The following is a 57261-nucleotide window of genomic DNA, read 5'->3' as shown; positions in this document are numbered from 1 at the left end:
GTAGCTCCAACATCTCACGCACCGCATCAAAATGTGCTTGACTCTCTTCATCTAGATAGTCGAGAATAGATGGCGCGTTCTCAACCGCTGCTTTATCCTCTTTTTCTTTAGAATCCAGCACACGCAGCGGATTTTCATCCAAACGGCGTTGGCTATCTTTTGACAAGGTCTCACGCAAAGGTGTCAAGTAATCAATGAGAGCTTGACGATAGGCCTGGCGGCTCTCCGTATTACCCAAGCTGTTAAGATGAAGGATTACATCTTTGATGCCAAGCTCATTGAATAGCTGATAAGCCATAGCGATGGTCTCCACATCTGTAGCGGGATTTTGTGAGCCAAAACACTCCACACCAACTTGGTGGAATTCACGTAAGCGGCCAGCCTGCGGACGTTCGTAGCGAAACATTGATCCAATGTAATACATTTTAACTGGCTTTTGCACTTCAGGAGCAAAGAGCTTGTTTTCCACGTAAGAACGCACAACAGGAGCCGTTCCCTCAGGTCGAAGAGTAATGTGGCGATCACCCTTATCATGAAAATCATACATTTCCTTAGTCACGATATCTGTCGTATCACCAACTGACCGGGAAATCACTTCATAATGTTCAAACATAGGTGTACGAATCTCGCCATAATTGTATTTTTTAAAGGTTTCACGCGCCAAATTTTCTACATACTGCCATTTGGCAGAATCAATAGGTAGAATATCCTGCGTTCCTTTTGGTTTTTGAAGTTTCATATTTAAGATATAAAGAGCGTCTAAAAACCGTATGAAAATAGAAAATCAATTCCGTGTGTCTGGCACAAGGCAATTTATCCTTTTCACTAAGTTTCTGATCTGTGTTCAGCTATGCACACAAACCCAATCTCTTTTCCTTTCACTATAATCCCTTTTATTTTATCACAAAAATAGACTCTTATAAATGGTCAGCCTTTATTTTTATCATTTTCCTATCCTCTGTTGCTTTTAGCAATCTGAAAGGTTATAATTGAAACAAGGAAAGCGCTTTCGTAAAGGAGTATTTAGGATGACAGATTTTTCATTAAAACCTTATGGGCACAAGCCTTATCATGTTGGAACAGCCATTCCTGTTTTTTCACTCAAGAGTGAAAATGACTTTGGAATTGGGCAGTTTAGCGACATCAAGCAACTAGCAGACTTTTGTCAACAGTCTGGCATAGATTTGATTCAACTCTTACCTGTAAACGACACAACCTCCACCAAAACTTGGAAGGACTCCTCCCCCTACACAGCTATCTCAGTCTTTGCCCTTCACCCAATTTACTTAGACTTGGAACCTCTGCTCCATCTCATGAGTAAAAAGGATCAGCAAGATTATCAAAAAGAAAAACAACGTTTAAATACTCTGGAAGACTTGAACTATGAGGATGTTATCACTGGAAAATTAAAATTTGCTCGACTAGCCTTTGATAACGTCAAAAAAGCCTTGTGGGTAGACAAAGATTTTCAAGCCTTCGTTAGCCAAAGGCGAAGCTGGTTAGAAGCTTATGCTGTTTTCAATTACTTAATGGATAAATTTAACACTTACAAATTTGACGAGTGGAAAGGTTATAAACGTTATTCACAAGGGGTCTTTGAGGAACTATGCCAAGATAGCAAGGCCAAAGATTTCATTGATTTCCAATTTTATCTCCAATTTCTGCTTCACCAGCAACTTTTAGAAGCTAGTGACTACTGCCATTCGTTAGGAATTGCCCTGAAAGGTGACATTGCCATCGGTGTTGGACGTTATTCTGTTGATGCTTGGGAAAATCCTGACCTCTTCAATCTGGACATGCAGGCTGGAGCTCCACCAGATGCCTTTTCTACAACTGGACAAAATTGGGAACTTCCAACCTATAATTGGTCTGCCATTGAAGCAAATGATTTTCAATGGTGGAAAGATCGTTTGAAAACTATGGCAACCTACTTTGATGCCTTCCGTTTGGATCATATACTTGGGTTCTTTCGTATCTGGGAAATTCCTGAAACATCGGTTCGCGGTCTGTTAGGTCATTTTGCACCAGCTAAAGGGTTTACCATTGAGGAAATTGAATATTTCGGTATTCCTTACCGTTCTTGGGGTGGAGATGTTCGTTTCACTCAACCGTTCATTAAAGACTGGGTTATCGATCGCATCTTCGGACGCGACAACCGTGACATAGTTATCCAAAGTTATCTTAATTACATTGGTTTTGAAAATTATGAAATCAAACCAGAATATCGTGATCAACGTGTTCTGCTGGAACTCGATGTTGATGAAGACATTCGTCAAGGACTTTACCAACTGACTGAGAATGTGATCTTCGTCAAAGACCATGCTAATCCAAACCTTTACCACCCACGTATCGAACTCATGGACACCATTTCTTTTGCTGAGTTTGGCTATGATGTCCAACAAACGTTACGTTGGATGCATGATGACTACTACTACAACCGTAACAATCACTTTTGGAAAGAAAAAGCACTTAAAAAATTACCTGCCTTGATTGCATCCACTGATATGTTAGCCTGTGGTGAAGATTTGGGTATGGTACCAGCAACTGTTCCAGAAGTCATGGATCAACTTTCTATTCTCAGTCTTATTGTTGAGCGTATGCCAAGCGACCCAAGCCAATTCGTTCAAGATCTTGACAATCTAGACTATCTCTGCGTTGCAACCTCTTCAACCCACGATACTGCTACATTGCGACAATGGTGGGAAGAAGACTACGAAGCCAGCCAAACTTACTATAATAACGTTTTACATTGGCATGGCCCTGCGCCTCACCCAGTCAATAAAGAAGTCATTCATGAAATTATCCGCAGGCACTTTGACTCAAAAGCTATGCTAGTCATTATCCCTCTGCAGGACTTCTTTGCACTGGCTAGCGAAACAACAGTTGATGACATTGACAGCGAACGTATTAACGATCCAAGCAACCCACTCAATAACTGGAATTACCGCATTCACCTTCCATTGGAAGAGCTTTTAGAAAAAACAGAGCTAATTGGACAAATTACTGATCTTATCAAAAATACGCGCCGTTCACAAGACCAAGTTATCTAAGATAAAAAGCAGTTCTCCATGAGTGAATTGCTTTTTTGAACTTTTTTGTCAAGTAACTTTACTTTACAAAAAAGATATGTTATCATACTAGAGTTGGCGAAAGCCAAAACTTACATTCGAAAGGAAAATAAAAAATGGCAGTACCTGCACGTCACACTTCAAAAGCGAAGAAAAACAAACGTCGTACACACTACAAATTGACTGCTCCATCAGTTAAATTTGACGAAACTACTGGAGATTACTCACGTTCTCACCGTGTATCGCTTAAAGGATACTACAAAGGACGTAAAATCGCTAAAGCTACTTCAGCCGAATAATAGAAGGGAGATACCATGCGCGTAAATATTACACTTGAACACAAAGAATCTGGTGAACGCTTGTACCTTACTTCAAAAAACAAACGTAACACTCCAGATCGTCTTCAATTGAAAAAATACTCACCAAAATTGCGTAAACACGTTGTGTTTACTGAAGTTAAATAATTGAGATAAAGAAAAGCCTATGAAATCAACGTTTCAAAGGCTTTTTTCTTTTGATTTTAGCAAAATAACTGAATTTTAACTGATTAATATTTTCTAATATCGTAGATTATATTTTTGATATAATTAATACATGTAATGAAAGGAAGTACGAGATGGCGAAACCTACCAAAATTAATTGGAATGAAAAAATTCCTGAGATTTCTAAGAAAATTGAAGAAATAAAAATCACTTCTTTTTACATGTTAAGTACAGACTTATATAAAATAGATAACAACAAATTAATAAAAATTATAACTCAAAAGTTTGAAAATCATCCTGCAACCATAGCGATATTAATCGGTACAAAAGATAATGAACTTTATGAAAAAAAACATGAATTATGGAAACTTCCAGATGAGTTACTACATTTAGAAAATAAAGTAATAGAAAAAACAAATTATTATTTGGATTTGTATTTTTCAAAACTAGAAAAAAATAAGCAAAATTATCTACAAAATTCTGAATCAAATCAGTTTATTAAATTTATTTTCACTCCTTTAATAGAAGTGGATGAGAATGAAGAATTATACTTTTTCTTTATAACTCTCACTATCTTCCAAAATGGTTCAATTGTTATTGAATTATTCGAAGATTTAAGATCATCTTTCTATCTTCCAGACTTTTTTCACCCATATACTAAGATGAAAACGAAGATTTTTCCAGATTTTAATCAAAAGTCGACAACATATTCTACTAACCCCAATCAACAAATTGATGATATGCTAAGATATATAAAAAAGGAATTGTCTTCCATAAATGGTGGTATACACTTAAGTGAACGTTTCTTCTTTTTACACTTTATAATGAATATGGATGAAATGAATAAATTGGAATTTTTTAAAACTGATAAGCTACATACTTGGATGATTAATGCCCCTTATAGTTTAAAATCCCTATCTTCTTCGACTAGATCAAAATACTATACCACTAATTTTTATGATTTTGATACCATAAGATACATAAATAAAGGGGCGAATTATATAATCTGGAATACTGAAAGCACAAGTAAATTCGAATCAAATTTTCTTAGTCAAGCTAGTTTCTTTTTAGCATCAGCTACTCCTTTATTTCAATTAATTACTCTAGACGAAACAATTATGGATGGCATTGAAAAATTTCAACTTTCAAATAATAAGCAATTAATAAAATTCAACGAATGGACACACAACTTTAAAAGATCATTTCTTTATATTTATAGACTTAACCATTTTGCTATTACTGACTTATTTAATCACTTACAAACTACTTCTTATTTTAAACATAATGAGTATATGGAAAAAATCAAACAAGAAGAATTCAATTTACTCAAAGAGCGAAATCAGTATAATGATTTTTTTAGAAATAGAATTATGGAAGTCATCCTTTTTATGATAGGTTCTGTATCTATACTTCAAATTGTTGATATTTTTACTGATAGTCTGAAAATTATATGGATAAGTTTAACTGTACTTATAGTTATACTTATCTTAGTTTTTATTGTACTATTTAGAAAAAGAAAATAATATCAAAAAATATTCATCTCACAATTATCATGTAATAGTATCAGACAACTCTTTCATTGCTATTTCAATTTTATGTTTTCCTTTTTGCATTACATGAAGATACATTTTTAGTGTCCCCTCTGCTGCCAACCTTAACCAAATTGTACGGAATAGATTCTTCTATTTCAGGTTGGATGGTAAGCGCTTATGCTATCGGTTATGCTGTTTTTGCTCTTATCTCAGGTCCAATTTCTGATGGGAGAGATAGGAAGAAAGTGATGACTTACGGATTAGCTGCATTTTCCATCTCAACATTCCTCTGTGGATTTGCGACTAGTTTTCCATTCATGCTTCTTTTCCGTCTATTTGCAGGTATCAGCGCTTCATTTGTAACCCCTCAAGTTTGGGCGTCTATTCCTATAGTAGTGGATAAGAGTCATATTGTTCAAGTCATGGGCTATGCCACTGCAGGTTTATCAGTTTCTCAGATGGCTGGTGTCCCAATTGGCGGTTATCTTGCAAGTTCCTCTTGGCAGACTCCATTCTATACTATCGCAGCAGCTTCTCTTATATTACTCATTTTAATCCATGTTTACCTGCCCAAACTTGAAATTAATCAATCTAATAGAATTTCATTTACCGAAGCTTATAGAAATATCTTAACCAACAGAAAATCTGTTAGCTATCTTATAGCTTATTTTGTTTTCCAAACAGGTTCATTTACAGCGATTACCTTTATTTCAACATGGTTTACGCATGATTTCCATATGAGTTTGACAACTATTAGTACAGCTATTATTGCTATTGGAGCAGGTAATTTATTTGGTTCCCTTTTTGGCAGTCAGATTGTTAAGAGATTTGGCTTACAAAAAACATTTACGACTGAACTCATTGCACTTATTGTGCTTTATTTGATTTTGCCGTTTGCTGCTGATTTTTGGATGGCTGAAATTCTATTGACAATAATCTATATCAATAACGGATTTATTTTCCCACTATTCATGACAACTCTGCAAGGAACTGTTGAAAATGCACGGAGTACCATTTCCTCATTATCAAATGCGGCGATGTACTTAGGTGAAACGATTGCCGGCATTGTCGGAGGAGTCCTCTTTGTAACTTTTACAGGATTCTCAGGTATTTCTGTTTTTGCTGCTAGCATGATTGCCTTATCTTGGTTACTCTATTCATTAGCAGGGGCTTTTAAAAAAGAAAAATAGCACTCTGCTCTTTATTAAAAAAACCTTTGAATCAAAGTGTACTGACCCCTACAAGCACTAGAAATACACCATACACATTATCATTTAATGTCTTTAGATAGAGGCCAACAAGCAAAACCATTATACATTTAAACAATAATACAAAACGCTTATTTCCCAAACGATTTAATCTAAAAACAAAGTATCTCAGCGGTAAAGCTAAAGGAAATAAAAGTCCGACTAACGTAATGAAAATTAACCAGTGGCTGCTCCTAAGTTTTTCCTTACTTATCAATTCTATATCTAATTCTCTACTCAATAATTCTAAAGATAAATAATCAAGTTGACTTTTTCCTAGTTCCCATTTCGAAATGGTCTGTCTAGTAACGTAGATTTTATCAGCCAAATCCTGCTGAGTTACCCCTTTTCTCAGACGAGCTTCCTTAATAAGAATCGAAATATCCATACTTCCCTTTCTTTGTCATTTAACAGATATATCAGCTAATAGACCAGCAATCAATATAAGATAAATAGCAGCACTCGTTCGATTAAAGATAATCATTATCAAAAGACCAACATCGATCGGCCCTCGGCTAAGACAAGGATAAGACTTTACTATCCTAATCAGCAGTCTCAAGAAAAGTGAAATCACTACCCCACCTAAGCCAAACAGCAAAACATAGATAACATAGTCCCAGTTTCTTTTTATAAATTGTTGCATATCTTTTCTGATACTGTCATTATAAAAAAGTAAAGCCTAAATGACACGCAACGCTAGAGCAACGAGAAAAAACTGCGTTATATTATCACTGCTTTCCGTTTAATATATCTGTAAACCTGTGTGTAAACTGAGCAGTCATTCCCCAGAGAGTCTCCTCTGTGACATCATAGAAGGGAATTCTTCGATCATAATGACTGAATTTATAATTGCTGCCGTTTCGGATACGATCAAAAGGAAAATCATCTGTCTCCTGAACTTCAGTTTCTAACTGATAATAAGTGGGCGGATGATTTTTCAATGTTTTTAATGGAATAGTAAACAGGTGTGCAACCTCTTCATTAGGTTGAATTTGCCGCCAATCATCTACCAATAATTGACCTACAAAGCAATGAATCGTGCGACGATTACTGACAAGATAATCCATTTCACCCCAAACCTCAATCTCTTGTGAAGAAAGTTTAAGTTCTTCCATAGTTTCACGAACAGCTGCTTCCTTCAGCGTTTCTCCCTTTTCAACAGCTCCGCCCGGAAAAGAGACCTCCCCCGGCTGGGAAATGCTCTCGCTGCGAACCTGATAAAGAACCTCCCAGCTACCTGCTCTGCTATTCCACACCAAAGGCAGAAAAACCGCATAACATTGTTTCTCTCCTAGAGGTTTAGGCTGATAGTGACTAAAAATCTCTTTAAAATCTTGCATGGTTCTCCTCGAAACTTTTTCTGAAATTATCATAGCACATTTTCATTAGAATAGCTGATTTGGTAACTTTTTCAAATATATAAAATTTATATATATTTTTACTTGACTTTATCTTAAGATGGGTTTATATTTTATATATAAAATAATTATATATAGGAGATAAGGGTATGAACACTAAGACATTATCACCTTTAATCAAATCGCTCTTAGTTACTGTGACTTATGTTATTCCGACATTACTGATTAGTTTGCTGCCACTATCTGATACACTGTTAAGATTACTTTTCTTACCCGCCTATCTGCTTTATACCTGGTTTTGGGTTAGAGTGGTGGACAAACAATCTTGGAAGGTGCTTCAACTAAATGTTAATAAAAAAGCTCTCAAAGGCTTTCTCTTCGCTTTAGTTCTTACTGCGATAATTGTTAGTTTTAGTTTAATGATAGCTATATTTTTCTTCCATCACAGATTTCGCGGTCCAAGTGCCTTCACCCCATCAAATCTTTGGTTTGCCTTCCTTTCATCCTTCGTTGTCCAAGGATTTCCTGAAGAGATGGTCTATCGTGGCTATATGCTGCAAACTTTACAGACAAAATATTCACAAATTACTTCTCTAGTTCTCACAACCGGCCTCTTTGCCTTGATGCATGTTACACATTTATTCACAAGCGGAATTATTAATGGATTAGTAATTGTATTTGTTGCCTTTAGTTTTGCCTTGTTAGCTGGTTTTTTGAAATACTTTTTCAAAACAACTTGGGCTGCTGTAGCAGTTCATGGTGGTCTGCACATGACACGAAAACTGTTTGAATTAGCAGGGCTAGAAACAACAACACTAACATTCTTTATAAGTGGATTAATCTTCTTAATCGTATCACTGGGACTATTTTTAAGCTTTAAGAATCAACTAAAAGAAAGTTATCAATCATAATCTAACAAGAAAGGAAATATCATGTATTTTCCAACATCATCAATGGTTATTGAATTTTTGATTTTAGCCATTGTGGAGAGGCAGGATTCTTACGGTTACGAGATTAGCCAAACTGTCAAGCTAATCGCTAACATCAAGGAATCAACACTCTATCCTATTCTCAAAAAATTGGAGAAAGCTGGCTTTATGACCACCTACACTCAAGAGCATCAGGGACGCAAGCGTAAGTACTACGCCATTACTGACGAAGGAAGAGCACAGCTCATTTTTCTGAAAGGGGAATGGCAGAGCTACAAGGATACTTTAGATGGGATTATTGAAGGGAGATTAAGACATGACAAGGACTGAATATTTGGTGCAGCTAGAGCGGCATTTGAAAAAACTACCCCAAGCAGACTACGAAGAAGCCATGGACTACTTCACAGAATACTTTGACGAAGCTGGGCCTGAAAACGAAGCACAGGTTATTGCCGAATTGGGTACCCCTAAAGAAGCTGCTCGGGAATTGATCACTAGGTTATTAAACGAAAAAACTATTGATCAAGAGGCAACTCCTAGAACTCAAGCGACTTGGATCTGGATTGCTATTTTAGCCGTCTTTGCTTCTCCCATTGCCTTTCCATTAGCCATTCTATTTTTAGCCTTATTATTTACAGTTGTCTTACTTAGCTTTGCACTTATTCTATCTTTGTTAGCTATGGGAGTCGCTCTTTTACTCTCTAGCGTCTCTGTCTTTGTTGACAGTATTAGCTATTTTGCCATATCATCCTCAGTAGCAACTTTTGTTACAGGTATGGGGCTACTTGCTTTCGGTTTAGCTATTTTGGCCATCTTAGCTAGTATTGAGAGTACAAGGGCTTGTGGTAACGGCATTGTATCCTTGACACGCTGGGCAGTAAATAAAGGGAGAAAATCATGAAAACTTGGAAAAAAGCAATTTTGACAATTGGGGTAGCTTCTTGTCTAACAGGAGCTGTACTAACAACAATAGGTTACAAAACTGGAGGTTTAGAGCAACTAGCGTCAAGTCAAGCTCAGAAAAGCAAGGAGCACTTTGTAAAAAAAGAATTAGACTCATTTGACCAAATTGACATTGACAGCAGTGTCTACAATGTTGTCATTGGAGAGGCCAATATCAAAAAACCGTTCATCTCCTATGCTACTCATAAAAAACTAAAAATAGATTATAAAGTTGAAAATGGCAAGCTGATTGTTCGGGAAAATTCACCTCTCACTTCTCCTAAAAATGGCATTCACTTTTTCACACTGAAGGATCTTATCAATGTTATTCAAACAGGAGTTGTCACAGATGATAAAACTATGGTTATCTCTGTTCCAAAAGGAACTAACCTAAGAGCTCTTAAAACAACCCTTCGTGCTGGAGATTTATCATTACGCAACATAAGGAGCAAAAAAACTGATATTAAACTAAGTACAGGTGACCTTGACACACAAGATAGCGCCTTAACATCTGGAAAAATTACCATCACAGCAGGTGATGCACAATTTAACAATAGCAATCTCACTGGTTTGATCACTTCTGTCAGTGCCGGGGATTTAGACTATGATACTGGAACCAGTCAGAATAGCTCCTTTAAACTCTCTATGGGCGATTTCACAGCAAATGATCTAGCCTTTAAGGAAAATAACCAAATTACGACTTCGTCAGGTGACATTAGCATCACACTAGCAAGTAAAAATTTAACTGTTCTAAGTAATCACTCATCAGAAGATGTTGACATCACTAATCAACTCAAACCAAGCAGTACCAACAAGTTGACACTTAAAAATAACTTAGGCGATGTATCAGTTCAATAGGAGACTCACATGACAAAAGAAGACTTTTTAGAACAGCTAAGCAAGCAACTCAATCATCTTCCACAAAATGATTACGATGACATCATAGAGCACTTTGAAGAATATTTTGACGAAGCTGGTTCAGAAAATGAAGACGTAATCATTGAAGAACTGGGAGAACCACAAAAACTTGCTAAAGAATTACTAACTGCTATGAACCTTCCACCGGCTGAAGATAAGGACAACGAAGCTGACTGGACAAACTGGAATCTGCCTTCAACGCTTGTCAAAAAAGAATTTGATGATGTTAGCATTCTTGATTTTTCTTTACTCAATCGTCCGATTGAAATCAAAACAGGTAATGTTTCACGTATAACATTGACCTATTATCAAGAAAGCGGCGATTTTTCGCCAATCGGCTATCAAGTCGTTGACAGTACTTTACAAATATCCGAAAATCAACAAGTAAAAAATGAGAAAAGCCTTTTCAAGCTCTTCTCACTCCATTTTCTAGAATCACTCAAAGAAACCATCACTGTAATTCTCCCCCAAACTCAGCAGATCATCAACATTAAGGGAAGACAAAACAATGGCAACATAAAATTGATTGACTTAAAAGTCAATCATGTAAACTTATCTTCTCTGAATGGTATCATTAAACTTAATAAAATTGAAACTGATCAAGCTGATCTAGACAATAAGAATGGCGCTATCAGACTTAACAACTGTCAAATTTCTCAAGGAGCTATCGAAGTAAAAAATGGTATCATTTCTCAAACAGATAGTCAGCTAACTAACTTCATCATAAAAAATAAAAATGGTAATATTCGCTTCACAGGCGGAGAAGTGAATAAGGCTGACATTGAAAATAAAAATGGCATTATCAAAATTCAAGACAGTCGCTTACAAGACCAAATCAAAATCGAAAATAAAAATGGAACCATTAAAGTAAATCTTCACCAAGATCTCCTCCCTCACACTCGTGTTCAAGTACGTAATAAAAATGGCTTTGTTCATGTCAATGAAAACACCAATACCGCCTTCCCAATCAAAGCCTACCTGCTTGTCGAAAACAAAAATGGTACTATTACCGTTGATTAAATCAAAAAGCTTAGAAATTCAATATTTCTAGGCTTTTTAACTTTTTAAAATAAAAGGCTGAGCAAGGCCAAAATAGCTAGACCACCTTGCTTTAGGATAATCTTCTTGTCTGCGGTAAGGGCTCCATAAGCTGCCACTGCAACAACATTGATAAGGAAGATTGTCACAAGCTCGGTACTGTGAGAAACAAATAAACTATACAAAAGGAATACTGCAATCAACCCATTGTAAATACCTTGATTTTTAAACAAGTTGGTTACTGACGGACGTGATAATTCTTCCTTGGACATGTTAAAGACACGACCTGTAGCATCCGACTGGGTCGCAAAAGTTTCCAAATACATAATGTAAAAATGTTCCAGCGCAACTAAAGTTGCCAAAATAATCGTAATAAGTGACATTATAACTCCTCTTTCTCAAATGTAATATGCTCTAACCCCAATACTAACTTATCAAGTAATTTATCTAACTGATTCTGCTCAGTAGGCGAAAGGACCGAGACCATCTGCTCTTTAGCAGAAAGATGCTGCTGAGGTGGTTTTGTCACCAGTTCTTCCCTAGCCTTATTTGTCAAATTAACCATCATTTCACGTTGATTGTTTTCATTACGCTGACGCGAAATATAGCCACCCTCCTCTAAAACACGCAAATGCCTTGTAATAGCAGCTTGATCAATCTGTAAAACTTCCTGTAAAGCAACTTGACGACAGGGAGCCAATTCCAACAAGCGATGTAAAATCTCATACCTTGTTAAACTAATTCCTAGCTGTCCTTCAAAAAGCTGGCTTATTTTTTGATCTGTTAACTTTAACTTATAAAGCAATCTACTTAAATCAGACATCTAATCATCCTTGATAAATCAATAATTGATTAGTCAAGTATAGAATTTCTAAACTAAAAATGCAAATGATTTGCTCAGAAAATAAACTGAGAAGAAATCAATTCTCCTCAGTTTATCTAATCAATCTTTTTTAGGTCGGTAAATCAAGATTGCTAGAACCATGAAAGCCACTAAGAATCCTATTAGCAAACCAACTTCTTTTCCAATAGAACCAGTCATGGAAATGGTTTGGCGGAGTCCTGAGACAATATAGGACATTGGCAAATACGGGTGTACCACCTGGAAGAAACGCGGACTAAGCTCAATTGGGTAAGATCCTCCAGCTGAACCAACTTGGATCAAGAGCATTAGGAGAGAAAGGAAGGAACCATAGCGGTCATCCCAACCAACTAGTGCTGTTACCAAAGCCATCAAGGTCCAGCCACTCAAGATGATAAAGAAGAGCGTCTCCCAGCCATGGTTAGCTTCGAATCCAAGAAGCTGGATAGCACCATACAGAACGATTGAACCCGCTGTCGAAATAACACCATTGATAAGTAGTTTACGTCTTGCCCATTCAAAGCGATCTTTTGCAGGACGACCAGACAAGGAGCTAGCAAAAATAACATTGGTTGACAGGGCAACAACCATAAGCGATACCGCAATCATATAAGGTGCCATACCAATACCGTTGGTCTTGACACTATCTGTATCTTTATGTTTAGCTGCTACAGGACTTGAAACCAATTTAGCATTTTGGTTTTTAACAGAAACAAGAGACAGTTGATTTCCAGCCTTGCTCAATGAACTTGTTAATTGAGCAGCACCTGTTGACAAACTTGTCAATCCACTTGTCAGGGTATTGCTGCCATCAGCCAGCTTACTTGAGCCTGAAGCAATCTGATTCGCCCCATCTGCTAGTTTAGCCGTACCACTCGTCAATTGACCTGAGTTGGCAACAAGTTTATCTGCACCTGACTTAGCACTTGAGGCACCATTTGTTAATTGGTCATTGTTGGCAGCAAGTTTGGCCGCACCATTGTTAATTTCAAAAACGGCATTAGTGTAGGCAGTCACACCAGTCAACAAGCTTGTTGAGCCTGTTGCTAACTGACTGTTCAGAAGTGACACACCACTAGCAACTTGTTGACTTGCAGGTACTACTTTTTTATTTAATTGACTATTTACTTGATCAATACCACCTGATAAAGTGTTCAATGCTTCTACAGCTCCTGGTAGAGCAACGTTGGCTTGACCTGCTAACTGACTAACACCTAATTGCAACTGACTTAATTTTTCTTGAATAGCACTAGACTGAAGGCTAGATTGTAAACTTGTTAAACTAGCTTGCATTCCTTGGATATCTTGTAAAATGGCTTGAGCAGAAGAGATAACGGAAGAGGGGGCACCAGTCAAAGCAGCACTAATTTGCGACTGCTGATCAGCAGATAGACTTTGATAAGCAGATGTTGCTTTAACAGCCTCTAGTTGATTAGTTCTATCAGTCTGACTGGCCGTTAAAATAGCTTGCGCTTGATTTGCCATATCGCTTAAATAATTTGCAATTCCACTTGTATCAATATTTGTTGAAGACAAGGAGAGATTTGAAACTGTAGTATTCAATTGATTAATAGCGTCATTTAATTGCGGTAGGCCGGTCGTTAATTGACTAACTTGATTTTTCTGTTCGTCAGATAAATTGGTTGCCGATGCTAATTTTTCTAAACCTGTACTCAATTGATTGGCACCATCTGCTAATTTTTGAACCTGGCCTGTGCTCTCTTTTAATTGAGCAACACCATTGACGAGCTGATTAGACTGACTGGCTAATTTTTGACTGCCTTCTGAAAGAGTTTTAACACCACCAGTATAAGTATTTAACCCATTAGACAAAGTGCCCAAACCCGTGGACAATTGACCAACTCCATCTGTATAAGTTATCAAACCATTATTAAGCGTTCCAACACCATCTGCTAAAGTCTGACTTGATGAGGATAGTGTGCCAAGATTAGAAGTGATAGTTTGACTACCATTCTCCAACCTTTGCGCACCATTGACAAGTTCTTGCCCACCAGAACAGGCTTTTTTCATCCCAGACTGAAGTGTCCTCATGCTTTTGAAAACAGCCTTAGTATAAGTCTGAGTAATATTCTTAGCTACGGTCTCCTTAAGCTTGGTCATAGCAGAATCACTCATCTTTGAAGCAACCACGCTACGACCAGCTGTCGTTTGGTATTTAATATCTAACTTCTCTGGATTATCTGTTAAAAGCGTTGTAGCTTTCTTGGACAAATCTTTTGGAAGAGTGATAATCATATAATAATCACCATCCTTGAGACCTTGCTTAGCCTTTTGACTAGAGACAAAATGATAGTCTAAAGCCTTATTTTTAGACATACTGTCAACCATATCATGGCCGATTGATAGTGTCTTATCATTCAACTTAGCCTTTTTATCCTGATTGACAACCGCAACTGGTAGGTTGTCAACATTGCCATAAGGATCCCACATTGAACCTAAAAATGATAGGTTATAAAGCGCAGGAATCAAAGAAACACCGATCATGGTCACCCATAACTTTGGACTCTTAATAAGAGCCTTTAATTCATCTAACATATTTTCTCCTAATTGGACACACTGTTCAAAATTTATGATAAAATATATTATACAAGGATAAATTTGAATTTCAAGACATAAGAAGACGTTTTTAGACATATTGTCCAAAAATGTTCAAAAGGAGACTGTATGACTAAAGATAAGCGAAAGGAAAATACAAAAATGGCCATTCAGAATGCCATGGTCACCTTGTTAAAAACAGAAAGTTTCGATGATATAACAACTATCAAACTGGCTAAGGTGGCTGGAATTAGCCGTTCTGGCTTTTACACACATTTCAAAGATAAATATGAGATGATTGATTCTTATCAACAGACCCTCTTTAATAAGCTGGAATATATTTTTGATAAGCATGAAAATAACAAGGAAAAGGCCTTCCTAGAGATTTTTGAATTTTTAAAAAGAGAACAGCTCCTGTCTGCTCTTATCTCATCTAACGGAACACGAGAAATTCAGGCTTTCATTGTCAATAAAGTTCGTATTCTTATCAATACTGACTTGCAGGATAAGTTTGGCCGAGAAGATTTCAAGGAGTTTGAAAAAGATTATAGTAGCATCTACTTGGCCTACGCTTTTTTTGGACTCTGTCAGACCTGGATTGCTAGAGGTAAGAAAGAATCTCCACAAGAAATGACAAATTTTGTTCTAAAAATTTTACCTAAATAACAAGCAAAAAAGCCATCTGAATAAACAGATGACTTTTCTTTATAAACGATTTTAAAATTAAAGTTGTTTGTTGTAGTATTCAACGACAAGTGCTTCGTTGATTTCTGGATTAATTTCATCACGTTCTGGAAGGCGAGTCAGTGAACCTTCAAGCTTTTCAGCATCAAACGATACGAATGCTGGACGTCCAACAACAGCTTCAACAGCTTCAAGGATAGCTGGAACTTTAGCTGATTTTTCACGAACTGAAATCACTTGGCCAACTTCAACACGGTATGATGGGATATCAACACGTTTCCCGTCGACAAGGATGTGACCGTGGTTTACGAATTGACGAGCTTGACGACGAGTAGTTGCAAGACCCAAACGGTAAACAACGTTGTCAAGACGACGCTCAAGGAGAGTCATAAAGTTGAAACCAAGTGTTCCACCTTTAACTTTTGAAGCTTGAACGAATAAGTTACGGAATTGTTTTTCACCAACGCCGTATGAGAAACGAAGTTTTTGTTTTTCAGCCAATTGCAAACCGTATTCTGAAAGTTTTGAACGGTTATTTGGTCCGTGTTGTCCTGGTACGTAGTTACGACGTGCCAATTCTTTACCTGAGCCTGTAAGTGACAAACCAAGGCGACGTGATTGTTTCCATGATGGTCCTGTATAACGTGACATTATCATGTCCTCCTATAAAAATATAATATTGAGGAAATAGTCACTTGAAAAATCCTAGTTCGTGCAGATGCCCTTCGCCTAAACAGCCAAGGTTACTTGTCTTTCAAGGTATCTGTTGACGAGCTCTATATTTTTCCGCTGCTATTTCACACAAAGAGTATTATAGCATAGGTCTGACAATTTGTAAAATACTTTGTTAAAAATCATAGTGTTTTACCCTCTTTACAATACTGTCAATTTAATGAAAAAAAAGACCTTATGGTCTCTTTTAATCAAAATAGTGAATCAAAGTCTTTTCTGTTAAAATATCTGAGTAGGTGTACGATTCTACGTAAGAATTATTGATTGCCCCAGGCACATCGGAGCTCTCATTGTACTCAACAATAAATAAAGATGGATAGACTTCTGTCAGACGACCAACTTTATTCTTTTCACGCTTACGACCATTTTCAAGAGTCAGCTCCACTAATTGACCTTCATGAGCTTTAATATCTTCCTTGATTTTTTTCATTTTAGCTACATCTGTAAATGCATCACTCATTTTTATCTCCTTATCTTTCTTCAAATTGAGCTATACTAGAAAATTTATTATATTCTTTTTGAAACATTAATTTAACCGTACCACGAGCTCCTGAACGGTTTTTTTCAAGAATAACTTCAATGGTGTTATCCTCAACAGCATCCTCAGCTTCCTGCCCTTCCTTACGATAATAATCATCTCGATAAAGGAAAGCAACAATATCCGCGTCCTGCTCAATAGAACCTGATTCACGAATATCAGATAGGACAGGTCTTTTATCCTGACGTTGCTCAACGCCACGTGAAAGCTGACTCAAAGCGATAACTGGTACCTTCAATTCCTTGGCCAAAATTTTTAGCTGGCGGGAAATATCTGAAACTTCTTGTTGACGATTTTCGGGACGAGTTCCTGTAATCAACTGCAAGTAGTCAATAACGATTAAGCCCAAACCTCCTTCAACTTCCTGAGATAATTTTCTGGAGCGAGCACGAATTTCAGTAATTTTAATACCTGGCGTGTCATCAATATAAATCGGTGCATCTGCCAGAGCACCCTGAGCAATAGTAACATTGTTCCATTCTTGGTCTGTCAATTGCCCTGTTCTCAGATTGTGGGAATCAACCATTCCCTCTGCTGCTAACATTCGGTCAACAAGACTCTCTGCCCCCATTTCCAAAGAAAAAATTGCAACAGCCTTATTTTGCTTGGTTCCAACGTTCTGGGCGATATTGAGAACAAAAGCAGTTTTTCCGACGGCAGGACGTGCTGCTAAAATGATTAGTTGATCAGGATGTAAACCTGTCGTAATTTTATCAAGATCACGAAAACCTGTTGGCAATCCAGTAACGTCTGATGTTTGTTGAGAACGAATTTCTAGATTCTCATAATTTATCTTTAAGACATCTGAAATTTTTCGGAATCCACTGCGATTACTATGTTCATTGATATCTACAAGAGCCTTTTCCGCTCCTGCAATAATCTCCTCAGAATCTGTTGTCCCTTCATAGGCTAGATTGACAGTCTCTGTCAAGCGTGAAATGATATCACGCAACATAGCTTTTTCAGCAACAATTTTCGCATAGTACTCAGCATTTGCACTGGTTGGTACACTATTAACCAGCTCAACAATATAGGATAAGCCACCTATGTTTTGCAGGTCTCCTTGGTCATCCAGAATCGTTCTGACAGTAGTCGCATCAATCGCATCATTACGGTCACTTAAAGTAATCATAGCTTTAAAGATAACTTTATGGGCATACTTATAAAAATCATCCGGCCCAATAAATTCTCTGACAGTAATCAATTTATCAGGTGAAATAAAAACGGAACCCAAAACAGATTGTTCAGCCAACAAATCTTGTGGCTGAACTCTTAATTCTGGTACTTCTGCCAAATGAACGACCTCCTATTCTAGAAAATTTGTTGCCTAGTTTAGGCTTCTCTAATAGACAGTTTAATCTCTGCTGTAACTTCTTTGTGCAGTTTTACTGGAACTTCTACAAGGCCAATGGCACGAATTGGGTGGTCTAAAACGATATGACGTTTGTCAACTTTCAAACCGAACTGTTTTTGCAGTTCTTCTGCAATTTTTTTAGCTGTAATTGAACCAAATGTACGACCGTCTGGTCCTATTTTTTCTGTAAATTGAACACGTGTCGTTTCCTTATCAAGCTCTGCCTTCACAGATTGTGCTTCTGCTAAGATCTCTGCTTGTGCTTTTTCTTGAGATTTTTGTTTTCCCCTCAACTCGCTGATAGCTTGGTTAGTAGCTTCTTTAGCTAAATTTTTCTTCAAAAGGAAATTTTGAGCGTAGCCCGTTGGAACTTCTTTAATTTCGCCTTTTTTTCCTTTACCTTTGACATCTGCTAGAAAAATAACTTTCATTATTCTGTCTCCTTACTTTCTAATAAATCTTTTTCAACAGTTTTGATTAATAAGTCTTGAACTTGCTTTACAGATAAATCAACCAATTGACAAGCAGCCAAATTAAAGTGACCGCCGCCACCCATTTCTTCCATAATCCGTTGAACATTAATTTTACTGCGGCTCCTAGCTGAAACAGATACTTTATTTGGAGCTACTCTTGTAATAACAAAACTTGCTTCAATCCCGGCCATAGATAATATAGTATCAGCAGCCTTACTAGAAATAACATTCGTATAAACTGCGTTATCTGCCCCTGTAGCAACAATAATATTGTCACGAAGTTTACGTCCCCGTAAAATAAGTTCATTAATCAAACGATATTCATCAAAATCTGTTGCTGAAATATTTTGAATTTCAACACTATCACTACCCAAAGTTCTCAAATAACTAGCAACATCGAAAGTTCGACTTGTCACCCGTGTTGAAAAATTTTTGGTATCAAGCATGATCCCAGCCATCAAAATACTAGCTTGAATCTTACTTAACTGACTTTTAGCATTTTGAAATTGAACCAGTTCTGTTACTAGCTCGCTTGCACTGCTAGCACCGCTTTCTATAAAAGTCAAAACTGAATTTTTGGGGAAATCCTCATCACGGCGATGATGATCAACGACAATGACATCTGTAAACATGCTGTAAAGTTCTTTAGAAAGTGTCAAGGATGTCTTTGAATGATCAACCATAATCAAGACTGAACGTGGTGTGACTAATTTTTGAGCTTGCTCAACCGTTATCAGCTTAGTCTGGCCATCATCTTGCAAGCGCTGAATAGCACGTCTGATATCAGGGTTTAATTCCTCTGGATTATAAACTGCATAGCTGTCAACAATCAGATTAGCTGCAAAAAATTGCATACCAACTGTAGAGCCGAGGGCATCCATATCAAGTTTCTTGTGTCCTACAACAAAAATATTATCTGCACTCTTTATGCGATCAGAAATCGCTGTCATCATGGCTCTAGTACGCGTTCTGGACCGTTTAATCGTTGATACCGTGCCACCACCAAAGTAAAGGGGCTGCTTGTAATCTTCATTTTCCTTAATGACAATTTGGTCTCCACCACGCACGAGAGCAATGTTCAAGTTTTGTAAAGCAACTTGACCAATCTTATGATGATTATCGTCACCAAAAGAAATTCCCATACTTAGTGTCAAAGGAAGCTGATGCTCTTGAGCTTGTTTGCGAAAGGCATCCAAAACATCGAATTTAGCCTCAATTAATCGTTTTAAAACATAGTAATCTGTAAAGAAATAAAAGCGATCCATGTTGACTCGACGATAAAAAATATTATTTTCTTTTGTAAAATCTGAAATAAAATTAGCCACAAAACTATTAATCTGAGAGACTTCAGCATCAGATAAGTTATCTGTAATATCGTCATAGTTATCAATTGAGATAATACCAATAACTGGCCTCAATAAAGCAGCATCTTCTAATTGTCGGTTGCCCATAGAGCTATCAAAGAAATAAAAAATACCAGAATCTAAATCCAAATAGGATGAATATTTATTGTTATCTATTTCAAATGATTGGCTAGCTGCACCATCACGCTTATTTTGGATGATTTCTTTAACAAGAGTGTCATTAAAACTTGCATCCTCTCTTGAAAAAATCAATTCTGCGTAAGGATTGAACCAAATAACTTCATTGCTAGACAAGTCAAATTGGATGACACCAACAGGCATTTTTTCAAGCAAACTTTTTAAGCTAACTTCTGTCTTACCATTCAAAAGCTCAATTTGCTCCAATTCAGACAATTCATAGGTGTCCTTTTGATAATAAAGGAGTAAAACCATGAAAGCTAATGACAAAAATATAGCCAGTAAAAGAGCGGCTTCTGACCGAAAAATCCTAACACAAATGGCAAGAAGCCCAAATAAGATTAATCCTATCAGCACAAGATGGATTGTTGCAAAACGAAATCTTTTCATTATTAACCTCTTAGTCTATGATTATACCATAAAGCAACCCTAAATTATAGAGTTGCAGGTAGGTTAAGAGATTACAATTTTATGACACAATCTATGATTTTTTACTAGCCTTCTGTTTTCCTTCTAGGTAAACCATTAAAATTGAAATATCAGCTGGGTTGACCCCAGAAATACGACTGGCTTGACCAATTGTTTCAGGATTGATTTTCTTAAATTTTTGACGAGCCTCAGTCGCAATACTGTCAATAGCATCCCAATCAATTGATGAAGGAATACGTTTTTCTTCCATACGTTTCATCTTGGCAACCTGATCAAGAGCTTTGTTGATATAACCTTCGTATTTGATTTCAGTTTCTAAAAGCTCAATGACTTTAGCATCCAGGTCCTCAGCAGCTGGACCAACAAAACTAGTTACAATATCATAATTAATTTCTGGACGACGCATAAATTCTTTTGCTGTCAAAGCATCTGTCAATGGTTTAAATCCAAGTTCTTCAATACGTTTATTAGTCTCAGCTACAGGTTTTAATTTAACAGTTGACAACCTTGTCAACTCATTATCAAACTGATTTTTACGAATTTGGAAACGCATGTAGCGTTCATCATCAACCAGACCAACTTGACGACCAATCTCTGTTAAACGCATATCAGCATTATCATGGCGTAAAATCAAACGATATTCAGCACGTGAAGTTAATAAACGATAAGGTTCAAGCGTTCCTTTAGTAACCAAATCATCAATCATGACACCAATATAAGCATCGCTGCGTTTTAAGATGAGCTCAGGTTTCCCTTGTACTTTAAGCGCAGCATTGATACCAGCAACGATTCCTTGACCAGCTGCCTCTTCATAACCTGACGTACCATTGGTTTGACCAGCTGTAAAGAGACCTGAAATTTTCTTGGTTTCAAGCGTTGCACGCAACTGGTGTGGCAAAACGATATCATACTCAATAGCATAACCTGTACGCATCATCTCAGCATTTTCAAGTCCCTTGATAGAATGAATAAGATCCTTTTGAACATCCTCTGGCAGACTCGTTGACAATCCTTGAATGTAAACTTCTTCAGTTTCCCATCCCTCAGGCTCTAAGAAGAGTTGATGACGTTCCTTGTCTGCAAAGCGTACGATTTTGTCCTCAATAGATGGACAGTAGCGTGGGCCAACACCTTTTACAATACCTGAAAACATTGGAGCACGATAGAGATTTTTGTTAATAATATCATGACTTGTTTGGTTAGTATAAGTCAACCAACAAGGAATTTGGTTCTTGAGGTAATCTTCATCATTTGACATGAATGAAAAATGATTTGGGTTTTCATCACCAGGCTGGATTTCAGTTTCATCATAGTTGATTGACGATGATTTGACACGAGGAGGAGTACCTGTTTTGAAGCGTCCAATTTCAAGTCCCAGTTCTTTCAAATTATCTGCAAGTCCGATTGAAGCCAAACTATTATTTGGGCCAGAAGAATATTTGAGCTCGCCAAGAATAATCTCACCTCGTAGAGCTGTTCCTGTCGTGATAACTACTGCTTCAGCGGAGAATTTCTGATTTGTCGCTGTGCGGACACCGACAACCTTTCCTTCTTCAACTAATACTTCTTCAATGATAGCTTGGCGCAGGGTCAGATTTTCCTGTTGTTCAACAGTATGTTTCATTGTGCGAGCATAAAGTGCTTTATCAGCTTGAGCACGAAGAGCCCGTACAGCTGGCCCTTTACCAGTATTGAGCATTTTCATCTGGATATAAGTCTTATCAATGTTCTTGCCCATCTCGCCACCAAGGGCGTCAATTTCTCGGACGACAATACCTTTGGCAGAGCCACCGATAGATGGGTTACAAGGCATGAAAGCCAGCATTTCTAGGTTAATAGTTGCAAGTAAAGTCTTACAGCCCATTCGAGCAGCTGCTAAACTAGCTTCAACACCAGCATGGCCTGCACCAACAACAATTACATCATAATTTTCAGCAAATTCCTGTGTCATTTTTTCTCCCTATACAAATAAATATCAATCATTCCCAAAAAATCCTAATTTGTGTAAACCGTTGATTTTTCTTGATGGCAATAAGCTCGAAAAGAATATAAATATTGTATTCTTTTTCAGAATGATTGGTGCATACACTACAAATATTCCAAATATAAATTTTCTTCGCTTTTATATCAATACAAGACAAAAATAGTCAAAACTCTCGAAAATTGCACGTCAAAAGACCCGCAATATCCATGAGCTTTGACCATCATAGCTATTGTTACACTAATTTTACCATTTTAGATTTAAAAGTCAATGTGAGTATAGCTGAGCGACTTATTTTTACACTGTATAAGCTTAAATATACTGACAAATTTCTCCGTCTTTATAGGCATTATCAATAATACCACCGCCAAGGCATTCATCGCCATCGTAGAAGACAACAGCTTGTCCAGGCGTAATAGCACGCTGTGGCTCAGCAAAAACAACCTCTGCTTTGTCTCCATCTACCTTTACAGTCACTTTACTATCTGGTTGACGATAACGGAATTTAGCTGTACACTCCATAGTAAATTCGTCAGGCATATCACGTGTAAAGTGGATTGTTGAAGCATCAAGTGACGTTGACATGAGTGACTCATGATAGAAACCTTGACCCACATAAAGAATATTTTGTGATAAATCTTTACCCACTACAAACCAAGGTGCATTATCGCCATCCTTTTGACCGCCAATACCAAGTCCACCGCGTTGGCCAATAGTATAATACATCAGACCTGCGTGTTCGCCCATATCACGACCATCAACAGTCATCATACGTCCTTTTTGGGCTGGTAAATAATTACTCAAGAATTCTTTAAAGTTCTTTTCACCGATAAAGCAAATACCCGTTGAGTCTTTTTTCTTAGCAGTTGCTAAACCAGCTTCTTCAGCCATACGACGCACTTCAGGTTTCTCAAGATGCCCTAAAGGAAACATTGTTTTTTGTAATTGCTCCTGTGACAGTTGACTTAAGAAATAAGTTTGGTCCTTATTGTTATCAGCACCGCGTAGCATGTGTACAGTACCGTCTTCATCGCGGTGAACTTGAGCGTAGTGGCCAGTAGCTACATAATCTGCACCTAAAGTCAAGGCATAATCAAGAAAGGCTTTAAACTTGATCTCTTTGTTACACATAACATCTGGATTCGGGGTACGACCCGCACGATATTCTGCCAAGAAATACTCAAAGACACGATCCCAATACTCTTTTTCAAAGTTAACAGAATAATAAGGAATGCCAATCTGATCTGCCACAGCAGCGACATCTTTATAATCTTCAGTCGCTGTACAAACTCCGAACTCATCTGTATCGTCCCAGTTTTTCATGAAAACACCAATAACATCGTAACCTTGTTGCTTCAAAAGCAAGGCAGTCACAGACGAATCAACACCTCCACTCATGCCGACAACGACACGTGTTTTTGAATTATCAGTCATGATAACTCCTCCCATCAAATATAAGATATACCAGCAGAAAATTTAGCTAGTATTCAATTTTTAACATAGACTTGAAGGGTCTAGTTGTTCAATAATCGATTTGAAGGTCGATTTTGATGCGTGAAAGTACACGCAAAAACTATTATAACATGAAAATTATTTTTAGAAAGAAATTCATCCTCTGTTTCCGTTTTCTTTGTTATAATATGTAAACAGAAAATCATTGAGGAGAAATTTGATGAAAAATTTAAAATTTCAGTCTGTTTTTGACATTATTGGACCTATTATGATTGGCCCATCGAGTAGTCACACAGCAGGTGCTGTTCGGATAGGCAAAGTTATTCATTCTGTTTTTGGACAGATGCCAGATGAAGTGACCTTTCACCTTTACAACTCTTTTGCCAAAACTTACAGGGGACACGGAACTGATAAGGCACTAGTGGCTGGTATTTTAGGAATGGATACTGACAATGCTGATATTAAACATTCTTTGGAGATTGCTCACCAGAAAAGCATCCGCATTTACTGGGACATTCTTAAAGATAGCAATACCCCGCACCCAAATACAGCCAAAATTACCGTCAGAAAAGGAAAAAAGAGCATGAGTATTACAGGTGTGTCAATCGGTGGCGGTAACATTGAGGTGACTGAGCTCAATGGTTTTTCTGTTTCTCTTAAAATGAATACACCAACGCTTATTATTGTTCACCAAGATATCCCTGGGATGATTGCAAAGGTAACTGACATTCTTTCGGAATATCACATTAACATTGCCCAGATGAATGTTACTCGTGAACATGCTGGTGAGAAAGCTATTATGATTATTGAAGTAGACTCACGAGACTGTCAAGATGCTGTAAAGGAAATTCAAAACATTCCACATTTACACAATGTTAATTTCTTTGATTAGAAAGGTTTACCTATGTTTTACTCTATAAAAGAACTTGTTAATCAAGCTAATAGTCGATTTAATGGCAACATAGCAGAGCTGATGATTTCGACTGAAATTGAACTAACAGGACGCAGCCGTCAGGAAATTCTCTGTATCATGTCGAAAAATTTAGAAGTCATGAAGACCTCTGTTATCAATGGCCTGACAGAAAGCAAATCACTTAGTGGTCTAACCGGTGGCGATGCTGTTAAATTAGATAAGTACATGCAAACAGGTCAAAGTCTTTCTGATACCAGTATCTTGTCTGCTGTTCGTAATGCGATGGCTGTCAATGAACTTAATGCTAAAATGGGGCTCATTTGTGCGACTCCGACTGCAGGTAGTGCTGGATGTTTGCCAGCTGTCCTATCAACTGCCATTGATAAGTTGCATTTATCTGAAAAAGAACAACTTGACTTTCTCTTTACAGCGGGAGCATTTGGTCTTGTTATCGGAAATAACGCTTCTATTTCTGGAGCTGAAGGTGGTTGCCAAGCTGAGGTTGGTTCTGCATCTGCTATGAGTGCAGCTGCTTTAGTCAAAGCTGCAGGTGGGAGTGCCAAGCAAGCCAGTCAAGCAGTTGCCTTTGTTATTAAAAATATGCTTGGGTTAATCTGTGATCCTGTAGCAGGTTTAGTTGAGGTTCCTTGTGTCAAGCGAAATGCATTAGGGGCGAGTTTTGCTCTTGTAGCAGCTGATATGGCCTTAGCTGGTATTCAGTCACAAATTCCAGTAGATGAAGTGATTGGCGCTATGTATCAAGTTGGTTCAAGCCTTCCGACTGCCTTTCGTGAAACTGCAGAAGGTGGTTTAGCCACAACACCGACTGCTAGAAGACTAAGTCAGGAGATTTTTAATCAATAACAACAACAGTTTAATTTATGAAGCATACCGAACCTCTCTATCATAATATTTGTAGAGAATTATCTATTAAAAGTTTACAAGATAGTCAATGCTTTGTCATTTTTTAAGTTCATACAGTCAATGCTATGTTTTTAATTCCTTACAAACGAGCTATTAAATGGTTAAATTTACTACAATAAACTATCAATTAGATATCAAAATAATTGATGGCTTTAAGGAACGAATGATTGCTGGTGCTTGGATTGATGCTGTCTTCACTTTGGTACAATGACAAGATTTTTTCTATTAACTGAATGACAGCGAATCCTTGCAAAAAGTTCAAGATAGGAATATTATTACTCTTGAAACAATCTTGGAAGAGTATCTAATTCTTATTGCTTCCCATGGAACAGCCATTTTAACTATTATTAATCCTTACCAAAGATAAGAAAAATCTGTCAACGAACCTTTACAATCACTTTACAGGAGAAACTCATGAACTCTATTTTATTTGACCTTGATGGAACACTTGTTGATTCCAGTATTGGTATTAAAGCAGCCTTCCGCTACACCTTTAACCAATTAAAACTCCCACTGCTAGATGACAAGCACTTGTCAACCTTTATCGGGCCACCTCTAGAAACAACATTCAGTCAGTATTTTACATCTGAGAAAGACATTACTCATGCTATCACAACCTTCCGAACTTACTACAATAACAAAGGTGTTCACCAGGTATCTGTTTATCAACATATTCCTGAACTTTTAACAAGTTTACAGGAGACTGGTAAGCACTTATTTGTTACAACTAGTAAAAACGAACCTATGGCTAAACTTATGCTCAAAGAGCAAAAACTGGATTCATACTTTGACGGTATTTATGGTGCTCTACCAGATAGATACCACAAAGCAGATGTCATTAGAGCTTGTTTAAAAGAAGAAAATATTAAGCAAAATTCTGCCATCATCATTGGAGATACAGCATTTGACATGATTGGCGCTAAAAAAGCTGGAATTAGTAGTATAGGTGTAACTTGGGGATTTGGACAAGAACTTGACCTGTTGAGCAATGGTGCAAAACTTATCTGTCATAATCCTTTGGACATTAAAAAAGCGCTTAGCTCATAATTGAGCCAAGTGCTTTTTTACTAATTAATAGCCCCAAGCAGACATACCTTGAGTATTATAAACTTTGATTGCTGTGTTAACTTGATCTTGCACTGTTGCTGTTGAGCCCCAGCCAGGCATAGTTTGGAAAAGCCCAGAGGCACCTGAAGCATTAGCAACATTCGGATTTCCGTTAGATTCACGAGCAATAATATGTTCCCAAGTTGATTGGGGAACCCCTGTTGCAGCAGCCATTTGAGCTGCTGCTGCTGAACCAATTTGACCTGCAGTATTACCGTTACTCAATGTTGCAGCTGAAGCATAAGGTGATGCTGTCGCTGCTGTTGTAATCGGTTGATATTGGTAGTCTGTGTAAGATGCTTGATAATTTTCTGCATCAGTTGTATAAACAACTTGTTCGTTTGCAACTTCAGCCTCTGATTCTGTTGCTGCAACAGTCTCTGATGATTCGGTGCTTGCCACTGTGGACGCTGAAATTGTAGAAGCAGTTTCTGACGGAGTTGTTGATGAACTAGATGAACTTGTTGACGAAGCTTGCGAATTTGAAGAAGTAGTTTTGATAACTTCTGCTTCCGCTTTAGTAGACAATGTTTTAGCTCCTAATTTTGAATTAGGCAAGAAAAACAAGACTGCAAGCACGTTAATGAGGATGAGTCCTAAACTCAAAAAAATATAAACTATACTTTTATTGGCCTTTTTAGCTCTACTATACATATAAGACAAAAATCCCCTCCACTATTATTCAGTCTACATTTTAACTTTTTATTGTTACTTAGAAATTGAAGTCATATTAAAAATATTACAGAATTATTTTGTTTTAACGAATATAGACTAGGCACAACAAACCCAGATAGTTCAAAACGTTAAGGAACCCTCCAAGATTAAACTATAACCAATTTTTCTTCAAATGTATTAGGTATGTAGATCTGATTTTTTAGACTATTAGTACCACCCATTGGCATTCCAAAAAGCAAGGGCTGCAGACCATGAACCATAGCGCGATGTCACATAATTGTCAGCCACACGCTCTTGATTTTCAGCAGACAGGTCACCATTCAAATACGACAAAGATAATTGATAACGTCCATAGTATTGTCCATTTTGTGCTGTGTAACTACCACTTGATTCACGTTGCGCAATTTCTTCTTTGGCTGCAGCATCTGATGTACTTAAATTAGATGCTGTTGAAGTAGTTGAACTTGTTGAAACTTGTGATGTACTTGTTGAAGCACTAATAGAAGTTTCAGACTTGGTTTCTTTAGTCTCATTTATTTTCAAGATTTGACCAACACTAATAAAATTAATATTGCTAATATTATTTTCTTGGGCAATAGCAGTGACACTTGTATTGTGGCTACTTGCAATTTTTGATAAAGTATCACCTGACTGAACTGTGTAAGTATCTGCATTTGCCACAAGCGGTAACGCAAGACCCGCAAGAGTTGCAAGTCCAGCGATGGTGAACTTCATTTTTTGAGATTTATTTTCTAAAATAGTTTTCATGTGTATCACACTCCATATCTTTTATGATGGGACTATGATACCTGTAAAATATTACTCTGGGTTTGGTCTCCTATTAAAAATATTACAAGTCAGTTATGAGAACATAAAGAAAACGCCTTCTAGCAAGACGTTTTAGTTTGATTTAAGGAAAAATAGCAGAGCTCCTATGATAATCATTACTAGTAAAACTAAACTATCCTTCATTTTCCACTCCAGCAAGCGATATTTGCTTCGTCCATCGCCACCTTGATAACCACGTGCTTCCATGGCGATAGCCAGAGCATCTGCTCTTTTAAAACTAGAAGCAAAGAGTGGAATAAGGATTGGAATAATAGATTTGACCTTCTGAACCAGGTTTCCTTCACCAAAATCCACTCCACGCGCCCGCTGAGCATTCATAATTCGCGTAGTATCATCCATCAGAGTAGGAACAAAACGCAGACTGAGTGAGAGCATAAGACCAATTTCATGCGCAGGCACCCTAAAGCGCGCGAAAGGTTTAAGCAGAGATTCTACTGCATCAGCCAAACTCAGTGGTGTTGTTGTCAGTGTCAATAGAGTTGAAAAGAAAATAATCAAAACAAATCTCATGAAAATAAGCGCAGCTTGACTGATGCCATAGCTACTAATTTCAATAATTCCCCACTTAAACAAGGCCTGCCCGCCATGGGTAAAAAGCATTTGAAAAATGGTTGTAAAGAGAATAATCCCAATCATGGGCTTAATACCATTTAGAAAGAAACTTAGTTTGACTTGAGAAAGCAAGATAATAAGCATAGTAAAGACAAACATCAAGATATTTGTCAAAATATTGTTAGCCCAAAAGATAGTGACAATATAAATAATCATAGCCAACAACTTACTTCTTGGATCCAATCGATGAATGATTGAATTTCCAGGAATGTAGCGACCGAGAATCAACTTATCCACGCTTAATTGCCTCCTTAAACTCATCAATCGTAATCGGCAGAGACTGAAGACTCAATCCCCGTTTGACCAATCTATCAGCAAATTTAGTGATTTTAGGGACACCTAGCTGTTTACTCTCTAGAAAATCAACATCTTGAAAAACATCCTTAGGTTTTCCTGATAAGACTAATTTACCAGCTTCCAGGACATAAACAAAGTCAGCATAATCAGCCACATCGTCCATTAAATGCGTCACTAAAACAAGGGTCATACCGGACTGATGTAAGTCTTTAAATAGTGTCATCAATTCTTTACGACCTTTGGGGTCCAAACCAGCTGTCGGTTCATCTAAGACAAGCACCTGCGGCTCCATAGCCAAAATTCCCGCAATAGCTACACGGCGCATCTGACCACCTGATAACTCAAAAGGATTTTTATCAAAAAATTCTTCCTTGATTCCAACCATGGCCAATTTTTCACGTGCTAATTTTTCGGCATTTTCCTCAGAAATACCAAAATTTTGGGGTCCGAAGGCAACATCTTTGAGAACTGTCTCTTCAAACAGCTGACTCTCAGGAAATTGAAAAACGAGACCAACCTTTTGACGGATAGACTTAATATCCTTATTTTTAGAAGTTGCTGTAATCACCTTATCGTCAATTGTGACACTACCTTCAGTTGGTACATTAAGCCCATTTAAAAGCTGCATGATAGTTGATTTTCCCGAACCTGTGTGCCCGATGAAGGCGGTGTAGGAACCATCTTTAATCTCTAGGTTAATGTCAAAAAGGGCACGCCCTTCAAAAGGAGTCCCTGCTTGATAAGTATAACTGACATTCTTTAAAGTAATTCCCATAGCTGATCCTCTAATTCTTTTTCTGTGAGATAGTTGCTTTCAAAATGAAAACCGCTGGTCTGCAAAACTGACATTAAATTAGCTGTAAAAGGAATATCTAAACCTAGCGCCAATAATTCATCACCTCTAGTAAATAGATCCCGTGGTGTTGAACTTGATTCGACACGACCATTTTTCATAACCAAAACACGATCACTGAGAGCAACCTCGTCCAAATCATGAGTGATTGAGATAACAGTCATCTGGTACTGTTCACGAATATCACGGATAGTTTTAATCAACTCCATACGTCCCTCTGGATCCAGCATACTAGTAGCTTCATCCAAGATAATAATGCTTGGTCGCATTGCTACTGCACCAGCAATAGCAACCCTTTGCTTTTGACCGCCGGAAAGCCTAGATGGTTCACGACTGGCAAAATCTGACATGCCAACTAGTTCAAGTGCTTCTTTGACACGAGATTTCATTTCTTCAATGGAAATTCCTTTATTTTCAAGTCCGAAGGCTACATCGTCTTCAACTGTCGCACCAACAAATTGATTATCAGGATTTTGAAAAACCATGCCAATTTTGTGACGAATTGTCCAAACATTTTTTTCACTCAGCTCTTCACCTTCAATAAAAATTTGCCCAGACTCTGCTTCTAAAAGTCCATCAATCAGACGAACAGTCGTAGATTTTCCTGAACCATTATGGCCAATAATAGAGAGCCACTCACCCTGTTTCACGTGAAACGATACATCGTCCAACGTGTAATGTTCTTGATTGTCCTCGTACTTGAACTTAATATTTTTTACATCAACAGTATTTGTCATCTGTTATTTAAAGGTATCCTTAAATAGGAAACCTGCTCCTTTGAAATAATCGTAACCTGAATAAATCGTAAAGAAAAGTGAAACATAGAGCATGACACTTCCAATAAAAGTAAAATGACACAGTAGCAAAATAACAGCAAACATTTGTGTCGCAGTTTTGATTTTTCCTGGCATAGCCGCTGCAAGAACTGTTCCACCAGTTTCAACCAACAGAAGACGTAAGCCAGTCACTGCTAATTCACGGCAAATGATGACAGCTGCAACCCAGGCTGGAGCCATTTTCAAGCCAACCAACATGATAAAGGCACTCATAACAAGCATCTTGTCTGCCAAAGGATCCGCAAATTTACCAAAATTTGTCACTACATGCCATTTTCGAGCCAGATAACCATCCAAATAATCTGTCAGGCTAGCGATTGCGAAAATCACTGCGGCAGCAATATGCCACCCCCTGCTAGCCGACATGGAAGTGATGATTAAAAATAGTGGAATCATTATGATTCGAATAATAGTTAATAAATTAGGAATGTTTTCTTTTTTTAGCATTTACTCACCTTGCTTCGTCAATGTAATATAACTTAAATCCGTACTGGTCAAAGCAGACAGATCCAGCGGTTGATCATTAATCGTGATACTGATACCTTGGGTAATACCTAAAGTGATGGTAGAAGAAGTTGCATCTGCAGCTAAAGTCGTTGTGAGACTGTTATTATCTGGAGTCAGTGTTACTTCGTCCGAACCATTTTCAGTATTAGTAACAGAAATCCAGCTTCTCTCTTGACCTGAATAGCCAATATTGATTTTTACAGAAGATGTATTGGCTAAAGTTACTGCTAGAGTATTTCCTTGACCTTCTGTGCTTACAACTATTGATGCTGATGAAGAGGGGGCTTGGCTAGAATCACTTGCTTGCTGATCTTGGCTGGCCGCTGAACTAACGAGAGAGCTAGCTGGTTCTTTTGTTTTCTGCTCACTTTTCAATTGTTGCCAAACAAAATAGAAAATAAAGGAAAGAATGGCTAAAGTTAAAAGGCAGAGGACAATAACTGGCAGAGCCGATTTTTTTTCGTTATCTGCCCGGTGTCGACTTAAGCGAGACTCCTTGATAATATCGGTTGGCAATTCATCTCTTGACTGATTTGAGATATGTGTCTCTTTCACAACCCTATTTTCTATTGCATTCTTTTTGGAAACTTCTTGTTTAGGTTCCTGTTTTTTTAGTTTCGTTGAATAGACTGGTTCCTTTTGAGTATTTTGAACACTTAACTTTTCTTCAACTCGTTTGGCAATAGGATTTGCGTGAACGGCCTCAGGCTGAGCAAGCTGATTACGATAGAGTTTTAGTAGCTCTTCAGCATTCAAATCAGTAGCTTTGGCATAACTTTGTAAATAGTGATTAATTTGGTCTTTGGTAATAATCTTAAACTGATCTAACTCTAAGGCCAACAAGTGATGGGTGGGAATTTTAGTCGCTTTCTCAACGTCACCCAATGTTAAATTTTTCTGTACGCGAGTTTCTCTCAGAAGCTCTCCTACCGTTTTTGATTTCATACATGTTCCTCAAATTAATATAATCGTTCTTATTATACCAAATTATATTTTTAATGACGATTATTTGGGTGATATTATATAATCAGCTACATCTGCTGTTTGCAGAAATTCTTTGCCTATTTTCACAACATCCTTTAGAGTTAAATCGGCCAAAATATCTGGAAAATCAAAGTAAGATTCTTTGTCTCCTAAATAACTGACAAACTGACTAGCTAAATAATCAACATCATCTAGACTTCGGATAAAGTCGCCATACAACTCACTTTTTACCGTCTGTAAGTGTGTAGCTGATAAATCACTGGTATTTTTCAAATTCTTAAGATATTGCCTAATTCGATTTGACATCGCAATAGGCTCCGCAGTATCCAAGGACAGTATCAAATACTGAAACTGATTTTGAATCTCAATTTCAATATCAAAAGAATCATCAATTTGTCCACTCTCATATAGATTTTGATAAGTTTTAGATGTCCAACCCAAAACCATAGCAAAAAACAGTTTTAGAGCAATTTTTTGCTTTAAGAGTAATGAATTTTGAAACTTTTGTCCTCGATAGCCGATAGCCAATTTGGACTGAGCAACATCCATGTAAATAGATTTCGTTTTGACTACTGGAAAATACTCTACTTCTGAATTTGGCTTCTGTATCTTATCTGTTTTCGAATCATCCTCGTGAAACTCTTTAAGAATTTCAAACATGGACGGTGCATCAAAGTCACCAACCAAAAGCAAGGTCATATTGGTTGGTTGATAAAAGAACTGATGATTTTCCTGCAAATCAGTCAAAGTAATTTTCTGGATGCTATCCTTAGTTCCAGCAATATCTTCTGTTAGAGCTGTAGCGGGGAAAAGATTAGACAAAATTCCCTGATAGAGTCTAAAATCTGGATCGTCCTGATACATGGCAATTTCCTGCTCAATTATCTTTTTTTCTCTCTCAATTGACTCTTCTGTAAAGGAAGTTGACAGGAGACTATCTAAAAATAACCTCATATTTTCCCCAAACTGACCCTTATCCGTTGTTGAAAAAAAATAACAAGTTTTGTCAAAGCCTGTAAAAGCATTGCTATCAACACCTTGATTTGATAATTCTTTGAAGAGATCTTTACCATCCTCGAGTTCAAATAGTTTATGTTCTAAAAAATGTGCTAGTCCTAAAGGATATTCTTTGTGAGTTCCTTCACCTCCCTTAACACTTGTATCAAGAGCACCAAAGCGAGTCATCACATAACAGCTATATTCATTAAAATCCGTTTTGGGAATTAAGTAAACTTGTAAACCATTTGGCAACTCGCCACTGTAAAAAGTTTCTTTTATTCTAGGGAAAAAATGTTCTTTCAATTCTTGCATATTTAATTTCCTTCCCAAAAATAGATGGCTTGTAATCTAATATATTTGGCAATAAGAGATACATCATCCTTGTAAACATAGTTAATAGACTCAATCAGACTATTTCTATTATGACCTGGGCTTATATAAGTTTCATGATAAACCTCATCCATCCAAGATTTAGGATTGTCTTTAGATAATCTAATATTCGTTATCAACATTTTTTTAGTCTGATTCAAAAGTTCTGGACTTATTTTTCCCAATTTAATGGCTGTCAACTGCTTATTAATTAATCTTACCGTTTTTATGAGATTTTTCTTATCAATACCTGCATAGATGTTAAAAAATCCCGTTGGCCAGTCAAATTGACTAGCAATGCTGTAAGCAAGACCTTCCTTTTCTCGAATTTCTGTAAATAATTGAGAGTGCGAAAAAGCTCCTAAAAGTCCATTTGTCACTAGTAAAATAGCATAAAAACGTTCATTAATTGGAAAGAAAAAGTGATAACCCAATTGCAAAACTGACTGGTTAGTGTCCTTCCTCTCAATCCTTTTTTTAATAATTCTTTGATGACGTTGATCGTAGTTAAAAGTGAGTTTCTTCTTGCGATCTTCTAGAGGAAATTTATTAAACAATTGAATCATACGATAGTCATCAAAGTCGCCAAGGATAAAAATATCTAGCTGATCACCTGTCAACATCTTTTGAAATTCTTGATAAGCTGTATAAGCTGTTTCTCTTTCCAACAATTCTACTTGACCATATTTTGACTCCTGCAAATCAGAATCATTATAAAACATACTTTTCAAAGTCAAGCTACTGCTATAAAAAGCATCTTCCCTATTAGCTTCTAAATAATGTATCAAATTTCCTTTTTCAAGATCAAAGGTTTTAGTCTGGTACTGTGCAACAGAAACTAAAGGTTTAAACAGCATATCATGTAAGAAGTCAATCATCTCCTCTAAAACTTTCTCACCCCGTGGTGCTAAATTATCTTGAATAAAAGACAAATCAATATCTACAATATGTACTTTACCAATGGTTGACACATTAGTTGACACACTAGCTCCATACAAATTAGCCAACTTCGCACGAAATTTTTGAGCAGTGGGATAAGTCGCGTTAGCAGTAACCAACATTTGAGCAACCAAGACACGCTTGGCAACTGTTTTCTTATCAAAATTCCCCGAGAATCGAAACCTAATGTGATTAGACTTAAACTGTTTCGTCTTAATCAGGTGCAATTGAACACCTTTAGCAATTTCCATACTATTCTCCTCAAAAACAAATTATTAGCTAAAATTATACCATTTTTGTGCTATAATTACACCTTTAAACTCATGTAAATATTGACACTATAAAAGGCTTTAAATCAGCATTCCATTGTAAATCATGTAAACATAAATAAGCGTGTAAATCACCCAATACTAGACAAAATACTAGACAAAAAGCTAGAAAATACTAGACAAAAAATGAGTTCAGCAGGCAAGAAATTAGCGCCCTCAAGGTGCTTTTTTTAATGCAAAAATACCGAAAGTTTACACAAAATTGGGCAAATGTTTTTGCTGTCAATGTAACTAATTGTTAAGAAAAACCGCCCTTAGATAGTCCAAGAGCGGTGTTAAAACAAAATGCTATATTATTGTAACATAGTAATGTTAGATATGCGAGACAATCAGGATAACGCTCTGGCTAGCGCCTCAATGCTTTTCCGTCTTTGGTAATAGACTTGTCTATCTGAGTACACTCCAAGCACTCTCCCTACTTCCTCGACACTCATGCCATTCACAAAAAACAATCTCAGCACCATTCTTTGCTCTGGGTCGTCTACAAGGTCAATCAAATTAGCTAGATGCGTACGTTCTTCCAATAGGTCGTTGATTTTCTGCCTTAATTCCTCTTTACGTTCAATCTGCTTATTATACTTGTCCGCTATGTCAGTGGTCTTGCTACTGAGTACCTTGGTTTGTGTTAGTGTTGACTTAGAGAATAGACCATCTTCCAGATATTGAATTTCCAAGTCCATCACTTTTATTTCTTTGTCTAGCTTTCTAATGCGTTTGAGTTTGTCGGTTACTTCTTTCTGTTTTGCGTTCATGAGACACCTCTCTAAAAACTGAGTAAATTCCAATAAAACTATTATACCAAACCACCCCACAAAACACTCTTATAATATTGATAGCGCGCTATTGTTATTGAGCTTTGCTATATTGGTATAGACACCTTTTAAAAATTTGAAAAATTTGTGTGCGACACAAGACAACACCATTGTGCGGCTCTTCCTTAGATAAAGATAGGCGGGGGGTGTTTTTATCTCTCTCTCGTGCTTATCTTGCGACTTCTGGCAACTTGTTTTGTGTCTAGATAGAATTATACCACCCCAACCGTTTATGTCTCTCTGCGTGCATTTTACAGGGCGCTGTGAGGCTTAAAATTGATTCTAGCATTAAGGCAAAGCAAAAACGCCTATAAAGGCGTTCAGTTTATTTATAAATATCTTTTCTATGTCCTACCTCAAGGGCTAGTATTATCAATTCATCATCTATGATGTCACAAATTACACGGTAGTTCCCTACCCTGTAACGCCATAGCCCTTTAAACTGTCCAGTCAATGCCTTTCCCAACTGTCTCGGGTTACTTAGACCGTCTAAGCGTTTCTTCATATCCTTGGCGAGCATTAGCCCAACATGTTTATCCATCTTCTTAAGCTGCTTTTTAACTTCATCACTAACAACTAGCTTATAAGTCATTTTCCAGCTCCTTGATAATGTCATCTATAGAGTGCTTAACAGGGTTCTCATTGTATCTATTTAAGGCTTGAATACCCACCTCATAGTCCAACTGGTCTTCTATTTGTTCAGCCAATGCCGTTTTAAATAGCTCTGATAGTGTTTTACCTGTATGTACTGCGTAACTCCTAAATAGTTCTTCCTCTGCGTTATTTAGTCTTAACGATACCATACCCATAACATTTACCTACTTTCTCTCTTTGTAATACATTGTATAACATTGTTTTAATAAAGTCAAGTCACGCGCCTATCATTTGGGCTATGCTGATATACCAAGCACATTAAAAGGCTACCCCTTTGCTGGGATAACCTGTACTCATTTCATTAGCAAACCACTGACCGCTATATCTCGTATAACTTGGCTCTCTATATCTTCGGGCAATTGTAAGAAGTCTAGCAACTCGCCTAGTGCTTGCTTATCTGTACTAACAACCATCTTCTTAATGATATTGTTGTAATGCTCTTCTAAACAATCTTCAAAGCGTTGGCGCTGTTCCTGTGTTGGTTGGATTGGGATAGATACGCTATCGTTAAGAACCATATAGCAAGCCTCGGTAAGCTGTGCAAAGAGTTTAGCACGCGCCTCTGGGTGCTTGTATAATTCATAGACGTTTAGCGTGGTGTCTTCGTTCTGAAATCTTTTCACCACCTCCACGTACTTATAAGCCATTGGAAGGCTTAACGGTTTATTGTCTGCCATAAACTCATCCCGTATCTGATTCATCATCTCAAGTTCTTTTTCAGCCTGTTCTAAATAGTCTTTATCTGTCATTGTTCCATCTCCTTATGCTGTGGTTTCCTCTGTGCTAGCTGGTTCATCCTCTGGGTATAGAAACAGTTCAGCATATATCTGCATCATGTACCGCCATGCCTGTCCGTCTGTTAGTTCGGCATCTAACCAATGGTCAGCAACTTCTAAGAAACTATTATAGAAATTGGCTATCTGGTAAAAGGTCACGTCATCACCATCCTTGTCAGTGATCCCGTAGTTATTCAAGTCTATTGTTTTCTTGTCTGTCATTCTCGTTTACCTGCTTTCTGTGTGTAGTGTTTTTGTAGTTGCGCGTAGTGTTTTGAGTATAGGAAAACACTACAGACTAGCGAACCATCATAAACCCAATAATACCAAGGCTTTAAAACTGTTTCTAGCTGTCCTTTTGTATTGTCGTTGTAGTGTTTTTTAAATCAAAACACTACACTATAAATACAGTCATATCAAGGTTTCAAGGTGGTTTTGTAGTTTTTTTGGGCGTTTTTTCTCTCACTCCCACTATATATAATAAATAATACTCCTTTATATATATAATGAAAATTATATCTATTTTAACTACAAAATAGAGCTAAAGCACTGATATAATAGGCTTTTTCGTGTAGTGTTTTTAAAATCAAAACACTACAAAAATTGTCTGAAAATTAACTCAACCCCAAGCGCCCCAAGGGTTTTGGCGTGTAGTGTCTTTGTAGTGTTTTTGGCTTATTTGTAGTGTTTTCTTGTTTCCCTCTCCCAACCAGAGCTCACTTTAAAACCTAATCTTACTCTTTCTTTTTTCACCCACCTAGGATTGCTGTTAAGATATAGGCGTGTTTTCTTACGGGCTTTGGCTTTTTGAGTTTCTGGGAGCTCTGAAAAAAGTTCCTCCATGACTGCATTGGTGGTCACTTTGGTTCTTGCCACAATGCTTTCCCATTCTATGCCACGTTCCTTATCTGCGGTAGTCTTATAAGCCTTTCCGTACTGCTCCAAGTCATAATAATAGCTTTTTCTTTGGTGCGGGAAGGTCGTAGGCTCGTAGAAGTCTTTGGGTATCTTGGTTTCTAAATACCACTCAAGGCGCTCTATGTCATCATCTACAATCTTGTACTTTTCCCGCTCAGTCTCAATAATTTTTCCTTCTTTGCTGTCTTCAGCATAGAATAAGACGGGATTAGCTAGATAGGAGCGGTAATAATTCCCCCAAATGGCCAAACGGTCTTTATCTGAGATGGTGTTAGGCTGTTCCTTGCGCTTCTTAAGTACCCTCATAGGGAGGAAACGCCTATCACCCGTCGCATCATTTAGATGCTCAAAATCGTTTGTAGTCCTAGAAAAGACAAAACTAACAGGAACACGCTTCATACCTCGCCCATAAGCTGGTCTATATTTCAACTCCCTACGCGTGATGATCTGCTTTAATTCTGGGAACTTGGTTTTATTGCTGGCCACTAATTCATCATCATTCACCAACCATGACTCAGCCATTAAGCCCCACTGGTCTTTATCGTAGAAGTTAGTAACTTCACTATAATAGCCTTTGAACATTTCACGTAAAAACGTGGTCTTTCCTGCTCCCTGTACGCCTGTTAGGTCTAAACAATAATCAAATTGGCAGCCTGCATCTAACACGCGCCCAATAGCACCTCTAAAAAACAGGTCAAGCACTATCTTGTTGTATTCTGTATCCTCGATATTGATATATTTTTGAATAATTGGAAATGGGTCAGCCTCTTTGCTTGTTAGTGATAATTTTAAAAAGTCTTTGATAGGATTGTACGTTTTTTCACGCGCTACTACTGTGATTTCATCCGCTACCCAATCTACAGAATAATCTAGTTCATATTTTTCAGAAATATAGCTAGCAACTTGTTTCAAGCTGTCATCACTCAATTTTCCAGCTCTTAAAATAGTATCACTGTGTAACTGCCTATCTTCAACAATTTCAATTAAGTCAGTCGCTTCATTGTATCTAAAAGCCCCTGATAGGTTATCATCATAGTATCTTAGAACACGGGTTAAGTTACTACGGATTTTTAAAGGCTTTCCGTCTTTCCCTGTCCTAAGCGGTATTTTACTAATATTATTTTTTGGTGATCCCAGTTGGTCAGGGACTAACTCATCTAATTTTTCTTTAAAACTCTCTGCCATCATTCTCCTTTCATTTCATTCTGATAAAGTCTGTTTAGTGTTGTTATGAACGCTTGTAATAGCTTAGTGTCTGGCTTAGCTAGTTTGCTGAATACTTGCGTTGTCTCTTCATAGCTGTACCCTGCCAGGTAAAACTGCCTCACAAAATTAGTTGCTTCCTCTGGTTCAGTGATGCCATAAGAAACCCAATATAAAATGGAACCATCTAAGAGAAGCCCATTTCCAGCGCGTGACTGTTTCAAACATTCCTGTTCTAATTCTTGCAAAGTTGTCAGCAATTCATCACCACAATAGGCAATGTCGTAGTTCCTAGCAACTTCCCAGCCGTCTGATAGATAGTTTTCTAGTCCGTCTGTGTCGCTAACCGTTACCGTGATACCTTTATAGCCAAAATCGCCCAAGCACTCTCCAATAGGTTTCCAGTAAGTCATGAGGACGTGTTCACCTTTGCGTAAAGTTCGTGTCGGGTTGTCCTTTAGAAAGCTGAAAAGGGGCAATACCCTGTTATTCAGTTTCAAATCAATCAACCGATACAAGATATTCCCCCCCTTTATTATTCAACTCCTAAAAACTTTAAAAGCTCTTCCGTCTTATAGTAAATATTGGTGCTCCCCTCAATGGGCGGTGTATAACGCCTTAGCCCCAAACGCTCCCAGCGTCTTAACGTTGTATGGGTGATTTCAAATTCTTCTAACACGCGCTTTTGAGATAGTAGACCTGTGTTGGTTTTATGCTTCTTGCTATCTTGCAAGTAGTTATCAACTTTACCTAGAATGCTGAAAAAGAACTCACGCTCCGCCTCTTGGCTGAATGACAGCTCCATTTAATCACCTTCTTCCAAATATTGTTTGTAAGCGTCAAGGCTGGCAACTATCAAAGCGTCAAGACGTTTTGCCTCTGAAACCTGTTGGTTTCTTAATGATGAAATTCCCGCTAGGCGTTCCGTGTCATTGGCTGGGATGTAATATCCACCAAATTGGTCACGGTTGCCACAAATGGGGATGCCATAATCTAATATCAGACGGTTAATAATGGCTTGAATGACTCGCCTGTTCATTCCTGTAAGGCTTGCTAGCTCTTTCCCTGTGATAGGTCTTTCCGCCCCAACTGGGAGCAAACCAAGCACGCGCCTAGTTTGTTTTGGCATTGACTTTGGTTTCTGATTTTTCATATTTCCTTTTTCCTCCTATTCTTTCTGTTGTTTTCAGACCCTAACTAGTTCACCCTTATAATTTATCAAGGGATATGGGTTAGGTTGTTTCGCGCCCATAACTGTGGGGGCAAAATTAGCTAAAATTGCGTTTAAGATGTTTAGCCATCTTTGCTTTTTGTTCTTCGCTCATTTTCCTGCGTTTTTTACCCCAAGGGTTGACCCTAAAGTCTTCTAAATTTCTGATTTTAGCTTGAATGGAAATAACCCGCCCATTCTCTTCCTCTCGGGATAGCTCTTCATAACATTCTGGGTCTTTTAGAATACGCTGAATATGTCCATAGATATTAGTTTCATAGTACCAAGCCTTTTCTAGCTTGTCGTAACGGATAAATGTTTCTTGTTCGTCCAATTGGTATGTCATATTATTCCCCTTCTTCCATTGCCTTAACTCGTTGCGAAAGGCTAGTGATAGTTTCTTGCTGTGTTTCAACAATCGACAACAAACGTCCGATAAGTTCGCTATTTCTTACAGCACCTTCCACTAGCATACTTTGAACAGTTCCATCATTTTTGTAACCTTTCCAACCTTCCAGTTCTTTGTCAATATCTTTGCGATAGCTATCATAACCTATAATTTTTTCACTCATTGCCTGCCTCCTAGTTGTAATATCTGCCCTGTGATTGAATATAAGCGCCATAGTTAGAATTGTGAAGCTCTGGGGTCTTTGCTACTGGTTGCGCGTGGATTGGCTCTTTAGGCTCTATATCCAACTTAAAATAGCTCTTGTGCCTCCATAGCTTAACCAGTAGGATAACCAATACTAGAAACAGTAATTTCATTTCTGCGGGTGTTAAGTTCAGTTCTTGGATCATGTCATTTCTCCTTGCGATAATCTAGTGTGTATTGATTGTGTTGGGCAATCAGTTGCCTTAAGTTATAACTAACCGTGCTAATAGTCGCCTCTGTGACGCCTTTTGAATATCCTAATAAGGTTAAATCTAACACGGCTACGGTATCCTCTAACTGTGCTAGCAGTTCTTCATATTTTCTTACAATGTCTGTATTAGTCATTTTCTTACCCTCTTTCCTTGTATGCTTTCAATTCTTCGGGGTTGTCACATTCCAACAATGAATAAGCGATATTATCAAGCTCTTTATAAAGGCTGTCCATTTGGTCGTATGTTTGACTTAAAAAGTTATTCAAACAGCTCAATAAAATAGCCCTGTCTGCCTCACTATTCATGGCTAGCATAAGTGTATTAGAGAAATGTTTCACCATAGCTACCCTTGTCATGGCATCCGTGAGGCGTTGCCCTTGTTCCTTGAGTTGGTTAGCAGTAAGTGCAAGTTCTTTTGTTTTTGATTTTGTCATGGTTCGTTACCTCTTCTATTTTGAAATTATGGCTATTTTGAGGGATAGCCCCCTTTAGAATGGTCAAAAGTGCATAAATCTGATATAATTTAAGTATTAAAATACTTCTAAAACCCTTACGGCTTGCCTGCTTGTAATTGTTTTAGTTTGAATATCTGAAAGCCTGTCGGTCTGCAAACTTCAAGGCTTTTTTTGGTACTATCACGCGCTTTCTAGTGCGTTCTTTTTGTTTACCATAGTCTTTATATCGTGGTAAGTGAAATTAAGCTCAATCATGGCTATAACCATATTTTCCAAGGCTTGATATCCTTCTAGCTCTCTGCTATAAAGACTATTCAAGGCAATTCCTTCACCTCTCAAAGCTCGTAACTGTTTAGCATTAAAGCCTGTTACTGCTTTGAGTAGTAGGTTAGTGACTGTACTGTGTGCGTGTTTAGGGGCGTTTTCCCATTCGCTGATAGCTTTTACTAGCTCTTTGCGTTTGGGCTTTTCTAATGCCCTCTGATAGCGGAACTCTGCCACCTCGTCCCTCATCTCAAAGAAGGCTTTAACTAGGTTTTCTTTGAATTGGGCTACCTGCTCGGTATTCTTTAAGAATGTAATCAGTAATGTTGCCTGTTGTTCGTTTAAGATATAATCTTTAGCCTGTTGCCCACTCGGCAAAGGTCGCATTTGAAATGCTAGCTTTCCATAGCGTTCTAAACGCTCTCTTTGTTTTCTGATATGTTCTTGTATAGCGTGGTGACTGACACCAGCACAATCAGCAATAATGCTACTAAGTGTGTACGGCTCTTTCTTGCCGTCTAAATAAACTAGGTTCATTGCTGTACCTCCTTTAGTTATTTGAAAACATTTCTTTTTCTTTGATTTCTTCGGGCTTGATGTCTCTACTAACCAAAATCCAGCCCGCCATAGTGTTATGAACGTAGTCAGTGCCGTCATTTAGTTCAATAGCAACCACCCCAAAGTTATCAGTATCCATATAACCAGCCCGTTTGAACGCTTCGGCTTTGCTATCGTAAAGCTCAATAGATGAACGCCCGTTCAGCTTAATACCTTTGTCAGTGATTTCAGCAAATTCTGTAAAAGTGTTAGTGATGTAATAAAATTTCATTGTCTGCCTCCTATTTACTTTTGCATACTTTTGAATTAAAAAAATATATCTTCGATAGTGATTTCTGGGAACATAGGGAGCAATAACTGCTTAAAAGCGATTTTTTCACTATCGCTAAAAGAATTTCGCCCAGTTTCTTTGTTGTGATAGCTTTGTTTAGTCATTCCTAGCTTTTCCCCTAACTGTTTTTGGGTCATTCCAAGCATATTTCTGTAACCTCTGATTTTATTTTTAGAGTTCATCTTTTTCACTTCCTTTACTTTTGCATACTAAAATAATAAAGTTTTTTATTTATTTTGTCAATACTTTTATTTACTTTTTTTTAAAAAAAGGTTACTATAATACAAGAAAGGAGGTCACAAATTTTGGAAATAGACAATATAGCAGTAGGAAACCGAATAAAAAGCATTCGACTTGACAAAGGAGCTACCATGGAAGAGTTCGGGAAGTTCTTTAATACAAGTAAAGGAACAGTAAATAATTGGGAAAAAGGACGCAATCTGCCCAATAAAGAAAATTTGTTAAAAATAGCAAAGTTGGGAAACATGACTGTTAGTCAGTTAATCAATGGTGAAACGGGAATAAGTCACTATAATTGGGAGTATATCAGCGATATAATGAAACAATATTTTAATAACTACCCTATTGACAAGGTTGCATTTAAAAATACACAAACAATCGTTGACTTAGCTTTCTTTTTAAATCTGGGTATAGATGATATTATTAATATTTATTTATATCAGAAAGAGAATAAAAAGCCCCTAGGAACATTAGAGGAGTTACAAAAATATTTTGAAATAACTTCAGACGGTTTAATGTCTTATTCTGATAGTGTAGATGGTGAAGCATTGATGGATTTGGAAATTCAAGCATCTTTCTTAAATAGTTATGCTTATAAAATTAATAAGTATTTAAATACTGGTGTATGGGCTTCGCCAACTATTTCCAGGTTAAAGAAAAATAAACCGACCAACTAACCCCTCCCAAATTTCGTAACGTTTCGAAATTCCACGCCACTGTTTCCAAAATTTCTCAACGTTGCAACATTTCAACCACCTATATAGCTTTATTTCAGCATTAAAAAAAAGCGTACCTACTTAGTACGCTAAAATTACATGATAACCAATCTAAAACCCTTACGGCTTGCCTGCTGATGTTAGAAAGGTTCATCATGACAATAAAACAATTCACAAAAAAGAACGGTGAAACAGTGTACCGCCAACGGGTGTATTTAGGAACTGACAGCATGACAGGGAAGCAAGTCCAAGTTACCATAACAGGGCGAACAAAGAGCGAAGTTAGCCAAAAGGCAATAAAAAAGCTTGCTGACTTTCAAGCGAACGGATCAACCGTGCTCAAAATGCAACAAGTAAATAATTATAGTGACCTTGTTACGCTTTGGCTTAGCAGTTACAAGCTGACAGTTAAGCCCCAAACTTACCGCCATACTGAAATAACCATCCATAAGCATCTTATCCCATTCTTTGGAACAATGAAGCTTGAAAAAATTAGCATGCCATTTGTGCAATATTTTGCTAACTCCATTTCTTCCAGTGGTCTAAAAGAATACAAGCCTATTATAGCATTAAATAAGCGTATATTACAGTATGCGGTTCATCTCCAAATTATCACGCGCAACCCTGCTGATAATATCATAGTACCATGTATGAGACAGGAAGAGAAAAATCTTAAATACCTAGATGATAGCCAATTAAAGCAATTTATAGGCTATTTAGACAGCTTACCTGATAATTACAAGAATAACTATAACCGTGTATTGTATCAATTCCTATTAGCTACTGGCTTGCGTATCGGTGAGGCTATCGCCCTTGAATGGTCTGATATTGACCTAGAGAATGGAACAATCAACATAACTAAGACGTTCAACCCAGTCATAAACAAACTGAGTACACCAAAGACAAAAGCTGGGAAGCGCGTGATAAGCATAGACAGAAAAAGCTTACTCATGCTAAGGCTCTACAAGGTGCGACAAGAGCAGAAATTCAAGGAAATGATTTCACCCTATGGCAATTATGTCTTTTCCAATGGTCTAGCTCCTTATCCATTCAGGAACAATCTGCAAAGGATGTTAGATAATCACTTAGAGCGTGCGGGGTTGCCTCGGTTCACCTTTCACGCTTTCCGTCATACTCACGCTAGTCTCTTGCTGAATGCTGGTATCAGCTATAAAGAACTCCAACACCGATTAGGACACTCTAAGATTAGTATGACCTTGGATGTCTACAGTCACTTATCAAAATCAAAAGAAAAAGAGGCGGTCACATACTACGAAAAAGCACTAGGAAAACTCTAATACTAGACAAAATACTAGACAAAAAATATTGACACCCCTTGAAAAGCTTATTAAATCAACGTTTTAATAGCTTTTATATCTTCCTTGTGCTATAATTACTTCAATTATAAAATGGAGAATACTATGGAATACAAATTCAAATTATTTGATGACTATATCACTTTGCAAGCTCTTTTAAAAGAGTTAGGAATTATTCAAAGCGGTGGTGCGATTAAGGGATTTTTAGCTGAAACGACTGTTCTTTTTAATAGTGAAGACGAAAAACGCCGTGGTAAAAAAATTCGTTTTGGTGATAAAGTCGCCATTCCTTCGGAAGATATTGAAATTGTGATTGTTGAACCTACAACCACCGAAATCGCAGAATATAAAGAAGATTTAGCTGAGAAAAAACGTGTCGCAGCTTTAGTTAAACAAATGAATCAAACCAATAGAAAAATCAAGAATCAGACAAGCCAGAAAGCTGCTAATAACAGTTCAAAATCGTCTCAAAACTCTCGTAAACCTGTCCGTTTCCCAGGAACTTAATCATGTGGATTCAAGATATTACATTAAAAAACTACCGCAATTATCAAAATCTTGAAGCCAGTTTTTCTCCATCTTTAAATATTTTTATTGGGAAGAACGCCCAAGGAAAGACTAATCTTCTTGAAGCTATCTATTTTTTAGCCCTGACACGTAGCCACCGTACACGCTCAGATAAAGAACTCATTCATTTTAAAGAAAAAGAACTTCTTATTTCTGGGCAAGTTCAACGTACAAATGGAAAGGTTCCTCTTGAAATTAGATTATCAGATCGCGGGCGAGTAACAAAAGTCAATCATCTCAAGCAAGCAAAACTCTCAGATTACATTGGAACCATGACAGTGGTGCTTTTTGCACCAGAAGATTTACAGCTGATCAAAGGGGCACCCAGTCTGCGTCGAAAGTTTATTGACATTGACTTGGGACAGATAAAACCTGTCTACTTGTCAGATTTATCAAATTACAATCACGTTCTTAAACAACGCAACAGCTACCTCAAATCAGCAGAAACAGTTGATAAAAATTTTCTAGCAGTCCTAGATGAGCAGTTGGCTGACTACGGTAGTCGCGTCATTGAACATCGCTTTGATTTCATATCTGAGTTAGAAAAAGAAGCTGATCAACACCATTTTACTATTTCTAATGGTCTAGAACATCTCAAAATTCAATATCTGTCATCAATAGTTTTTACTAATCAAAGTGAAATAAAGCAAAATTTTTTAGTCCAATTATCTAAAAATCACCAGCGTGATATTTTCAAGAAAAATACTAGCCTTGGACCCCACCGCGATGACTTAGCCTTTAGCATCAATAATATGGATGCTAAATTTGGTAGTCAAGGACAACATCGAAGTCTCATCCTATCACTAAAGCTGGCAGAAATAGAACTCATCAAAAATGTAACAGGAAATTATCCGATTCTCTTGCTTGACGATGTTATGAGTGAACTTGACAATTATCGTCAAGTAAAACTCTTAGAAGGTATCAAAGAAAACGTTCAAACCTTCGTCACAACAACTAGTCTCGAACACTTATCAAGTCTACCTGAAAACGTCAAAACATTCACTATAGAGAACGGAGCGATCATTAAAGAATCTCTTTGACAATTAATTCTTTACAGAGTTGTCAAGTATATTTACAAAAAAGTCAATATACTTGACAAGCTAAAAAGAGACCACAGCGGTCTCTTTTTTCTATTTTAATCCTAATGTACTGAGTAGTTAGGAGCTTCATTAGTAATCTGAACATCGTGTGGGTGACTCTCAATTAAACCAGCACCTGACATTTCAATGAATTGGGCATTTTCGTGTAATTCTTGCAGAGTTGCAGCTCCAACATATCCCATACCTGAACGAATACCACCAAGCATTTGGAAGACGATATCCGCAGCCGCACCTTTGTAAGCGACACGTCCTTCAATACCTTCTGGAACAAGTTTATTAGCTTCATTAACTGAACCTTGGAAATAACGATCACTTGAACCTTTCTTCATAGCTGCAATTGATCCCATACCACGGTATGTTTTAAATTTACGACCTTGATAGATCTCGGTTTCTCCTGGAGCTTCATCCGTACCCGCAAACATTGAACCAAGCATGACAGCGTCGCCACCTGCTGCAAGAGCTTTGACAATATCACCAGAATATTTGATACCACCATCAGCAATAATTGTTTTACCGTATTCGCGTGCAACACCTGCTGCATCATAAATAGCTGTGATTTGTGGGACCCCTACACCAGCTACAACACGTGTTGTACAGATTGAACCAGGTCCAATACCAACTTTAACAACATCAACACCTGCTTCGTAAAGAGCACGGGCTCCTTCAGCAGTAGCAATATTTCCAGCAATTAGAGTACGTTCTGGGAAGTGTTCACGAATTTCAGCAATTTTGCGAAGAACGCCGGCAGAATGACCATGTGCTGTGTCAATAACGATAGCATCAGCACCCGCTTCAAAAAGGGCCTCAGCACGTTCAAAGGTATCTGATGTGACACCAACCGCACCTGCAACCAAAAGACGGCCAAATTCATCCTTAGCAGCATTTGGAAACTCAATCACTTTTTCAATATCCTTGATGGTAATTAGACCAGATAAACGACCAAATTCATCCACCAAAGGGAGTTTCTCAATACGATGCTCATGGAGAATGCGCTCAGCTGTTTCCAAGTCAGTTCCAACTGGAGCAGTAACCAATTTTTCACTAGTCATATGCTCTGAGATAGGAGTGTGATAATCTGAAATAAAACGCATGTCACGATTAGTAATAATACCAACCAACTTACGATTTTCAAGCGTTTCAACGATTGGGACACCTGAAATACGATAACGTTGCATTAATTCTTCTGCTTCAGAAACTTTGTGGTTAGGTGTTAGGAAAAATGGATCAATGATGACGCCATTTTCAGAGCGTTTAACCTTGCGAATTTCTTCAGCCTGCTCTTTAATGGACATGTTTTTATGAACAACACCAAGTCCACCTGCACGAGCAATAGCAATAGCCATTTTGCTATCTGTAACAGTATCCATGGCTGCAGTAATAATAGGAATATTCAATGTCAAATTTTTAGCAAGTTTGGTTTGCATGTTCACTTCATTAGGAAGAACATGACTTTCAGCAGGAATAAGTAAGACATCATCAAAAGTAAAGCCTTTTTTCAAAAATTTAGTGTCCCAATTTGACATTATCTAGTCCTCTTTTCTATTATTTTAGGGAAACTTAGCCCCATTCTATTTTATTGTAACTATCATATCACGCTAAAATCATTTGTCAACTCATTCTTATTATTTTTGATTATAATATTTTCTATTCTATATTTGCATTTGGCGTTCGCTTTTTCTGTAAGAAGATACTTAAATCTGTTTTTTTAAAAGAATTCATTCGGATCTGACAGAAAAATCTGAAATGCTAGATCATTCCAGATTTTATTTTAGAAATAATTAATTCCCATTGCTTCTTTAACTTCTGAGAGTGTTTGACTAGCTACTGCACGCGCAGCTTCACTTCCTTTTTCAAGCATATGGAAAACTTCACCCATGTCTTTGGCATACTCCAAACGACGTTCACGAATTGGTGCCAGCTCACGCTCTAAGATTTCAAATAAATAACGTTTTGTCTTAACATCTCCAAGTCCACCACGTTGATAGTGCTCCTTCATATCTGCAATTTTAGCCTGATCCTCTTTGTGACCAAAAATATCAAGATAATGGAAAACCATGTTGCCTTCAATTTGCCCTGGGTCTTCCACGCGAATATGATTTGGATCAGTGTACATGCTCATAACTTTTTTACGAACAGTGTCAGCATCATCTGACAAGAAAATACCGTTGCCAAGAGACTTAGACATTTTAGCATTTCCATCTAAACCAGGCAAGCGACCAGCTGCTTCATTTTCAGGATAAATCCCCTCAGGTTCTACCAAAATATCGCACTTATAAGTATGATTAAAGCTACGCACGATTTCACGAGTTTGTTCAATCATAGGTTTCTGATCATTTCCAACAGGAACAAAATTTGCTTTAAAAGCTGTGATGTCAGCTGCTTGAGAGATTGGATAAACCAAAAAACCAGCTGGGAGAGATTCCCCAAAACCTTTCTGTGCAATCTCTGTTTTAACAGTTGGATTTCGTTCCAAGCGTGCTAGAGAAACAAGGTTCATGTAATACATGGTCAATTCAGCCAACTCAGGAATCTGACTCTGGATGAAAATCGTTGACTTGCTCGGATCAATACCCACAGACAAATAATCTAGTGCCACATTTCCGATAGAGTCTCTGATAATTTCAGATTCTTTGGCATGATCAGTTAAGGCTTGTTGATCTGCCAAGAAAACAAACATGTCATACTTATTTTTATTTTGCAAGTCTACACGGTTTTTAAGACTGCCAACATAATGCCCAAGGTGCAATTTCCCAGTTGGACGGTCTCCTGTTAAAATAATTGGTTTTTTCATTTTTTCTCCTTTACAATAAAAAATCCCCACGCAGGCAAGCTACGTGAGGGCGTCATATCAAATACGCGGTACCACCTCAGTTGACAATATCTTTACATAACTGTCATCTCCACCTTCTCTTACAAGAAGTTGCACGATAAGGAGTGCCAAGCCTGAAACTTATGTGTTCGTTTCATGTGAAACATCAGCCCATTTCATAAAAGTATGATACTGACTTTCAGCACGCGTCAGCTCTCTACAAACACACTTTAACTACTCTTTCTGAATATGATGTTATTCTATAAAATTAGATGATATTTGTCAAGCTGCTGTGAAAGTGCTAACATTTTTCTTGATGAGAATTACGTACTTTGCCATAATAGGTTTTGGTTTAGAAAAAAGGAATAATTGAAAAGAAAAGGGCTTGATTTTATTCTAGTTAGTCTAGGGGCTTTGGTTGCTGCTGTTGGTTTTAATAGTAATAGTATGTTTTTAGAAAATCATTGCATCAGGTGGTGTTGTGGGATTAGCAATCAGTCTGCGAGAATTGTTAGGCTGTAATCTAGGAAATTTCGTTATGCTGTCAAATTTTCCTTTACTGTTAGCCTATTTTATTTTTCTCGGAAAAAATAATTTTATCAAAACGATTTATGGTTCTTGAATCTATTCTATTTTTATTAAGCTAACCGAAGAAATTTCTACAATTACTGACACTCCATTACTAGCCGCTATTTTTTGTGGCATCATTTGTAGTTTTGGTTTGGGACTTGTTTTTTTCTTGGAAATTCTTCAATCGGAGGACCAGATATTATTACACAAATTTTACATAGATACGTACCTCTTCCTTTAGCGGTAGCTATGAGCATTGTAGATGGCTTTAGTCTGGCTAAGGATTAATCGCCTTTGATACTGATACGGTTATGTATTCTACCATTGCCTTATCACCATGGTTATATGGTCAATATTATGCAAATTGGGGCTGATTCTTCTCGTAAGATTATGATTATTTCACATTTAAATCAAGGTATAAAAGCTTATATTTCACAAAAAGCTGACCGAGGCTAACCGAAATTCCTGTTATCGGAGGATCTACAGGACAGCAGAAAACGATGTTAATGACTACTGTATCGCGTCAAGAGGTTCCTAGACTAAAAAATCAAATGCTAAAAATACATAAGACAGCCTTCATTGTTGTGATGCCTGCTACACAAGTTATGGGAAGAGGCTTTAGTCTGACCAAACATTATCAACTAGATGATAAAGGGGATTATTTTTCCAATGTAAAAATAATCCCCTTTATCATTGAAAAATGGGGCTTTTTCTTGTACAATGAAATTCAGATATAACAGATGAGGTGAAAAATTGCTTACAGTTTCAGATGTGTCGCTACGCTTTAGTGACCGCAAATTATTTGACGATGTCAATATCAACTTTACAGCTGGAAATACCTATGGGCTGATTGGGGCAAATGGTGCAGGAAAATCTACCTTTTTAAAAATTTTGGCCGGAGACATTGAACCCACAACTGGTCATATTTCTCTTGGTCCTGACGAACGTCTGTCAGTTCTTCGTCAAAATCACTTTGACTATGAGGAAGAACGTGTTATTGACGTTGTTATTATGGGTAACGAAAAGCTTTACAGCATCATGAAAGAAAAAGATGCTATTTACATGAAGGATGACTTTTCTGATGAAGATGGGGTTCGTGCTGCCGAACTTGAAGGAGAATTTGCAGAACTTGGTGGTTGGGAAGCTGAAAGTGAAGCATCTCAATTACTCCAAAACTTAAATATTCCAGAAGACCTCCACTACCAAAATATGAGCGAATTAGCTAATGGTGATAAGGTTAAAGTCCTCCTTGCCAAGGCTCTCTTTGGTAAACCAGATGTTCTCCTTCTCGATGAACCGACCAACGGCCTTGATATCCAATCCATCACTTGGTTGGAAGATTTCTTGATTGACTTTGAAAATACCGTCATCGTCGTATCCCATGACCGTCACTTTTTGAACAAAGTATGTACCCACATGGCTGACCTTGACTTCGGTAAAATCAAACTCTATGTTGGTAATTATGATTTCTGGAAAGAATCATCTGAACTTGCAGCTCGCCTACAAGCAGACCGAAATGCCAAAGCTGAAGAAAAAATCAAGCAATTACAAGAATTCGTTGCCCGTTTTTCTGCCAATGCTTCAAAATCTAAGCAAGCAACCTCTCGTAAAAAAATGCTTGATAAGATTGAATTAGAAGAAATTGTCCCATCCAGTCGTAAATATCCATTTGTGAAATTTAGTGCTGAGCGTGAAATCGGGAATGATTTGCTAACTGTCGAAAATCTTTCTGTTACCATTGACGGTGAAAAAATTCTTGATAATATCAACTTCATCTTGCGTCCAGGTGACAAGACAGCTCTTATTGGACAAAATGACATTCAGACAACAGCTCTTATTCGCGCAATAATGGGAGATATTGACTACGAGGGCACTGTCAAATGGGGTGTGACAACAAGTCGCTCATACCTTCCAAAAGATAATTCTCGTGATTTTGCTTCTGGCGAATCTATCCTTGAATGGCTTCGTCAGTTTGCTAGTAAAGAAGAAGATGACAATACCTTCCTTCGTGGATTCTTAGGTCGCATGCTTTTCTCAGGTGATGAGGTTAACAAGTCTGTCAACGTCTTATCAGGAGGAGAAAAAGTGCGCGTGATGCTATCAAAACTCATGCTACTTAAGTCAAATGTTCTTGTCCTTGATGATCCTACCAATCATTTGGACTTGGAATCTATCTCAAGTCTCAATGATGGACTCAAAGACTTTAAAGAATCAATCATCTTTGCCAGTCATGACCATGAATTCATTCAAACTTTGGCCAACCACATCGTCGTCATCTCTAAAGACGGTGTCATTGACCGTATTGATGAAACTTATGATGAATTCCTTGAAAATGCAGAAGTGCAGGCTAAAGTAGCTCAACTCTGGAAATAAAAAGCGGCAACGCTTTTTATTTTTATACTGAGATTCAGACGACTAGAAAGAGAAATGATGATATTTAGCAAGTTTACTAAAAATAATATTTTTTACTACACAATCAGTTTTCTCCTCCCCTTTTTCATTCTGTTCTTTATATTATTATCAAAAGATATTTACTGGGGAAGTAAGACAACTATTTTAGCCAGTGATGGTTTTCACCAGTATGTCATTTTTGCACAAAATCTTAGAAATATTTTACATGGCAAAGATAGCATTTTTTACACATTTACAAGTGGGCTAGGCCTTAATTTTTACGCCTTAATCAGCTATTATTTAGGAATCTTTTTCTCTCCACTTGTTTACTTTTTTGATTTAAAAAATATGCCAGATGCTCTCTACCTTTTTACCCTATTGAAAATTGCTTGCGCTGGTTTATCTGCTTCTTTTAGTCTAAGAAAACTCTATCCTAGAGTAAATAACAGTCTCATTCTAGTATTATCAACCTCCTATGCCCTGATGAGCTTTACTATTAGCCAACTAGAAATCAATATGTGGCTGGATGTTTTTATTCTAATTCCACTTATTATTCTAGGTTTAAATCAAGTACTTACTCAAAGAAAATTTCTCTTATATTACATTAGCTTAACCATTCTCTTTATTCAAAATTATTATTTTGGATTCATGGCAGCTATCTTCTTAGTTCTCTACTTCTTAGTTCAATTGACAAAAGACTTTTCTTTGAAAAGTACTGGTCGCAGGTTGATGGACTTTACAGTTTTGTCACTATTAGCAGGTCTGTCTAGTAGCATCATCCTTTTACCAACCTACCTAGACCTCTCTACTCACGGAGAAAAGTTTACAACCTTTACAGGTTTCTTGACGGAGAAATCTTGGCTACTTGATATATTTGCAAAAAATATAGTCGGTTCTTATGATACTACTAAATTTGGTGCCATTCCAATGATCTATGTCGGAATTCTCCCTCTATTCCTGGCACTTACCTATTTCACAATCAAATCTATTAAATGGCAAACACGCTTAGCTTACCTACTTATGCTTAATTTCATTGTGATAAGTTTTTATCTTCAACCACTTGATTTAGCTTGGCAGGGTATGCATGCACCAAATATGTTTTTACATCGTTATGCTTGGACCTTCTCTATTTTAATTATCCTGCTGGCTGCTGAGACTCTGTCTCACCTTTCTGAGCTGACTTTAAAACAGTTTGTCACTTCTGCAACTATCTTAGGAATAGGCTTTTTAGCAACTCTCTTTTTTAGAGAAAAATATGATTTTTTACAGTATAGCCAGTTTATTCTTAGTTTCGCCTTTCTAAGCGCCTACACTATCCTTCTCTTCAGCTATTCTAAAAAACAATTTCCCTATCGTTTTTTCCTATTCTTTACGCTCCTATTTGCACTTATTGAAATCTCATTAAATACTTATTATCAAGTCAATGCTTTAGGAAATGAGTGGACCTTTCCTTCACGTGATGGTTATAAGCGTAACTTGACAGATATTGACAAACTTGTCAAGTTCACTAAGAAAAAAGAACAGAAGTTTTTCCGAACAGAACGTTTGCTACCCCAAACCGGGAATGATAGTATGAAATACGATTATAATGGTATTTCCCAATTTTCTTCCATTCGTAATCGATCATCTAGCAGCACTTTAGACAGATTAGGTTTTCAATCTACTGGAACCAACCTCAATCTGCGCTATCAAAACAATACACTGATAGCTGACAGCCTATTTGCTCTTAAATATAATTTAACTGAATCAAGTCTTGATAAATTTGGCTTTTCTCTTCAAAAAACTTCTGGTCAAACCAGTCTTTACAAGAATCAGTATGCTAGCCAGTTAGCAATTTTAACAAATGATACATACAAAGACACAGCTTTTACAGTTAACACTTTGGACAATCAAACAAGCCTGCTAAACAACCTGACAGGACTATCAGAACGATATTTTTCAAGACTTTCTGCTCAGTTACTTTCTGGTCAACATTTGCTGAATAATAGGATTAATCTCAGCAATACTAAAGGATCAAATAATACTGTTACTTATCAGATGACAATCGTAGAACCAAGTCAAGTTTACGTTAGTGTTCCTTCGCTTACATTAGATGACGATAAAAATAAAACAGTTCAAATAACAATTAATGGACAAACTAAAATTTACACAACTGATAATGCTTACAGTTTCTTTGACTTAGGATATTTCAATGCTGGTCAAACAGTTGAGGTCACTTTTAGCTTTCCAGAACAAAATCAAGTCTCCTTTAACTCACCAAACTTCTACGCTTTAAATATCAGTAGCTATCAAAAAGCGATGTCGCTTATCAATTCAAAACAAGTTAGTGTAAAAACAAAGTCAAATAACGTAACTGTTAACTACCGTAGCAAGAAAAAAGCCTCTCTTTTCTTCACCATTCCTTACGACAAAGGATGGACAGCTACATTGAACGAGAAAAAGATTAAGCTTTTAAAAGCACAAAATGGTTTTATGAAAGCTGATGTTCCAAAAGGAAAAGGAAAAGTTATTTTAACTTTCATTCCGAACGGTTTCAAAGAAGCTAGTCTCCTCTCACTGCTTGGTATTGCTCTCTTTGTTCTCTATTTTTACTTTACAGCCAAGTCTAACAGTAAATTAAAGTAAGTAAAAATCAATTTTCTAATTCAAACGTTTATAAAACCAAAAGCTGGGGTATAAAGTCCCAGCTTTTAAATTCTTAAATTGTCAATTAAACTAGACTTTTCAAGTAACCCAGAAAAACGTGATAAGCTGTAAGGTAATTCAAAGACTTTCTTGAAGTCCTGTTTTCTTTACCAGCTATAGCGGATAAAGAATATTGAGATATCCCATTAAAATCCACCTACTTCGGAAGTCCGTGCTGCCTCAACAATCCAATTAAATATTTTTTCAGACCTCGTTGCTCAGGACAGCCTGGAGCTGCAAAGAAAATATCAATGCCAGGCACATTTGAAATAGACTTCCAGTTAGAAAATTCTTTACCGCAATAAAAGGTTATCGACTTAAAGAGATGGCTAGGATCTTGAGACAGCCATTGATGAAGAGACGTTTCAATATCACTTGCTTTTGTCCCTTGGTTTTCAGTGTGATGATAGCTTTTGAGAGGTGTTCCACTAAAGTAATCACTGCACTTTTGTACTTTTCACCCACAATGGTATTCCCTTCAAGATGTCCAAACTCTGCATTAAAACTAGGGGAGATGTCAGCTCTTTCGCGTAAATCTCTGCAAATGCTTGTTTTCCTCGTGTTTCTCAATGACCATTTGGCTTTCGTTTGCCTTTCCAAGGGAAATCTGTCTTGTCGAATACCCTAACATCAGTTAAGCGGTTGATGACATTGTAGATGGTCTGTTTTGACCTTCTCACTGATTTCATAATATCTACAACTTTTACGCCTTCTTGGTAGCATGCCTCTATCACTACGAGTTCAGTTGTGGTTCATGAGTATAGGTCATTTAGGTTAGTTCCTTTCAGACAAATGTGGTCGGTTATCTGAGACTAACTATAGATGGCTTTTTCTGTCTAGCTTAATTTGACAAATTGAAAATAAAAAAACCTAAGTTGAATGAACTTAGGGTGTCTTATCACTCCGGCAGTAGGACTCGAACCTACGACATCATGATTAACAGTCATGCGCTACTACCAACTGAGCTATGCCGGATAAAAAAAAACTGCCTAGCAGTAATTATAGTCCGTACGGGATTCGAACCCGTGTTACCGCCGTGAAAAGGCGGTGTCTTAACCCCTTGACCAACGGACCTGAAGCTTTAGGAATATTCTCCCTTAACACTCTTACTATTATATCAGAATAATTTTCTTTGTCTATACTTTTTTGAAAAAATTGTTATTTTTTATCATCTTTTTTACCTTCCCTGAAATCCGCCACCCTATCTTATATAATATTAACTTTTAATTGACAAAAGCTCAGGAATTTTGATAAACTAGTGTAGCTGATGGTCTCATAGCTCAGCTGGATAGAGCATTCGCCTTCTAAGCGAACGGTCGCAGGTTCGAATCCTGCTGGGATCAAAGGAAAACTCATAGCATTAGCTATGAGTTCAGAATGAAGACAAACATCTCGATTGATGTTTGTCTTTTTCTGTTTATAGAATTTAAATCGCCTCTGTTTACTAAAATAGAGGGTATTTGTCCAAAATAAAAAAGCTTGCCTGCCCTTATTTTTACCAATTTTTTGAGAT

Annotated in this window: 60 protein-coding genes, 3 tRNA genes and 2 pseudogenes (1 of these 65 only partly in view); 22 read left to right on the top strand and 43 right to left on the bottom strand. The window is 37.3% G+C overall.

The genetic code is table 11. The features are described from left to right. Positions 1 to 739: the 5' portion of a histidine--tRNA ligase gene (gene hisS, locus A3GS_RS0101500; protein ID WP_018363657.1), read on the bottom strand. 539 nt of this gene lie to the left of the window's left edge; 739 of the gene's 1278 nt are visible here — the first part of the coding sequence; the start codon lies at positions 737 to 739; its stop codon lies off the left edge, out of view. A 289-nt stretch (positions 740 to 1028) separates the two neighbouring features. Here hisS and A3GS_RS0101495 point away from each other — a divergent pair, with 289 nt between their 5' ends. From A3GS_RS0101495 to A3GS_RS0101475, 5 genes are all read left to right on the top strand, one after another. Then, on the top strand, positions 1029 to 3050 hold the full coding sequence (locus A3GS_RS0101495) for a 4-alpha-glucanotransferase (protein ID WP_018363656.1): 2022 nt from the start codon (positions 1029 to 1031) through the stop codon (positions 3048 to 3050). Between the two features lie 134 nt (positions 3051 to 3184). Beyond that, positions 3185 to 3367, top strand: coding sequence for a 50S ribosomal protein L32 (rpmF, locus tag A3GS_RS0101490; protein ID WP_018363655.1), 183 nt, complete (start codon positions 3185 to 3187; stop codon positions 3365 to 3367). Between the two features lie 15 nt (positions 3368 to 3382). Next, on the top strand, positions 3383 to 3532 hold the full coding sequence (rpmG, locus tag A3GS_RS0101485; RefSeq protein WP_001265622.1) for a 50S ribosomal protein L33: 150 nt from the start codon (positions 3383 to 3385) through the stop codon (positions 3530 to 3532). A 152-nt stretch (positions 3533 to 3684) separates the two neighbouring features. Then, a complete protein-coding gene (locus A3GS_RS0101480) occupies positions 3685 to 5073 on the top strand; it encodes a hypothetical protein (protein ID WP_018363654.1) in 1389 nt (462 codons plus the stop codon). Positions 5074 to 5129: 56 nt separating this feature from the next. After that, positions 5130 to 6272 (top strand): MFS transporter, encoded by a 1143-nt coding sequence (locus A3GS_RS0101475; protein WP_026216224.1) that lies wholly within the window; start codon positions 5130 to 5132, stop codon positions 6270 to 6272. A gap of 31 nt (positions 6273 to 6303) precedes the next feature. Here the strand turns inward: A3GS_RS0101475 and A3GS_RS11290 are convergent, their stop codons facing one another. Next, positions 6304 to 6717: a helix-turn-helix transcriptional regulator gene (locus tag A3GS_RS11290; protein ID WP_018363652.1), complete on the bottom strand. Its 414-nt coding sequence runs from the start codon at positions 6715 to 6717 to the stop codon at positions 6304 to 6306. A 340-nt stretch (positions 6718 to 7057) separates the two neighbouring features. Further along, complete coding sequence (locus A3GS_RS0101465) at positions 7058 to 7669, bottom strand: NUDIX hydrolase (RefSeq protein ID WP_018363651.1); 612 nt, start codon at positions 7667 to 7669, stop codon at positions 7058 to 7060. Positions 7670 to 7836: 167 nt separating this feature from the next. Between A3GS_RS0101465 and A3GS_RS0101460 the strand changes: the two genes are divergently transcribed. Genes A3GS_RS0101460 through A3GS_RS11965 form a run of 5 tightly spaced genes read left to right on the top strand, consistent with a single transcriptional unit; the run spans position 7837 to position 11496 of the window. Further along, complete coding sequence (locus A3GS_RS0101460) at positions 7837 to 8598, top strand: CPBP family intramembrane glutamic endopeptidase (protein ID WP_018363650.1); 762 nt, start codon at positions 7837 to 7839, stop codon at positions 8596 to 8598. Positions 8599 to 8619: 21 nt separating this feature from the next. After that, on the top strand, positions 8620 to 8946 hold the full coding sequence (locus A3GS_RS0101455) for a PadR family transcriptional regulator (protein WP_018363649.1): 327 nt from the start codon (positions 8620 to 8622) through the stop codon (positions 8944 to 8946). Further along, positions 8933 to 9517: a DUF1700 domain-containing protein gene (locus tag A3GS_RS0101450; RefSeq protein ID WP_018363648.1), complete on the top strand. Its 585-nt coding sequence runs from the start codon at positions 8933 to 8935 to the stop codon at positions 9515 to 9517. The genes A3GS_RS0101455 and A3GS_RS0101450 overlap by 14 nt, the downstream gene beginning before the upstream one ends. Further along, on the top strand, positions 9514 to 10416 hold the full coding sequence (locus tag A3GS_RS0101445; RefSeq protein ID WP_018363647.1) for a DUF4097 family beta strand repeat-containing protein: 903 nt from the start codon (positions 9514 to 9516) through the stop codon (positions 10414 to 10416). Before A3GS_RS0101450 ends, A3GS_RS0101445 begins: the two co-directional genes overlap by 4 nt. A 9-nt stretch (positions 10417 to 10425) precedes the next feature. Further along, entirely contained in the window at positions 10426 to 11496 is a 1071-nt protein-coding gene (locus A3GS_RS11965) for a DUF4097 family beta strand repeat-containing protein (protein ID WP_018363646.1), read from the top strand. Positions 11497 to 11540: 44 nt separating this feature from the next. Here A3GS_RS11965 and A3GS_RS0101435 read toward each other — a convergent pair whose 3' ends face one another. The 3 genes from A3GS_RS0101435 to A3GS_RS0101425 all read right to left on the bottom strand — a co-directional run bounded on the left by A3GS_RS0101435 (position 11541) and on the right by A3GS_RS0101425 (position 14932). Beyond that, entirely contained in the window at positions 11541 to 11897 is a 357-nt protein-coding gene (locus tag A3GS_RS0101435) for a DUF1304 domain-containing protein (RefSeq protein WP_018363645.1), read from the bottom strand. After that, on the bottom strand, positions 11897 to 12337 hold the full coding sequence (locus tag A3GS_RS0101430) for a MarR family winged helix-turn-helix transcriptional regulator (RefSeq protein ID WP_018363644.1): 441 nt from the start codon (positions 12335 to 12337) through the stop codon (positions 11897 to 11899). Before A3GS_RS0101430 ends, A3GS_RS0101435 begins: the two co-directional genes overlap by 1 nt. Before the next feature lie 120 nt (positions 12338 to 12457). Beyond that, positions 12458 to 14932, bottom strand: coding sequence for a YhgE/Pip domain-containing protein (locus tag A3GS_RS0101425; protein WP_018363643.1), 2475 nt, complete (start codon positions 14930 to 14932; stop codon positions 12458 to 12460). A 129-nt stretch (positions 14933 to 15061) separates the two neighbouring features. On the opposite strand from A3GS_RS0101425, the gene A3GS_RS0101420 reads away from it, so the two are divergent. Beyond that, the gene (locus A3GS_RS0101420) at positions 15062 to 15598 is read left to right on the top strand and encodes a TetR/AcrR family transcriptional regulator (RefSeq protein ID WP_018363642.1); all 537 of its coding nucleotides are present in this window, start codon (positions 15062 to 15064) and stop codon (positions 15596 to 15598) included. Between the two features lie 57 nt (positions 15599 to 15655). On the opposite strand, the gene rpsD is transcribed toward A3GS_RS0101420, so the two are convergent. The 7 genes from rpsD to mnmA all read right to left on the bottom strand — a co-directional run bounded on the left by rpsD (position 15656) and on the right by mnmA (position 24098). Then, on the bottom strand, positions 15656 to 16267 hold the full coding sequence (gene rpsD / locus A3GS_RS0101415) for a 30S ribosomal protein S4 (RefSeq protein WP_018363641.1): 612 nt from the start codon (positions 16265 to 16267) through the stop codon (positions 15656 to 15658). Between the two features lie 268 nt (positions 16268 to 16535). Next, positions 16536 to 16808 carry a Veg family protein gene (locus A3GS_RS0101410; RefSeq protein ID WP_018363640.1) on the bottom strand — a complete coding sequence of 91 codons (273 nt, stop codon included), beginning with the start codon at positions 16806 to 16808 and terminating at the stop codon, positions 16536 to 16538. A gap of 10 nt (positions 16809 to 16818) precedes the next feature. Beyond that, complete coding sequence (gene dnaB / locus A3GS_RS0101405; protein ID WP_018363639.1) at positions 16819 to 18180, bottom strand: replicative DNA helicase; 1362 nt, start codon at positions 18178 to 18180, stop codon at positions 16819 to 16821. A gap of 38 nt (positions 18181 to 18218) precedes the next feature. Further along, positions 18219 to 18671: a 50S ribosomal protein L9 gene (gene rplI / locus A3GS_RS0101400; RefSeq protein ID WP_018363638.1), complete on the bottom strand. Its 453-nt coding sequence runs from the start codon at positions 18669 to 18671 to the stop codon at positions 18219 to 18221. Beyond that, positions 18671 to 20644: a DHH family phosphoesterase gene (locus tag A3GS_RS0101395; RefSeq protein WP_018363637.1), complete on the bottom strand. Its 1974-nt coding sequence runs from the start codon at positions 20642 to 20644 to the stop codon at positions 18671 to 18673. Before A3GS_RS0101395 ends, rplI begins: the two co-directional genes overlap by 1 nt. Positions 20645 to 20735: 91 nt before the next feature. Beyond that, complete coding sequence (gene mnmG, locus A3GS_RS0101390) at positions 20736 to 22634, bottom strand: tRNA uridine-5-carboxymethylaminomethyl(34) synthesis enzyme MnmG (RefSeq protein WP_018363636.1); 1899 nt, start codon at positions 22632 to 22634, stop codon at positions 20736 to 20738. Between the two features lie 342 nt (positions 22635 to 22976). Further along, complete coding sequence (gene mnmA, locus A3GS_RS0101385; protein WP_018363635.1) at positions 22977 to 24098, bottom strand: tRNA 2-thiouridine(34) synthase MnmA; 1122 nt, start codon at positions 24096 to 24098, stop codon at positions 22977 to 22979. Between the two features lie 238 nt (positions 24099 to 24336). Between mnmA and sdaAB the strand changes: the two genes are divergently transcribed. The 3 genes from sdaAB (at position 24337) to A3GS_RS0101365 (ending at position 27000) form a co-directional block, all read left to right on the top strand. After that, a complete protein-coding gene (gene sdaAB, locus A3GS_RS0101380; RefSeq protein ID WP_018363634.1) occupies positions 24337 to 25008 on the top strand; it encodes an L-serine ammonia-lyase, iron-sulfur-dependent subunit beta in 672 nt (223 codons plus the stop codon). 12 nt (positions 25009 to 25020) lie between these two features. Further along, positions 25021 to 25893 carry an L-serine ammonia-lyase, iron-sulfur-dependent, subunit alpha gene (gene sdaAA, locus A3GS_RS0101375; RefSeq protein ID WP_018363633.1) on the top strand — a complete coding sequence of 291 codons (873 nt, stop codon included), beginning with the start codon at positions 25021 to 25023 and terminating at the stop codon, positions 25891 to 25893. 474 nt (positions 25894 to 26367) lie between these two features. After that, the gene (locus A3GS_RS0101365; protein WP_018363631.1) at positions 26368 to 27000 is read left to right on the top strand and encodes an HAD hydrolase-like protein; all 633 of its coding nucleotides are present in this window, start codon (positions 26368 to 26370) and stop codon (positions 26998 to 27000) included. A 24-nt stretch (positions 27001 to 27024) separates the two neighbouring features. Here A3GS_RS0101365 and A3GS_RS0101360 read toward each other — a convergent pair whose 3' ends face one another. The 25 genes from A3GS_RS0101360 to A3GS_RS0101235 all read right to left on the bottom strand — a co-directional run bounded on the left by A3GS_RS0101360 (position 27025) and on the right by A3GS_RS0101235 (position 43536). Then, positions 27025 to 27714: a transglycosylase SLT domain-containing protein gene (locus A3GS_RS0101360; protein ID WP_018363630.1), complete on the bottom strand. Its 690-nt coding sequence runs from the start codon at positions 27712 to 27714 to the stop codon at positions 27025 to 27027. Positions 27715 to 27942: 228 nt separating this feature from the next. Next, entirely contained in the window at positions 27943 to 28503 is a 561-nt protein-coding gene (gene apf, locus A3GS_RS0101355) for an aggregation-promoting factor (RefSeq protein WP_018363629.1), read from the bottom strand. 132 nt (positions 28504 to 28635) lie between these two features. Next, positions 28636 to 29433, bottom strand: coding sequence for an energy-coupling factor transporter transmembrane component T family protein (locus A3GS_RS0101350; RefSeq protein ID WP_018363628.1), 798 nt, complete (start codon positions 29431 to 29433; stop codon positions 28636 to 28638). Next, entirely contained in the window at positions 29426 to 30268 is an 843-nt protein-coding gene (locus tag A3GS_RS0101345) for an energy-coupling factor ABC transporter ATP-binding protein (protein ID WP_018363627.1), read from the bottom strand. The genes A3GS_RS0101350 and A3GS_RS0101345 overlap by 8 nt, the downstream gene beginning before the upstream one ends. Further along, the gene (locus A3GS_RS0101340) at positions 30253 to 31083 is read right to left on the bottom strand and encodes an energy-coupling factor ABC transporter ATP-binding protein (protein ID WP_018363626.1); all 831 of its coding nucleotides are present in this window, start codon (positions 31081 to 31083) and stop codon (positions 30253 to 30255) included. The genes A3GS_RS0101345 and A3GS_RS0101340 overlap by 16 nt, the downstream gene beginning before the upstream one ends. Before the next feature lie 3 nt (positions 31084 to 31086). Then, entirely contained in the window at positions 31087 to 31629 is a 543-nt protein-coding gene (gene pgsA / locus A3GS_RS0101335) for a CDP-diacylglycerol--glycerol-3-phosphate 3-phosphatidyltransferase (RefSeq protein ID WP_018363625.1), read from the bottom strand. Then, positions 31630 to 32634 (bottom strand): helix-turn-helix domain-containing protein, encoded by a 1005-nt coding sequence (locus tag A3GS_RS0101330; protein WP_018363624.1) that lies wholly within the window; start codon positions 32632 to 32634, stop codon positions 31630 to 31632. It lies immediately after the preceding gene. Between the two features lie 60 nt (positions 32635 to 32694). Next, positions 32695 to 33984, bottom strand: a complete 1290-nt coding sequence (gene yfmH, locus A3GS_RS0101325; RefSeq protein ID WP_018363623.1) for an EF-P 5-aminopentanol modification-associated protein YfmH — start codon at positions 33982 to 33984, stop codon at positions 32695 to 32697. A 2-nt stretch (positions 33985 to 33986) separates the two neighbouring features. Then, entirely contained in the window at positions 33987 to 35231 is a 1245-nt protein-coding gene (gene yfmF, locus A3GS_RS0101320; protein ID WP_018363622.1) for an EF-P 5-aminopentanol modification-associated protein YfmF, read from the bottom strand. Between the two features lie 407 nt (positions 35232 to 35638). Beyond that, on the bottom strand, positions 35639 to 36061 hold the full coding sequence (locus tag A3GS_RS0101315; protein WP_156808853.1) for a DUF1492 domain-containing protein: 423 nt from the start codon (positions 36059 to 36061) through the stop codon (positions 35639 to 35641). Positions 36062 to 36446: 385 nt separating this feature from the next. After that, positions 36447 to 36713, bottom strand: a complete 267-nt coding sequence (locus A3GS_RS0101310) for a type II toxin-antitoxin system RelE family toxin (protein WP_018363620.1) — start codon at positions 36711 to 36713, stop codon at positions 36447 to 36449. After that, positions 36703 to 36930 (bottom strand): type II toxin-antitoxin system RelB family antitoxin, encoded by a 228-nt coding sequence (gene relB, locus A3GS_RS0101305; protein ID WP_018363619.1) that lies wholly within the window; start codon positions 36928 to 36930, stop codon positions 36703 to 36705. Before relB ends, A3GS_RS0101310 begins: the two co-directional genes overlap by 11 nt. Before the next feature lie 138 nt (positions 36931 to 37068). Next, positions 37069 to 37524 (bottom strand): hypothetical protein, encoded by a 456-nt coding sequence (locus tag A3GS_RS0101300; protein WP_018363618.1) that lies wholly within the window; start codon positions 37522 to 37524, stop codon positions 37069 to 37071. A 12-nt stretch (positions 37525 to 37536) separates the two neighbouring features. Then, on the bottom strand, positions 37537 to 37773 hold the full coding sequence (locus A3GS_RS0101295) for a hypothetical protein (RefSeq protein WP_018363617.1): 237 nt from the start codon (positions 37771 to 37773) through the stop codon (positions 37537 to 37539). A gap of 453 nt (positions 37774 to 38226) precedes the next feature. Then, positions 38227 to 39657 carry a VapE domain-containing protein gene (locus A3GS_RS0101290; protein ID WP_083901859.1) on the bottom strand — a complete coding sequence of 477 codons (1431 nt, stop codon included), beginning with the start codon at positions 39655 to 39657 and terminating at the stop codon, positions 38227 to 38229. Next, positions 39654 to 40085, bottom strand: coding sequence for a hypothetical protein (locus A3GS_RS0101285; RefSeq protein ID WP_018363615.1), 432 nt, complete (start codon positions 40083 to 40085; stop codon positions 39654 to 39656). The genes A3GS_RS0101290 and A3GS_RS0101285 overlap by 4 nt, the downstream gene beginning before the upstream one ends. A gap of 122 nt (positions 40086 to 40207) precedes the next feature. Continuing rightward, positions 40208 to 40477 (bottom strand): hypothetical protein, encoded by a 270-nt coding sequence (locus tag A3GS_RS0101280; RefSeq protein WP_018363614.1) that lies wholly within the window; start codon positions 40475 to 40477, stop codon positions 40208 to 40210. Beyond that, positions 40478 to 40825 carry a hypothetical protein gene (locus A3GS_RS0101275; RefSeq protein WP_018363613.1) on the bottom strand — a complete coding sequence of 116 codons (348 nt, stop codon included), beginning with the start codon at positions 40823 to 40825 and terminating at the stop codon, positions 40478 to 40480. Between the two features lie 115 nt (positions 40826 to 40940). After that, positions 40941 to 41228: a hypothetical protein gene (locus tag A3GS_RS0101270; RefSeq protein WP_018363612.1), complete on the bottom strand. Its 288-nt coding sequence runs from the start codon at positions 41226 to 41228 to the stop codon at positions 40941 to 40943. A gap of 1 nt (position 41229) precedes the next feature. Beyond that, complete coding sequence (locus tag A3GS_RS0101265) at positions 41230 to 41454, bottom strand: hypothetical protein (protein ID WP_018363611.1); 225 nt, start codon at positions 41452 to 41454, stop codon at positions 41230 to 41232. A 227-nt stretch (positions 41455 to 41681) separates the two neighbouring features. Then, positions 41682 to 41879: a hypothetical protein gene (locus A3GS_RS0101255; protein WP_018363609.1), complete on the bottom strand. Its 198-nt coding sequence runs from the start codon at positions 41877 to 41879 to the stop codon at positions 41682 to 41684. 4 nt (positions 41880 to 41883) lie between these two features. Then, complete coding sequence (locus tag A3GS_RS0101250) at positions 41884 to 42180, bottom strand: hypothetical protein (RefSeq protein WP_018363608.1); 297 nt, start codon at positions 42178 to 42180, stop codon at positions 41884 to 41886. Positions 42181 to 42381: 201 nt separating this feature from the next. Beyond that, positions 42382 to 43002, bottom strand: a complete 621-nt coding sequence (locus A3GS_RS0101245; RefSeq protein WP_018363607.1) for a Rha family transcriptional regulator — start codon at positions 43000 to 43002, stop codon at positions 42382 to 42384. Positions 43003 to 43015: 13 nt separating this feature from the next. Further along, positions 43016 to 43294: a hypothetical protein gene (locus A3GS_RS0101240; RefSeq protein ID WP_018363606.1), complete on the bottom strand. Its 279-nt coding sequence runs from the start codon at positions 43292 to 43294 to the stop codon at positions 43016 to 43018. 35 nt (positions 43295 to 43329) lie between these two features. Continuing rightward, complete coding sequence (locus A3GS_RS0101235) at positions 43330 to 43536, bottom strand: helix-turn-helix transcriptional regulator (protein ID WP_018363605.1); 207 nt, start codon at positions 43534 to 43536, stop codon at positions 43330 to 43332. 123 nt (positions 43537 to 43659) lie between these two features. On the opposite strand from A3GS_RS0101235, the gene A3GS_RS0101230 reads away from it, so the two are divergent. The 4 genes from A3GS_RS0101230 (at position 43660) to recF (ending at position 47233) form a co-directional block, all read left to right on the top strand. Next, positions 43660 to 44271 carry a helix-turn-helix domain-containing protein gene (locus A3GS_RS0101230; RefSeq protein ID WP_018363604.1) on the top strand — a complete coding sequence of 204 codons (612 nt, stop codon included), beginning with the start codon at positions 43660 to 43662 and terminating at the stop codon, positions 44269 to 44271. A gap of 194 nt (positions 44272 to 44465) precedes the next feature. Continuing rightward, positions 44466 to 45608, top strand: a complete 1143-nt coding sequence (locus A3GS_RS0101225) for a tyrosine-type recombinase/integrase (RefSeq protein ID WP_026216220.1) — start codon at positions 44466 to 44468, stop codon at positions 45606 to 45608. A 123-nt stretch (positions 45609 to 45731) separates the two neighbouring features. Then, positions 45732 to 46133: a S4 domain-containing protein YaaA gene (gene yaaA, locus A3GS_RS0101220; protein WP_018363602.1), complete on the top strand. Its 402-nt coding sequence runs from the start codon at positions 45732 to 45734 to the stop codon at positions 46131 to 46133. Positions 46134 to 46135: 2 nt separating this feature from the next. Continuing rightward, positions 46136 to 47233, top strand: a complete 1098-nt coding sequence (recF, locus tag A3GS_RS0101215) for a DNA replication/repair protein RecF (protein WP_018363601.1) — start codon at positions 46136 to 46138, stop codon at positions 47231 to 47233. Positions 47234 to 47334: 101 nt separating this feature from the next. Here the strand turns inward: recF and guaB are convergent, their stop codons facing one another. Next, positions 47335 to 48816 carry an IMP dehydrogenase gene (guaB, locus tag A3GS_RS0101210; RefSeq protein WP_018363600.1) on the bottom strand — a complete coding sequence of 494 codons (1482 nt, stop codon included), beginning with the start codon at positions 48814 to 48816 and terminating at the stop codon, positions 47335 to 47337. A 245-nt stretch (positions 48817 to 49061) separates the two neighbouring features. Further along, positions 49062 to 50084 carry a tryptophan--tRNA ligase gene (gene trpS / locus A3GS_RS0101205; RefSeq protein WP_018363599.1) on the bottom strand — a complete coding sequence of 341 codons (1023 nt, stop codon included), beginning with the start codon at positions 50082 to 50084 and terminating at the stop codon, positions 49062 to 49064. A 387-nt stretch (positions 50085 to 50471) separates the two neighbouring features. Between trpS and A3GS_RS11280 the strand changes: the two are divergent. From A3GS_RS11280 to A3GS_RS0101185, 3 genes and pseudogenes are all read left to right on the top strand, one after another. Then, positions 50472 to 51325: pseudogene (locus A3GS_RS11280) on the top strand (YitT family protein); the annotation flags it as partial. A 100-nt stretch (positions 51326 to 51425) separates the two neighbouring features. Continuing rightward, positions 51426 to 53045, top strand: coding sequence for an ABC-F family ATP-binding cassette domain-containing protein (locus A3GS_RS0101190; RefSeq protein ID WP_018363598.1), 1620 nt, complete (start codon positions 51426 to 51428; stop codon positions 53043 to 53045). 54 nt (positions 53046 to 53099) lie between these two features. After that, positions 53100 to 55688: a YfhO family protein gene (locus A3GS_RS0101185; protein WP_026216218.1), complete on the top strand. Its 2589-nt coding sequence runs from the start codon at positions 53100 to 53102 to the stop codon at positions 55686 to 55688. Positions 55689 to 55773: 85 nt separating this feature from the next. Here the strand turns inward: A3GS_RS0101185 and A3GS_RS12845 are convergent. The 3 genes and pseudogenes from A3GS_RS12845 to A3GS_RS0101170 form a co-directional block, all read right to left on the bottom strand. Further along, positions 55774 to 56517: pseudogene (locus tag A3GS_RS12845) on the bottom strand (IS30 family transposase). Positions 56518 to 56649: 132 nt separating this feature from the next. After that, positions 56650 to 56723, bottom strand: a tRNA-Asn gene (locus A3GS_RS0101175). Positions 56724 to 56750: 27 nt separating this feature from the next. Next, positions 56751 to 56822 (bottom strand) — tRNA-Glu (locus tag A3GS_RS0101170). Between the two features lie 195 nt (positions 56823 to 57017). Here A3GS_RS0101170 and A3GS_RS0101165 point away from each other — a divergent pair. Further along, positions 57018 to 57091: transfer RNA gene (locus tag A3GS_RS0101165), tRNA-Arg, on the top strand. Positions 57092 to 57261: the final 170 nt, after the last annotated feature.

The organism is Streptococcus caballi DSM 19004, from assembly GCF_000379985.1.
Taxonomy (GTDB): domain Bacteria; phylum Bacillota; class Bacilli; order Lactobacillales; family Streptococcaceae; genus Streptococcus; species Streptococcus caballi.
Note: the sequence above shows the minus strand (reverse complement) of the source record. Positions and strands in the feature narration are given on the sequence as shown.

Bases quoted from the DNA above. Each gene is read 5' to 3' on its own strand.
- A3GS_RS0101495 (WP_018363656.1), top strand. From the start codon at position 1,029: ATGACAGATTTTTCATTAAAACCTTATGGGCACAAGCCTTATCATGTT.
- rpmF (WP_018363655.1), top strand. From the start codon at position 3,185: ATGGCAGTACCTGCACGTCACACTTCAAAAGCGAAGAAAAACAAACGT.
- rpmG (WP_001265622.1), top strand. From the start codon at position 3,383: ATGCGCGTAAATATTACACTTGAACACAAAGAATCTGGTGAACGCTTG.
- A3GS_RS0101480 (WP_018363654.1), top strand. From the start codon at position 3,685: ATGGCGAAACCTACCAAAATTAATTGGAATGAAAAAATTCCTGAGATT.
- A3GS_RS11290 (WP_018363652.1), bottom strand. From the start codon at position 6,717: ATGGATATTTCGATTCTTATTAAGGAAGCTCGTCTGAGAAAAGGGGTA.
- A3GS_RS0101465 (WP_018363651.1), bottom strand. From the start codon at position 7,669: ATGCAAGATTTTAAAGAGATTTTTAGTCACTATCAGCCTAAACCTCTA.
- A3GS_RS0101460 (WP_018363650.1), top strand. From the start codon at position 7,837: ATGAACACTAAGACATTATCACCTTTAATCAAATCGCTCTTAGTTACT.
- A3GS_RS0101455 (WP_018363649.1), top strand. From the start codon at position 8,620: ATGTATTTTCCAACATCATCAATGGTTATTGAATTTTTGATTTTAGCC.
- A3GS_RS0101450 (WP_018363648.1), top strand. From the start codon at position 8,933: ATGACAAGGACTGAATATTTGGTGCAGCTAGAGCGGCATTTGAAAAAA.
- A3GS_RS0101445 (WP_018363647.1), top strand. From the start codon at position 9,514: ATGAAAACTTGGAAAAAAGCAATTTTGACAATTGGGGTAGCTTCTTGT.
- A3GS_RS11965 (WP_018363646.1), top strand. From the start codon at position 10,426: ATGACAAAAGAAGACTTTTTAGAACAGCTAAGCAAGCAACTCAATCAT.
- A3GS_RS0101435 (WP_018363645.1), bottom strand. From the start codon at position 11,897: ATGTCACTTATTACGATTATTTTGGCAACTTTAGTTGCGCTGGAACAT.
- A3GS_RS0101430 (WP_018363644.1), bottom strand. From the start codon at position 12,337: ATGTCTGATTTAAGTAGATTGCTTTATAAGTTAAAGTTAACAGATCAA.
- A3GS_RS0101425 (WP_018363643.1), bottom strand. From the start codon at position 14,932: ATGTTAGATGAATTAAAGGCTCTTATTAAGAGTCCAAAGTTATGGGTG.
- A3GS_RS0101420 (WP_018363642.1), top strand. From the start codon at position 15,062: ATGACTAAAGATAAGCGAAAGGAAAATACAAAAATGGCCATTCAGAAT.
- rpsD (WP_018363641.1), bottom strand. From the start codon at position 16,267: ATGTCACGTTATACAGGACCATCATGGAAACAATCACGTCGCCTTGGT.
- A3GS_RS0101410 (WP_018363640.1), bottom strand. From the start codon at position 16,808: ATGAGTGATGCATTTACAGATGTAGCTAAAATGAAAAAAATCAAGGAA.
- rplI (WP_018363638.1), bottom strand. From the start codon at position 18,671: ATGAAAGTTATTTTTCTAGCAGATGTCAAAGGTAAAGGAAAAAAAGGC.
- A3GS_RS0101395 (WP_018363637.1), bottom strand. From the start codon at position 20,644: ATGAAAAGATTTCGTTTTGCAACAATCCATCTTGTGCTGATAGGATTA.
- mnmG (WP_018363636.1), bottom strand. From the start codon at position 22,634: ATGACACAGGAATTTGCTGAAAATTATGATGTAATTGTTGTTGGTGCA.
- mnmA (WP_018363635.1), bottom strand. From the start codon at position 24,098: ATGACTGATAATTCAAAAACACGTGTCGTTGTCGGCATGAGTGGAGGT.
- sdaAB (WP_018363634.1), top strand. From the start codon at position 24,337: ATGAAAAATTTAAAATTTCAGTCTGTTTTTGACATTATTGGACCTATT.
- sdaAA (WP_018363633.1), top strand. From the start codon at position 25,021: ATGTTTTACTCTATAAAAGAACTTGTTAATCAAGCTAATAGTCGATTT.
- A3GS_RS0101365 (WP_018363631.1), top strand. From the start codon at position 26,368: ATGAACTCTATTTTATTTGACCTTGATGGAACACTTGTTGATTCCAGT.
- A3GS_RS0101360 (WP_018363630.1), bottom strand. From the start codon at position 27,714: ATGTATAGTAGAGCTAAAAAGGCCAATAAAAGTATAGTTTATATTTTT.
- apf (WP_018363629.1), bottom strand. From the start codon at position 28,503: ATGAAAACTATTTTAGAAAATAAATCTCAAAAAATGAAGTTCACCATC.
- A3GS_RS0101345 (WP_018363627.1), bottom strand. From the start codon at position 30,268: ATGGGAATTACTTTAAAGAATGTCAGTTATACTTATCAAGCAGGGACT.
- A3GS_RS0101340 (WP_018363626.1), bottom strand. From the start codon at position 31,083: ATGACAAATACTGTTGATGTAAAAAATATTAAGTTCAAGTACGAGGAC.
- pgsA (WP_018363625.1), bottom strand. From the start codon at position 31,629: ATGCTAAAAAAAGAAAACATTCCTAATTTATTAACTATTATTCGAATC.
- A3GS_RS0101330 (WP_018363624.1), bottom strand. From the start codon at position 32,634: ATGAAATCAAAAACGGTAGGAGAGCTTCTGAGAGAAACTCGCGTACAG.
- yfmH (WP_018363623.1), bottom strand. From the start codon at position 33,984: ATGCAAGAATTGAAAGAACATTTTTTCCCTAGAATAAAAGAAACTTTT.
- yfmF (WP_018363622.1), bottom strand. From the start codon at position 35,231: ATGGAAATTGCTAAAGGTGTTCAATTGCACCTGATTAAGACGAAACAG.
- A3GS_RS0101315 (WP_156808853.1), bottom strand. From the start codon at position 36,061: ATGAACGCAAAACAGAAAGAAGTAACCGACAAACTCAAACGCATTAGA.
- A3GS_RS0101310 (WP_018363620.1), bottom strand. From the start codon at position 36,713: ATGACTTATAAGCTAGTTGTTAGTGATGAAGTTAAAAAGCAGCTTAAG.
- relB (WP_018363619.1), bottom strand. From the start codon at position 36,930: ATGGGTATGGTATCGTTAAGACTAAATAACGCAGAGGAAGAACTATTT.
- A3GS_RS0101300 (WP_018363618.1), bottom strand. From the start codon at position 37,524: ATGACAGATAAAGACTATTTAGAACAGGCTGAAAAAGAACTTGAGATG.
- A3GS_RS0101295 (WP_018363617.1), bottom strand. From the start codon at position 37,773: ATGACAGACAAGAAAACAATAGACTTGAATAACTACGGGATCACTGAC.
- A3GS_RS0101290 (WP_083901859.1), bottom strand. From the start codon at position 39,657: ATGATGGCAGAGAGTTTTAAAGAAAAATTAGATGAGTTAGTCCCTGAC.
- A3GS_RS0101285 (WP_018363615.1), bottom strand. From the start codon at position 40,085: ATGACTTACTGGAAACCTATTGGAGAGTGCTTGGGCGATTTTGGCTAT.
- A3GS_RS0101280 (WP_018363614.1), bottom strand. From the start codon at position 40,477: ATGGAGCTGTCATTCAGCCAAGAGGCGGAGCGTGAGTTCTTTTTCAGC.
- A3GS_RS0101275 (WP_018363613.1), bottom strand. From the start codon at position 40,825: ATGAAAAATCAGAAACCAAAGTCAATGCCAAAACAAACTAGGCGCGTG.
- A3GS_RS0101270 (WP_018363612.1), bottom strand. From the start codon at position 41,228: ATGACATACCAATTGGACGAACAAGAAACATTTATCCGTTACGACAAG.
- A3GS_RS0101265 (WP_018363611.1), bottom strand. From the start codon at position 41,454: ATGAGTGAAAAAATTATAGGTTATGATAGCTATCGCAAAGATATTGAC.
- A3GS_RS0101255 (WP_018363609.1), bottom strand. From the start codon at position 41,879: ATGACTAATACAGACATTGTAAGAAAATATGAAGAACTGCTAGCACAG.
- A3GS_RS0101250 (WP_018363608.1), bottom strand. From the start codon at position 42,180: ATGACAAAATCAAAAACAAAAGAACTTGCACTTACTGCTAACCAACTC.
- A3GS_RS0101245 (WP_018363607.1), bottom strand. From the start codon at position 43,002: ATGAACCTAGTTTATTTAGACGGCAAGAAAGAGCCGTACACACTTAGT.
- A3GS_RS0101240 (WP_018363606.1), bottom strand. From the start codon at position 43,294: ATGAAATTTTATTACATCACTAACACTTTTACAGAATTTGCTGAAATC.
- A3GS_RS0101235 (WP_018363605.1), bottom strand. From the start codon at position 43,536: ATGAACTCTAAAAATAAAATCAGAGGTTACAGAAATATGCTTGGAATG.
- A3GS_RS0101225 (WP_026216220.1), top strand. From the start codon at position 44,466: ATGACAATAAAACAATTCACAAAAAAGAACGGTGAAACAGTGTACCGC.
- yaaA (WP_018363602.1), top strand. From the start codon at position 45,732: ATGGAATACAAATTCAAATTATTTGATGACTATATCACTTTGCAAGCT.
- recF (WP_018363601.1), top strand. From the start codon at position 46,136: ATGTGGATTCAAGATATTACATTAAAAAACTACCGCAATTATCAAAAT.
- guaB (WP_018363600.1), bottom strand. From the start codon at position 48,816: ATGTCAAATTGGGACACTAAATTTTTGAAAAAAGGCTTTACTTTTGAT.
- trpS (WP_018363599.1), bottom strand. From the start codon at position 50,084: ATGAAAAAACCAATTATTTTAACAGGAGACCGTCCAACTGGGAAATTG.
- A3GS_RS0101185 (WP_026216218.1), top strand. From the start codon at position 53,100: ATGATGATATTTAGCAAGTTTACTAAAAATAATATTTTTTACTACACA.